The organism is Thermococcus aciditolerans (genome assembly GCF_008152015.1).
GTDB lineage: Archaea > Methanobacteriota_B > Thermococci > Thermococcales > Thermococcaceae > Thermococcus > Thermococcus celericrescens.
The window spans coordinates 767,737-822,464 of sequence record NZ_CP041932.1 but is presented as its reverse complement, the minus strand read 5'-3'; the positions used below and the strand labels follow the sequence as shown (position 1 = coordinate 822,464).

Genomic DNA, 54,728 nt, shown 5'->3' with positions numbered 1-54,728 from the left:
ATACCCGGCAAGGGGGAGCAAGGTATGGGCATATAACAAGAAGAAGGGCTTCTTTATACAGGGGTGATTTAATGACGGTAAAACTTGAGGGACAGAAGGTAACCATAGAAGGCAAGTTGATAAGGCTGGAGTCTGACCTTGGGAAGGTTATTGGAGATGTAGTCCAGCCTTTTCCCCTTTCTTTCTTTATCAAAGATAACCCCTTAACAGTTACATGCTGGCTTGTGGACGGCAAACCTTCCGTGGATTACACTCGTGAGGGGTCTCCCTGTGGTGTCTTTCAGGAGTTGTTGGAGTGCTGTTTGTTCCTCCTGGGTTTGGATGAGTACACTGAGGAGGAGGTTAGAAAGATTAGTTCCTTTGCCAAGGAAGACGCCCAGTATTGGGGAGTCAGCGTTAAAGAGGATACTATACTGTTTTATACAAACCTTCTCATATCATGGATGCACTTCTTTTTTGAACTCGACGGAGACATCTTAAAAATCCATTATCACAACGACATCTTAGCGCACACTGACTGCCCAGAATTCAATGGCAGGCACAAGGGTGTCATTAAAGTGCCCCTCAAAGAGTTCATTGAGGATGTTATGGGTTTGGCCGAGGAGTATTTGGAGAAAGTATTCCCCCTCGAGGCAAAGATTGTGATTACCAAACTCAAGCCTGAATCTGACTTCCCCAACTGGAAAGAAAAATTGAAACACAAACTTAACTTGATTAAAGAGGCCTTGTACCGGCTGGAATGAAGGAGGATAAGGATATGAATCCATTCACATGCTCCTGAGGCACGTTTGGGGGTACAAGATGGAGAAGGTGGGAAGAACGGACTTCTGGCCGATGGGGCAGAAAATCATAGTGAACGGTCGGGTGAAGCAGCTACCTAGGGTATTCAGGAACGAGGAAGAGCTGATGGAGTTCCTGAAGGAAGTCGTTGAAAGGGTGAGTGAGAACCCCGAAAAGTACTTCATGAAAAACGGACGCTGGAAGAGCAACGTACGAATTAAAAACCTTGATCTTCATGAGCTTGGAATACACGTTGAGGGGATAGAAAAAATTACACTGAAGTTCAGCCGTGAAGGAGATTATTATGTCCTTAAAACGGCTTACCCAACGCAAGGTAAGGCTATCTATCAGTATGAAAGCTGGAGTGGGAGGTGGGTAATCAATGGATGAAAACCCGCAAAAAATAATCCTCAAGGGAAGACACCTCCGCATTGAGATTAGCTTAGACAAGTTCAATGAAACCGAACCAATTCTCTCCTTTTATACCCTTATACTTTTTGGTGAACAGATAATAGCCGGAATGTGCTGGAGAACTCTGGGAAATAACTTAATGGGGACCTACGGAAATCCAGATGGGATTATTCAGGAGCTTTTATTCTGCTGTTTATCCTTGCTTGATCCGCGTTTTAGGGAGAACGGAAACTTGGGGGGTAATGTAAGAAAGTATGCCAGAGAACTCGGATTCAACGTTGGAGACACTCCACTCCCCTTTATGGGACGGACCTCTTAACTTACTCGGCCAACGTTTTTTTCGAATTAGTCGGGAACACATTAAGGATGCACTATTACGAAGACTTATTAGCCAACACAGATTGTCCTGAATATGAGGGTAAGCATAAGGGTGTTGTTGAAGTGCCCCTTAAAGAGTTCATTGAGGACGTTTTGAAAATCAGCAGGGAGTACCTGGAGAAGTACGCTCCGGTCATCGAAGAGATTCGTTTCAAGCACAAAGGGAAAAAGGAGGATTACAACTTTCTCTGGGAGCTTTACCAGGAAGTTAAAGAACTGTACGAGAAGGTTGAGAATGGTTAAGTTGATGCTCCGGGCCAGTCTCTGGAGGGAGCGCCATGCCATGGTGGGTTGGAACTTTAAAGCAGATGAGCCTCATGGGAAGGCACATAAAAATCATCATAGACCCTAACGAAGATACGTGCTTTCCCTCTCCCTTCCCGACCCTGATGACCATCGGTGGAAGGCTCATCATAGGCGGAATCTTTAAGTCTTCGGGTTGCCTCCCAGTTATGATGCCGACGAACCTCCACGGCACGTTTCAGGACCTCCTCGACCTCTGCATCTCCTTCCTTGACCCGGAGTTTGATGAGAGGGGTGAGATGCTATATCCGCGCAGGGATGCCAGGGAACTCGGCTTCGACGTGAGCGAGGACACGAAGCTCTACCAGACGGGACTCTTCGTTGACCAGGGTGTTACTTCGGTCTTTTTTGAGCTTAACGGTGATATACTGAGGGTCCACTACTTCAACGAGTTCCTCAAGTGGAGCGACTGCGAGGGGATTCAGGAGATGCATAAGGGAACCGTTGAGATTCCCTTCAGGGAGTTCGCGGAGGATGTTCTAAGGCTTTCAAAACGGTTCCTCATGGAGGTTGCGCCGGTGCTCGAGGAGGTCTGCCCCGAGCCGTACGACCCGGGGTATCTGTGGGAGCTGTACCTCGACCTGAGGGCAAGGCTGGTGGGGGGAGATGATTGAGTGGATGAAAGCTTACTGGACAGGAAGGGTGACGTCCCTCGCGGCCATGCCCAGGGGGGACATAGTGGCGGCGGGAGTCGCGGAAAAGGAGACCCTCCTCCGAGATAAACACGGTCCGTACCGGGCGATCCTCGGCGGGGGTTTCGTGGCGAGGCTTGATCGGGGTGGGAATGTCAAATGGTTCCGGTTAATCCACACGGAAAGCGAGCTCGTGATAACGGACGTGAAGGCCGTTGACGACTGGGAGATAATCGCCTGCGGGTGGATGGAGGAAAGGGGACTCTCCGGCCATGCAGGGGTTGTATTCAAGTTTGACGGTGACGGAAACCTTATATGGGCGAGGAAGTTTTATGGAGGAATATCCGACACGTTCAGTGCCCTCGCCGTGACCCAAGACGGCGGGACGGTCGTTGTCGGCGAAACGAGGAGCTTCGGCGCGGGAGTCAGTGACGCCCTGGTTCTAAGGCTCGACAGGGATGGGAACTTCGTGTGGTGGGGAACTTACGGCGGCAGGCTCTGGGACGGGGCTGAATCCGCTGTAATTGATGGGAGTGGTCGAATTGTTGTGGCCGGTTATACGTACAGCTTTAGTGAATGTGCCCCAAACGTGTGGTTGCTCTGGTTGGATGATAACGGTGACGTTATAATGGAGAAAACCTACGGGACGGAAAGCTTGGAAAAGGCCGTTGGGATTGCACTGACCCGCGGGGGTGACCCAGTAGTGGTCGGAAAAACCTACGACCCCATGAAATCCCGCTACGATGCGTGGGCTCTCCGCCTGAACCGGGAGGGAGAACCGCGGTGGGGTCTCAGATTTCCGGGCAAAGAGGTTAAAGACATCTCGGTAAGCCCCGATGGTGATTTGGTTCTCGGCATGGGGGACTTTACGCTGGTCGGGCTCAGCTCTGGAGGAAAACCTCAGTGGGGGGGAAGGTTGCGACTGAAACGGTGGAGCGAGCTGGAGGCAGTTCTGGTCAATGGAAACGTGCTTGCGGGGGGCAAACTCTCATGGGAGAAGGTCCTCATCGCATCAATCAGTCCGGAAGGAAAGCCTCCCGGAGCCGTTGGCTGGGATCCGGGGATGGGAGAAAGCCAATGCACGGTCTTCGAGGCCTACTCGAACGGCAGGGCCTGCTTTAAGGCAGTTCCCAACGGCAGACTCACGGAGATGAAACTAAAATCGTGGGAGTTCGAGCCCGATGTTTTCGGCAGCCTCAGGGAGCTCGTTAGGAGTCGTTCGGGGTAGTGTGTTGGGGATAGTTGTCGTTAAAATACTTCTGTTTCTCGTATCGCCTCCAGATCGAATACCTTTAAAAGCTCGCCCCTACTCCTTCTGGGGATGACCATGTACCGGACGCACTACTCGAGCCAGATTACGGAGGAACTCAACGGCCAGCGCATCAGGGTGGCCGGCTGGGTCTGGGAGGTTAAGGACCTCGGAGGCATAAAATTCCTCTGGATAAGGGACAGGGACGGTATAGTTCAGGTAACCGCCCCCAAGAAGAAGGTTGACCCGGAGCTGTTCAAGCTTATCCCGAAGCTCAACGCGGAGGACGTTGTTGCGGTTGAGGGAACGGTGAACTTCACGCCCAAGGCCAAGCTCGGCTTCGAAATCCTCCCGGAGAAACTTGAAATCCTCAGCAGGGCGGGGAGTCCGCTTCCGCTCGACCCGACCGGAAAGGTAAAGGCCGAGCTGGACACCAGGCTGGACAACCGCTTCATGGACCTCAGAAACCCCGAGGTAATGGCGATCTTCAAAATCAGGTCCAGCGTTTTCAAGGCCGTCAGGGACTTCTACCATGAGAACGGCTTCATCGAGGTTCACACCCCCAAGATTATCGCCACCGCCACGGAGGGCGGAACCGAGCTCTTCCCCATGAAGTACTTCGAGAAGGACGCCTTCCTCGCCCAGAGTCCCCAGCTCTACAAGCAGATAATGATGGCGAGCGGCCTCGACAGGATTTATGAAATCGCTCCCATATTCCGCGCGGAGGAACACAACACGACCAGACACCTCAACGAGGCGTGGAGCATCGACAGTGAGATGGCCTTCATAGAGAACGAGGAGGAGGTAATGGAGCTCCTCGAGAGACTCGTCGCCCACACGATCAACTACGTCCGCGAGCACAACGCGCGGGAGCTTGAGGTTCTCAACTTCGAGCTCGAGGAGCCAAAACTGCCGTTCCCGCGCGTTACCTATGACAAGGCCCTTGAGATACTCGCTGACCTCGGCAAAACTATAGAGTGGGGCGAGGACATAGACACCGAAGGCGAGAGACTCCTTGGAAAGTACATGATGGAGAACGAGAACGCCCTGCTTTACTTCATCTACCGCTACCCCAGCGAGGCGAAGCCCTTCTACATAATGAAGTACGACGATAAGCCGGAAGTCTGCAGGGCCTTCGACCTCGAGTACCGCGGTGTTGAGATAACCTCCGGCGGTCAGAGGGAGCACCGCTACGACGTCCTCGTCGAACAGATAAAGGAGAAAGGTCTCAACCCGGAGAGCTTTGAGTTCTACCTCAAGGCATTCCGCTACGGAATGCCGCCCCACGGTGGGTTCGGGCTCGGGGCCGAGCGCCTGATAAAGCAGATGCTCGACCTCGGTAACATCCGTGAGGTTATACTGTTCCCCAGGGACAGAAGAAGGCTTATGCCGTAAGGTCTTTATACTTTCCATCCATTTTTTAGTTAGTCCAACAACAGGAGGCACGGAGATGAAAAGGATAGCGGCTTTAATCTTGGTAGGATTGTTCCTCTTTGCGGGTCTGAATATAACGTCTGCGGTTGCAGAGGATGTTCTGTATGCCAAAATCTCTTCCGTAGAACTTGGGCTGGGGGACAAAGCCGTTCTCGGACCGTATTCATTCACGTTCACAGATGTCAGTCCTGACTTCACCACCGCTAGAATCTCAATTTCAGCGGGCAAGGGATCCTCCGATGTGTACATTGAAGAGGGTAAAACCGTGTACTATCCATCCGCTACAAACCCGGTGTTTGCGCTCAGTGTTGTCATCTGGAACATCAAAAACAAGCCCATCGTGTACCTCGACATAATGTCACCGCTCAAGGCAATCGATACCGTGGACCTGAAGGAAGGAGAATACTACAGACTGCCCTCGAACTTTCCGGGGATCAAGGTAAAGCTCATCAGTGCAACGAATGACTACGCCACGTTCAACGTGTACTTCCCTTATTCATCCATCCCGACAACCGTTAAGATATCCAAAGGAAGCGGTAAGGGCGTTGCATACAAACTCAACGACAAGTACAGATATCAGGACTACCTGTACATCAAGGTCACAGACTCCACCTCGGACAGTGCCACCTTCGAGGTTTACCTCCCCAAGGTTGCCGCGGTGGATTTCAATATCGTGAAGTCCGACGAGGGTGGAAGCGGAACACCGTCCCAGAATGAAACCCTCCTCGTGTACAACGGCCTGATGTACACAGGGGAGAAGCTGCCCGTGAAAGTGGATGACACCAGCTACTACGTGAAGCTCATTTCGGTTGTCTCCGCGAAGGCCAGCCTCGAGGTCTACAAGAAGTCAACGAAGATTGGTACCTACTTCATAAACATCGGAGAGGTGAAGGCAATACCCGACACCCCCCTGAAGCTCTCCATTCAGAAGACGGAGCCACAGTATAACCGCTCCACGGTACTTGTGTACGCGCCAGAGGGTGCACAGGTGACGCCGATACTCCGCGCCGCCAACATAGTGGCGAATATCGATGCTGTGCCGAAGGAGATAATGCTGAACAACAACCTGGTTGTCGTTATCTCCGTGGAGAACAGGGGGAAGGGCGACGCCTACGATGTTGCCATAGCCGCTCCATTACCCGACGATTTCGAACTCGTGAGCCTGGCCAAGTCGTGGACTTTCAAGACATTCCCTGCCTTCACGAACATGCCAGCACTCATCTACGTCCTCAAGCCCACGAAGGTCGGTGAGTTCGACATCGGAAAGGCGACCGTCACCTTCTACGACGACAAGAGCCTGGAAACGGGCAAGAAGAGGGTAATATACTCCGCGTTGCTCACCGGCATTAAGGTTTACAACGTTCCCTCCATAGACGTCAGCGCCCAGGCCTACAACGGCACTTGGGACGACTACGTGACCGCCAAGGTTGGAGACAAGGTCAGCCTCAAGTTTACCCTCCGCGCCTCCGACGGCAACCCCGACTACGAGTTCGTCAAGAACGCCACCCTGCTCCTCGACCTCCCATCGAGCGTTGACGGGCAGTCCCTGGTTGATATCGGCACTATAAGGGCCGGCGAGACCAAGACCCTCCAGCTCGACCTCACGGTGCTCAAGGAGGACCTCACCAACATCAGGGCCGCCCTTGTATACCTCGATCCGCTCGGTGGGGAGCACAGGCTTGCCCTCGGCAGCCTCGTCACGATCAACAGCGTCCCCCCGAGGATAATAACGGAAGAGGTCAAAGTATGGCCGACCGCCGAGGAGCTTCCCTCCTACGTCAACCAGACCCTCGCCAAGATGGACGATCCCAAGCCGCTGGCGGAGGAGCTTGCGGACATCTCCGCCAAATACCTCCCGCCGGAGAGCAACCCGTGGAAGCCCGCGGCGATAGTGTTCATCTTGCTGACCGTCATACTCGCGGGGGTGGCCTACAGGTACTGGGACGAGGCGGAGAAGCTCAAGGAGAAGCTTGAGCGGAAGAAACAGAGGCGCCCTGGAGGACTGCCGAAGAAGGAGGGTGAGGAAGAGGGAGAGAGCTCTGAGATAGCTGAGCTCTGAACTTCTTGCCTTTTCTCTCCTTAACTTTATAAATCGGTTCTCGCAGTTTCTTCGGGATGGGACATGTTCAGGTACAAGCAGGTCATAGTCTCCCGGAAGGATCTGAAGCTCAGCAAGGGTAAGTTCGCCGTCCAGGTTGCCCACGGAGCGGTTACCGCTGCACTGAAGGCTCAGAAGGAGAAACCCGAATGGTTCAAAGCGTGGTTCCACGAGGGGCAGAAGAAGGTCGTCGTGAAGGCCGAAAACGAGAGGGAGCTCTTCGAACTGAAGGCTCATGCAGAGAAGCTGGGCATCCCAACGGCGCTCATCAGGGACGCCGGTCTGACGGAGATACCCCCAGGTACGATAACCGTCCTTGCGATCGGTCCGGCCCCGGAGGAGATTGTGGACAAGGTTACCGGCCATCTAAAGCTGGTGTGAGAGATGGATCATCGCGAGTTTTTTTCCCAGTTCAGGTATCTGAGCAAAGAACCCGGCATTGGTGGCAGGATAAAGGTTCAGCCGGAGGATTTCGTGGTCATCGAGGACCCCCTCCCGTCGATCTTTGAGGGGAGGAAGCACGCCATCTTTCTCCTCAGGAAGCGCAACTGGGACACGATGAGCGCGGTGAAGGAGATAGCGAAGCGCGCCGGGATTAGCTACAGGGATGTGAGCTTTGCAGGGACGAAGGACAGGCACGCGGTGACCTACCAGTACATAAGCGTGCCGGCCGGAGCGAGGGAGGCCGTTGAGAACGTCCGGATACGGGACATAGAGCTTCGCTTCGTCTCCTACGGCAGGTTTATCAAACTCGGTCACCTCCTTGGGAATCGGTTCCGAATAATGGTTAGGGACGTCGATGAAAATGCCTTTGAGCGGAGCAGGGAGATAATCCGCGAGCTCCGCGGTATGGGAGGTTTCCCGAACTACTTCGGCTACCAGCGCTTTGGTGAGAGGAGGGTTACCAACCATCTCGTGGGGGGGCTTCTCCTCCGTGGAGACTTCGAGGGTGCCGCGAGACTTTTCCTGGGTGCCCACGGGGGAGGAATGGAGGGCGACGAGGCCAGGAGACACTTCTGGGAGACGGGCGACGTCGAGAAAGCCCTTGAAGAGTTTCCAAACTTCCTGAGGTACGAGCGGACACTCCTCTACCGCTACAAGGAAACGGAGAGCTGGAGAAGGGCCTTCCTCTCGCTGCCCCTCCCAATAATGCGCATCTTCATCCACGCCTATCAGAGCTACCTCTTCAACCTCTACATTTCCAGAAGGATTGAGATCGGTATCCCTCTGAACGAGGCCCTCGTCGGCGATATCGTCGTTCAGGTTAAGGGCGGTATTCCCTACCGCGATAGAACGTACCGCGTCACCGAGACAAACCTCGATTTTGTGAACGAAAAGATACGGCGCGGCGAGGCCATGGTCTCCGGCCCGCTCTTCGGCTTTGCGATGAGGAGGGCCAGGGGACTTCCAGGGAAGCTCGAGGAGGAGATTCTTGAGGATGAGGGCATAACGCTTGAGACCTTCAGAAGGCTCCCGAAGCCGATGGCCGAACCGGGCGGCAGGAGGGAGCTTCTGATACGGCCTCTGGGCCTCACCTACGGTCACATCCCCGGAACAGGCATGTGCTTCCGCTTCTTCCTGCCGAAGGGGGTTTACGCAACCAGCGTCCTGAGGGAGATAATGAAGGACCACTGATGTCCAGCAACCCTTTTATCGGGTTTTCTCAACTTTTTTCGGTGGTGTGAGTGAGGGTGAGGGCAATATCGCTTGACATAGACGGTACCATAACCTATCCCGATAGGCGGCTCAGTGAGAACGCTTTGAGGGCAATACGGCTCGCGGAGAGTCTGGGCCTTCCGGTCATGCTCGTCACCGGCAACTCGGTACCGTTCGCGGAGGCCATGGCCATAATGATAGGCACCAGCGGACCGGTTGTTGCGGAGGACGGGGGCGCGCTGTCCATAAAGGACGGACGGCTGAGGAAGAGAGTTTACCTGACGAAGATGGACGAAGAGTGGATTCTCTGGAGCGAGATAAAGAGGCGCTACCCGGAGGCCGTCATGAGCTTTTCGATGCCGGAGAGAAAGGCCGGGCTTGTGATTATGAGAACGATTCCAGTCGAGGCGGTCAGGGAGATTATAAGGGAGCTCGGACTGAACCTCATCGCGGTGGATTCCGGCTTCGCGATACACGTTAAGAAGCCCTGGATCAACAAGGGTACGGGGATTGAAAAGGCCTGTGAGATACTCGGGATAAGTCCCAGGGAAGTTGCCCACGTCGGGGATGGAGAAAACGACCTGGACGCCTTCCGCGCCGTCGGCTACCGCGTTGCCGTCGGCCAGGCTCCAGAGAGCCTGAAAAAAGCTGCGGACTACGTGACGAAAAGAACCTACGGTGAGGGGGGTGCGGAGGGCATAGTTCACATCCTTAAAGAATTCGGCTACATGGGTGAGGGCGATGATGATCCGTTTGGCGACCCTTGACGACGTTGCCGGAATAGTGAAGCTCCACACCGCCGGAGAAGAACCGGCGGGCAATCTCTACCGGCGCTACTCTATGGGCGGGCCCTGGATGAGTGCCGAGACGCTCGCGATTCACATCAACAACCTCCTGCTGGATAACCAGCTGGTTGCCGTAGCGGAGTTGAACGGAGAAATCGTAGGCGAGATAGAGGTTCTCCTCTCTGAAGAGCCGATTAAAGGGAAGCTTATGCCAATCGCCCACATTGACGTCATCGAGGTTCATCCGGATTACAGAGGCAGGGGTATCGGAAGGGCGCTCATCGAGTTCGTCGAGGAGATTGCCGGGGAAAGAGGGGCCCGGCTTCTCACAGTTCAGCCGGATGACGCTGCCAGGGGCTTCTACGGGAGGCTCGGCTTCAGCGTTGCGCTGTTCTCAGGAACGATCGTGCGGGTCCCCACGGGAGGGGCCGGGAGAACGGAAATCACTGAATTCGGTTGGGAAGACGTTAAAAACCTCGAACTGGTTGCAGGTCGCTTTCAGAGCTCGTACAGCATGTTCTTTTCAGCGTTCAAAGACAATATCGCCGGAATTCACCACACGGTCGAGAGCGGACGGAGCGGGGCCTCGTACTACGCTCTCCGAAACCTCCCGGGCAGAGGCGGCCTGGCACTGCTCTTGTGGGGTAGGCTTGAGGATGTGAGGCCTGTCCTGGAGAGGGCCAAGGTTCTTGGCTGCGAGAGGGTTTTAACGGTTCTTCCCAACGGGGTCGAGAGCTTTGGGGTCCAAAAAGTTAGGGAGGTAGAGATAATCGGAAAATCCCTCACCTGAGAAACTCCCGCACCAGTGCGACCTCCATCGCCGTTCCGAGGTGGAGCACGTCCTCGTCAACGTCGAACCTCGGGTGGTGGTGTGGATAGATTATCCCCTTTTCCTCATTGTAGATTCCAAGCGTCAGGAATGTTCCGGGGACTTTCTGGAGGTAGAAGGCGAAGTCCTCGGCACCCATGGTTGGCTCGACGTCTCCGTGCTTCAGGCCGTACTTTTCGGCCACCTTCCTGGCGAATTCTGTCATGCTCCCATCGTTAACCGTCGGTGGAACGAGCTCCTCGATTGACAGCTCATAGGAAGCCCCGTGTGCCTTTGTGACGCCTTCGAGTATCTCCCCCATGCGCCTCTGAATCAGCTCGCCTATCTCGTGCTTGAAGAACCTTATCGTCCCCTTCATTTCGACTTCCTCTGGAATCACATTGAAGGTAGTTCCGGCGTGTACGGCCGTGATGCTGACGACTCCCGTCTCAATCGGCGAGACGTTTCTGCTCGCTATGGTCTGGAGTGCTAGTATTGTTTCCGCCGCTATCGGAATGGGATCAACGGTCTGGTGCGGCGATGCCCCGTGTCCGCCCTTCCCGATTATCCGTGCCTTGAATATGCCCGCGCCGGCCATGAATGGGCCTTCCGTTATGCCGATGATTCCGCTGGGGAGGTCGTGCCAGACGTGGAGGCCGAACACGGCATCTACGCCCTCTAAGGCTCCCCCTTCGATCATCTTCACCGCTCCGTTGCCGCCCTCCTCGGCCGGCTGGAATATCAGCCTCACCCTGCCGTTGAACTCATCAATGTGCTCCGGGATTATCTTTGCGGTTCCAAGGAGCATGGCCGTGTGTGCGTCGTGTCCGCAGGCGTGCATCTTACCTGGAACGCGGGATTTGTAGGGGACGTCGTTCTCCTCCTGAACGGGCAGGGCATCCATGTCCGCCCTGAGGGCTATTGTCTTCTCACCCTCCCCGATGTCGGCTATTATCCCGGTTCCAACGCGCTTTATCCTGTACCCCCATTCGCGGAGGTGCTCCTCCACAATCCCTGAAGTCCTCTCTTCCTCGTACTTAAGCTCTGGGTGCATGTGGAAGTCCCTTCTCCAGGCTATTATCTCTTTCTCAATCCTCTTTGCCTCTGAAACCGGGTCGAAGCCCATAGTCCTCACCATGGAACATTCTGCGGAGGGGGATATTAGCTTTTCGATGCCCATCTGAAAGAGGACACCGACCGTAAAATTTATAAACCCACCCAGATAGGTGATTACGGCGTCGATGGAAGTGGGCCGGTAGCTCAGCCTGGTATGAGCGCCGCCTTGGCAAGGCGGAGGCCCCGGGTTCAAATCCCGGCCGGTCCACCATTCCTTGGGTTGGGCCCGTGGTCTAGACTGGTTATGACGTCACCCTGACACGGTGAAGGTCCGGGGTTCGAATCCCCGCGGGCCCACCACAACAGCCCTTGCTTCGCAAGCGCTGGCGGAAAGATTGTATGCGATTTTGAAAATGCTTGTTTTTCAGGTGGTTTGCCGTTCAACTGCAAGCTTACAGGGTTTCACTTTCCACAAGGCGTTCGAAGAACGCCAGAATAAAAGTGAAACCTTTTAAAGGGCTGATTTTTGGCGTTAAACCCACGCTTTAGGTGTAATTTTTAAGAGTGCATGTCTGATTTTATCCATTTTTAAACGACAAGGGAACTCTTTTGGTCAAACTTTGCAAAGCAAAGTTTGCTCGCCTTCGCGAAGTTTGATCAAGGTTTGTGGCTCTTTCTTGGAGCTTGCATCTAAAATGTGATTGCCGTTAAATTCAACCTTCGGAGTGTTGGAATCTGCTATAGGATTCCCTTTCGGGAGGAGTTCACTTTTAAACCGACGCCCAAAGGGCGTCAATGGGAATGAACTCTTTTTAACTTGCGAAGTGAGATAGATTCAAGGCGAAAACGCCCCAGTTAAAATAATCACACTCAAACACGTCCAAATTTAAGGAGAGCCACGAACTTTGATGAAACTTTGCTCTGCAAAGTTTCTTTGGTGAAGCTTTTTCCAAAAGCTTCCTTCGCGACGTCGAGCTTTGCTCGACGCAAGGGACGACAGTCCCGCAGAGTTTGATCAAGGTCGGTGATTCTCTGTTGATTGGTTGTGTTTGGAGTGGATTTTTCTTCAAAGAGGATTTGTTTTGAACACGGGAATTCCTTCTAAGGGGCGCGCTTTTCAGGGGGTTCAGGTTTTAGCGCTCCGAAGGAGCGCGGTTTAAGTAAGAACCCACGTGGAAGACTTTCCCTGGTTAATCCCCTTCCCAAGGGTTAAATTGTGTTAAAAATCCCATTCAAAGGAGCTTTGCAGAGGAATCACGAACTTTGATGAAACTTTGCGAAGGCAGAGTTTCTTGGTCAAGCTTTTTCCAAACGCTTGTTTGCCTGCACGACGTCGAGCTTTGCTCGGGTGTGGACTGAGACGATAAGGTTTATAAGACAACATCCCAACCCAACGTGAGGCGAGACCGGTGGGGCGGGAGATAACCGAGGAAAAGCTCCAGAAGTACTTTAGAATCACCGAAGAGGCTTTAAAAACCCTTGAAATAGCCGTCCACGAGAAGAGCCTTCTTAGGGGCGTTGCGGAGGATTTTCTGACGATGGCGAGAAGCTATTTCAACGATGCCAGGTACTACTACGAGAGGGGCGACTACGTGACGGCTTTCGCGGCACTCAACTACGCGCATGGTTTTATCGACGCCGGCGTGAGGCTTGGCGTTTTCAGGGGAGAGGATGACAGACTTTTTGCCTTCGGCTGAGGTGAGAGCCATGGGAGACTACGTCGTCGTTTTGGAGGCACCCATAATCGTGAGGGACGTCGAGACCAGCGAGGACGCGATAAACGTTGCGGTTTCCAAGGTCGCCAAGGCGCTCAATAAGGAGAAGCTCGATTTCGTGAGGGTTGAAATAGGCTACTCCCAGTGCCCCGTCTGCGGGGCCCACTTTGAGAGCGCCTTCGTCATTGGCTCGGTTGGTCTCGTGGGGATGTACCTTACGATTAAGGTGTACAACGCCCAGACCATCGAGCACGCCGAGAGGATAGCCAAGGCCGTCATCGGCAAGGCCCTCAAGAAGGTTCCCCTCAAGGTCTATGAGATAAGGGAGCTGACCGAGGAGGATGAGGGGGACGGCGTGGAGCTTGGGGAATAACTAGAGTTCCCCTGCAATTTCCTCTTCCTCTTCTGGAGCCGTCTCCGCGTACACCCACAGTGCGCCCAGGCTGTTTATCACGTACCGCACCGCTCCGAGGGAGAGCAGGATGAGCAGCGTCAGCGCCCCCATGTAGTATTCGTACTGGAGAATCAGAAAGACGTCCACGATTGAGAGGCCCAGCCCCAGGGTGAAGTAGCCGCCGGGGTTGGCCCTGGCGACGCGCCATATCTCTTCCACGACCCCCACGTTCCTCGTGAAGTAATACGCCGGGACGACGAGTGCGAAGGCCGGTGTGGCTATTATCCCTGCCATGAACGAGCCGAGTGGGCCGAAGATCGCTATGGGAATCGCCAGGAGGATCAGGGCGATCAGAACGAATACGAACGTCAGAAGTTCCGCGGCAACCAGGGCCGGCAAAGATTTCAATCCTGCTTTGATGGATTCAAGGACTCTTTTCTTTCTCCCCCTGGCCAGCTCCACCGCCGCGTCCACAAGGGCGTAGCTGAAGGCTAGCTGGGTCAGAAATACCCACACTGCGAAGATACCCATCAGAGGAAGTTTTTCCCTCATCTCGCTCGATGCACGGAGGTACTTCCAGTAGGTGTCTCGGTAAACCTGCATTCCGCAGCAGCTCACGGTCGTCTCGTTGGGGCGGTAGTAGGTCTCGTCGCATTTCATTCCATGCTCGCCAAAGAAGTCTGGGTTGAAGTTGAAAACCGCGTGGCAGTTTATGGCGTCGTTCTCCTTCTCCATCAGCCTTAGTATCTCCTTTACTCTCCCGTAGCTCTCCATGAACCCGCTCATCAGAGGGAACGGGAGGGCGTAGGTTACGAGCAGGGCCACGATGAGCAGACCCACGAACTTCTTACTTCTGAGCGTCTTGTCGACTTCTATACTGGGAGTCTCCATATTACATCATGTGGTGGTGTGAAGATGGGTCTATTTAAGCCTTTTCATTCCAGCCTCGACAAAGCTTTTAAGCACCCACCAATCAACCAACGACATAACCCCTGGAGGTTTTGCCATGGCAAAGTTCATATTCGTCACGGGTGGTGTTGTTAGCGGTCTTGGGAAGGGTATAACCAGCGCCTCACTGGGAATGCTGATGAAGGCCAGGGGCTTCAGGACGACGAACATCAAAATCGACCCTTACCTCAACTACGACGCCGGAACGATGAACCCCTACCAGCACGGTGAGGTTTTCGTCCTCGACGACGGCGGCGAGGTTGACCTCGACCTCGGCAACTACGAGCGCTTCCTCGACACGAGCCTCAGCTTTGACCACAACATAACCACCGGCAAGGTTTACTCCGCCGTCATTGAGAAGGAGAGAAAGGGCGAGTACCTCGGTGCGACGGTTCAGGTCATACCCCATATCACCAACGAGATAAAGGGCCGCATCAGGCGGCTTGCCAGAGACTACGACGTTGTCGTGGTGGAGATAGGCGGAACCGTCGGCGACATCGAGAGCATGCCCTTCCTCGAGGCGGCGAGGCAGATGCAGATCGAGGAGGGCAGGGAGAACGTTGCCTTCGTCCACGTCACCTACGTGCCGAAGCTCAAGGTTGTTGGAGAGCAGAAAACCAAGCCGACCCAGCACAGCGTCAAGGAGCTCCGCTCCCTTGGAATCCAGCCCGATGCGATAGTGGCCCGCTCGGAGGACCCGCTCGAAGAAAGCGCGAGAATGAAGATAAGCCTCTTCACCAACGTTCCCGACGAGGCTGTGATAAGTGCCTACGACGTTGAGGACACCTACGAGGTACCGCTGATGCTCGAAAAGGAGGGGCTGGCCAGGTACATCACCAAGCGGCTCGGTCTGCCCGAGAGGGAGCCAGACCTCGATGCCTGGAGGGCTATGGTTGAGACATACAAGTCCCTCACCGACACGGTTGAGATAGCCGTCGTCGGCAAGTACGTCAAGCTCTCGGACTCCTACCTGAGCATCAAGGAGGCCCTGAAGCACTCCAGCGTTGCCAACGGCGTCAAGGTCAGGATACGCTGGATAGAAGCCGAGGAGCTTGAAAAGCACGGTGTCAAGCTTTTGGGGGGTGTGGATGGCATAATCGTGCCCGGAGGGTTTGGTGCCCGTGGAACCGAGGGCAAAATGATGGCGGCGCGCTACGCGAGGGAGAACGACATTCCGTTCCTCGGGATTTGCTTTGGCTTCCAGCTCACCGTCGTTGAGTTCGCCAGGAACGTCCTCGGCCTGAAAGGCGCCCACTCCACCGAGATAGACCCGCAGACACCTCATCCCGTTGTTGACCTCATGCCGGAGCAGAGGGACCTGGACAGGCTCGGAGGTACGATGAGGCTCGGAGCTTACCCCGTCCACATAAAACCCAACACCATGGCCAGGGCCCTTTACGGGAAGGAGATAGTTTACGAGCGCCACAGGCACCGCTGGGAGGTCAATCCGGACTACATAGATGAGTTTGAGAATGCGGGCCTGGTCTTCAGCGGAGTGGCCGGGGACGACGGCAGGAGGATGGAGATACTCGAGCTCCCGGACAGGAGGTACTTCATAGCCACACAGTTCCACCCCGAGTTCAAGTCACGGCCGATGAATCCCGCACCCGTGTTCCGCGGGCTCGTTAATGCCGCAAAAGAGAGGAAATACGAGAGTTAAATCTCAATTCCAAGCTCCATGAGCTCTTCGTCAACTTTTTTCAGTTCTTCCATCTTCTGAATCTCCCTGTAGAATGCAACCCCTCCAACGCACAGGAACTCCAGAAGGAGGGCGTTGAAGGGGGCCTGGAGGAACTGCGAGACGTAGCTGGCAATCCCCGCTGGGAGGATTACCTCCGCCGCAAAGCTCAGAGGCCCCGTGACCATCGTTATCGCTATCACGCCCACCCAGAGGAGCACGCCGAACGCGAGGCTGGAGAGGGCGTTTCCGAAGATCATTCCAAATGCCTCAAAGGCCGCGCTTATCCTTCCCTTATCCGCGTAGAGGGGTATTGCTATGGCCGTAAGGCTGGTTGTGATGGCCAGTACCGCCAGGAGGAGCAGAACCCCGATTAGTATCAGCACCGCGCCCCAGGGGAGGAACATCGCCCCCAGAACCGCGGGTATCAGCGCGACCGCGGCGAGCGAGAGGGCCACGGCCATGAAGATCACCTCTATGATAACAACGCCCGGCAGGTGCTTGAGGCCGTCGATTAGGAGTTCACCCAGGGAATAATCCTTCCCGGACTCGTGGAGGAGAACCCCCTTTGTGATGGCGTACTGGACTATCGAGCCGATGATGGTGCTGATGAGGGTCATCACCGCGAAGGCCTTTCCGAGCTGAGCGAGGTAGTCCAGGAACTCTTCCTCCACGTCCCCGCCGTACTGCTCTATCATCACATCCCCGCTGGTGGTCTGGTTCGGGGTGATTTCAAAGGACGGCTCACTCGGTAGCAGGTAAGCCGCTACAGGTGCGAGGAGGAGTGAGAATATCAGCGCGGGAATGTAGAGTTTCTTGGCCTCCACCATGAGCGAAAAGGTCCTTACGAACGCGTCTATCGCACCCATTCCACCACCCGCTGGAGTAATGGGGAAGGGGCCTTTTAAATTTTTTGAGTCTGCGAGCCAGAAAAGCTTATAAACGAACCCCCGAAAGTGGCGATAGGTTGTAAACGGTGAATATCAATCTCATGAGGTGAGAAGAATGGCTATCTGGCAGGGAAGATCACTCAAGAAGCCTTCGGGCGGAAGGATTATCCTCGCTAGGAAGAAGAGGAAGAGGGAGCTCGGAAGGGAGCCCGCTTTCACCAAGGTCGGCGAGGACAGGGAAAAGAAGAAGATAATCAGGACCTACGGCGGAAACAGGAAGGTCAGGCTCATTGAGGCCCTCTACGCCAACGTCTTCGACGGCGGAAAGGGCAAGAAGGTCAAGATACTCAACGTCGTTGAGAACCCGGCCAACAGGCAGTACGTCAGGAGAAACATAATCACCAAGGGCGCTATCGTCGAGACCGAGGCCGGCAGGGCCATAGTTACCAGCAGGCCCGGCCAGGACGGCGTCGTCAACGCCGTTCTCATCAAGGAGGAGAGCGCCTGAATTCTTTTCTCCTTTTAAGTGCTATCGTTAAGTACCGTTAACCCTGAAAACTTTACGCTGCCGTTAACTTTTCTGGCTTTACAGTTGTTAACGATGAACCATCTCGTACCTTCTCTGGGCACCTCTGCCTATGGCTCTTGCAAGGCCCAGGGCTTCGAGCTTTTCAAGCCTCTTTAACACGGCGGGCTTTGAGAGGCCGACGTACTCCGCTATCTCACTGCTCCTCCTTGGGACAGTCAGGAACTCCAAGATTTTTCTGTCAGTATCATCCAAAAGCTCGCCAGTTTTCTTCTTGAAGACCACTTCAAAGCGGTTTGCACTGCTCTTAAACTCTACTTCCACGAGGCCGTGCTTCCTGCATTCCTCACGGATTAGTCTTAGGCCGTAGCCGTACTTTTCGATGTAGCCCGCATCGTACATAAGTCCGCAGAGGTTCGGGTTCCTAGGCACGTGTTCGGGGTCTTCGAGATCCACTCCCGGCATCAGGCCCCCGGGATTTCTTATTACAAGCCTATCGGGATGAATGAAAATCCTGACGTCCGCGGGGATTGCGTAGTTCCTGTGGGCGAAGGCGTTTATTATCGCCTCCCTAACGGCCCTTATGGGATACTCGGGCAGTTTGGTTCTCTTCGTTCCCACCACCACTTCTATCGTGCTGAACTGGGAAAGGAGCTCCGCGTACATCCCATCTATAACCTTCCATATCGGCCCCTGGAACTCCCTGCTCCACACAGGTCTCTCTCCGTCCATTCTGACAATCCTGCCCCCTGCGTGCGGTATGAACTCCTCGACATCGGTGAAAAACAGGACTCCTGCATTCGTCAGCTTGTCCCCTTTAATCGCCTTTGCACTCCTTAGGTAGCGGCTCCAGTCTTCCTTTGGGATACGTCTGCCCCTTGCCTTCTCCACCGCCGAGAAAAACCACTCAACGTATTCTTCCTTCATCTTCGGGAGTTCGGTCGCTGGAAACTCATCCCAAGTAACCGCTCCCAGCTCGGAGGAGAGCATGAGAATCTCCTGGATTGAAAGGGGCCTTATCCCAGAGCCTATCCTGATGTAGGCAACTCCACCGATGGAGCAGAGGTTCCGGGACTTTGGAACCTCTATGACAAGAACGTTTCTGCCACCAAGCTCAAGCGCGTGGGTTTTTACCTGCAGAGGATGGGTGACGTTCTGGAGTGAGGAGGATATCGTTTCCCTGGCCTTTTTGATGTCACATCCCAAAACATTGCCCTCGTCGCTTACACCTATCAGAATGTAGCCCCCGTCGGCGTTTGCCATGGCGCATATCTCTCTGGCGATTTCAGGCGTTGCCCTGCGTTTGAACTCTATCCTCTCGTTCTCTCCTTGGCGAATGAGTGCCAGAAGTTCGTTCACGTCCATGATTACCGTTAAGTACCGTTAACCCTAAAAACTTTATGCTACCGTTAACTTCTCTGGCTTTGCGAGGGTTAACGAAGATAAAAGAAGCGCGGTCAGAGCTCAAGCTCTTCCCGGTACTTTCTCAGCTCCTTCTCCATTATCCTCTTCGCCTGCTCCTCGACCATCGGTTTGACCAGCTCGATGACGCGTCTCTTCAGCTCATCCAGACCTTCACCGTTGAGCGCCGAGATTCTGAGCGGTTCAAGGCCCTTGGCCCTGACGAACTCTTCAACGGCCTTAATCTCCTCCTCGTCGGCTATGTCCACCTTGTTGAGGACTACGATGAAGGGGAACTCCCCGAACTCGCTGTAAATTTCCTCGAACAGGTGGGTCTGCTCTTCAATCGGATAACCGCAGTACTCGCTGGGGTCGAAGATGTAGACGATGACCTTTCCGAGGTGCTTGAGCGCCAGGATGGCCTGTCTCTCCACCTCGTTCCTCTCGCTCAGAGGTCTGTCGAGCAGCCCGGGCGTGTCTATGACCTGGTATTTCAGGTAGTGCTCCTCGAACTGGCCGACGTTTATGCCCCTCGTCGTGAAGGGGTAGCTGGCAACCTCGGGTCTGGCGTTCGTCAGCACCCTGAGGAGCGTGCTCTTGCCGACGTTGGGATGACCTGCTATCACGACCGTCGGAAGGTTGAGATCAACGACCGGGAGGTCTTTGAGGACGTTTCTGGCCTGGTTGAGGTACTCAAGGTCGTCGGCGATGTCCCTGATGACGTCGGCGACGCGGCCGTAGAACTGCCTGCGGAGCCTTGACATCTCGTCCGGGTCGCGCGAGTATCGTATCTTCTCGGCGTAGCGCTGCTCAAGGTTCCGTATCGTCTTTATTGCCCAGTTGACGTGGGCCAGGGAGCGGTGGAACTGGTCGCGGTCAACGAGCGTATCAACCAGCTCCCTGTAGAACGGGGGAAGTTCCGAGACCCCGGGAGTTCTGTCCAGCAGTTTCCTCAGGTTGTCGCGGATGACGTTGGAGACCGTTCTGATTCTCAGCTCCTCCCTCTGCCTGGCCTTGGCCCTGGGGCCGCCCTTGGGGGTGAGGGCTGAGGCGGCTTTCTCCGCCCTCCTGAAGGCCTTATCAATAATCTCGTCAGCGGTAAGCACCGTCGGCATCTTTTCAAAGGGGTTCTTCATCTCTCTCACCTCTCCTCTTCTCTTTTCTCTCGCGGTGCTTAGCTTTTCGGCCGGGTATTTAAAGGTTCGCTAAAGCTCGATGACCCTGCCGACGTGGAGGGGTTCAATCCTCTCGCCCAGCCCCGCCTTCAGGAATGCGTACTCGTCCAGCCCCGTGCAGTGGCCGGCGTAGAGCCTTTCGGCGTCGATTTTCTCGACGACTTCATTTAGAAGCTCTTTTTTGGCGCCCCTCAGGTGAAGTCCCCCTATCAACGCCCTGACCGGCTTTCCAAGAACGTCCTCCGCGTGCCACGCTATGTTCAGAACCCCAGAGTGGCCGCAGCCGGTGACGACGGCGACCCCGTCTCCCAAGTCGATGATCAGGGCGATATCATCGGGGACCGGGTCTCTGATGAGGCGGCCGTTCTCCTCAACGTAGCCAACGGCCCTGTCCCACGTGCGCCGCGGTATTTCCCCGGAACTCCAGAGTCCCGGCGCAAACTCGAAGGGCTCTTCTTTTAGGATGAACTCGGCCCCGAGCCCCTCAAGCTCCCACCTGTCAAAGGGGATTCCTATATCCCTCCTGTGGGGTTTCAGTGCCACCCTGCGCCGGAAGATTCCTGGGTGGGCTATTACCCTCACCGGCTCCTCCCGCGCATTTAAAAACGCCTTCAGTCCGCCCGTATGGTCGTAGTGCCCGTGGGTTATAAAGACGAAGTCTATTTTCCCTGGGTCAATTCCAAGCTCGGCCATGTTGCCGAGAAGCACCTCCCCGTCGGTTCCTGTGTCGATGAGCACCCTTCTGTCTCTGTGCTCCAGGAGGGCGGAGAATCCGTGCCCGCCCAGGGGGCCCTTCACGAACCCGGCATGGTTCTCGTAGATCACGGTCAGCCTCATCCGAATCCCTCGAAAAGTTTATGTTTTAGGCCGTTTAAATTCTTCTGTGGTTGCCATGATATCGCCCGTGGACTACGTTGCACCGCTGATTTCCGGGATGATAATCGCGCTTGGCTCCTGGCTCCCGGTCGGTCCGGAGGGTCACTCTGTCACGGCTCTCCTGGGGGCTGTTGTACCCTCATACGGGGATTATCTCGTTCCCTCCTATCTGGGTGTGACGTTTGCTGTCCTGTTCTATTTTAGGGAGCTGATAGCGCTCGGCTCCCACAATGCGATTAAAAGACGTCTTGATTCGGACACGATGTACTTTATCTACGCCTCCGCCTTCACCCTGCTGGTGGGGTACCCCGTCCTGAGGACGGTTTCCGACGCAGTGGGTCCCGGTGCCTCCGACCTGGTAAACGCGATCGCCGGCCTGGGGATGATTCTGGTGGGTCTCCTGGCCGGTACGCGCGTTCGGGCGCCCCTTGAAGGGATCGAAAGCAGCATCCGGGAGAAAAAGGACGAGGCCACCCTGGTGGATGCGGTGATCTCCGGACTGGCCCAGGGCGTCGCCCTAATCGGAGGACTCTCAAGGAGCGGCTTTGTCCTCCTCGGCCTTGTGAGCACCGGTATGGACGTAAAGCGGGCCCTTGAGCTGAGCTTCCTGGTGGCACCCGCCTACCTGGTCCTGAAGCTCGCTTTCATAGGAGGATGGGATCCGGAGCTTCCCGTTGCGCTGCTCTTCACCGCGTTCCTGGCGGCGTTCGTGGTGAGCTTTGTAACGATGAAGCTTCTCCTCAAACTTGCCGGCGCGGTGGGCAGGCGGGCGTTCCTCGTGTCCTTCGGTTTAATCGCAATCGCGGTTTACCTGATGGGGGTGGTCATGTGAAGGCGGTTGTTCTTGCCGCGGGGAAGGGTGAACGGCTCCGGCCGCTGACGGATGATAGGCCGAAGGTCATACTCAAGGTGGCCAACAGGCCTATAATCGGGTACGTTCTTGAGAACCTCGACCCTTTCGTGGATGAGTTCATCATCGTTGTTCGCTACGAGAAGGAGAAGCTGATTAAGGCCCTAGGCGATGAGTTCAACGGCAAACCGATAACCTACGTCGAGCAGCTGCCCGGTGAGGGGACTGCCAAGGCAATAGAGTCTGCCCGGAAGCACATCGGGGAAGAGGAGTTCATAGTGGCCAACGGTGACATTTACTTCGAGATCGAGGGTGTAAAGGATTTGATAGGGGCCTTCAGGAGGGAAAAGGCCGACGCGGCCCTTCTAGTTAAAGAGTTCGATGACCTCAGCCACTTTGGCAAGATTGAGGTCGAAGGGAGCCTCGTTTCCGGGGTGAAGGAGAAACCCGGGAAGGTTTCAGGCTACGCCAACCTCGGCGTTTACATATTCAAGCCCGAGGTCTTCGAGTTCATTGGGAAGACCCCCGTGAGCAAGCGCGGCGAGTACGAGATAACGGACACCCTCAACCTCATGATAGGGGCGGGCAGAAGGGTGGCATACGCGGTTTACTCCGGCTACTGGAACGACATAGGTAGGCCCTGGAACCTCCTTGAGCTCAATGAATACCTCCTGAAGAACAGGCTGAGGCACGAAATACGGGGTATAGTCGAGGCGGGGGCCACGATAGTCCCGCCGGTTGAGATTGGGGAGGGCACCGTCGTTCGGAGCGGGGCGTACATCGTGGGTCCGGTTAAGATAGGAAGGAACTCCAGAATTGGGCCCAACTGCTTCATACGGCCTGCCACCAGCATAGGAGACGGCTGTCACGTGGGCAACGCGGTGGAGGTCAAGAACTCCATAATAATGGACGGCAGCAATGCACCCCACCTCAACTACGTCGGCGACTCAATAATCGGGGAGAACACCAACCTGGGCGCGGGGACGATAACAGCGAACCTCAGACACGACAGGGGCAACGTGAAGGTTGAGGTTAAGGGCAAGCTCGAGGACAGCGGCAGGCACAAGCTCGGTGCGATAATCGGTCACAACGTCAAGGTGGGCATAAACGTCAGCATCTACCCCGGCAGAAAGATAGGGAGTAACTCTTTTATCGGGCCGGGTGTTATAGTTGATAGAAATGTGCCACAGGGGCACATTGTCACCGTGAAGCAGGAGAAAACGGTGATGACGAGATGAACGGTGAGTCTTTCGTTCCCTACCTCAACTTTATTTCGAGGTGGGTTCTTTTCGTGGCCGTTTTTTATAAGGCATACAGGACCCGGGAAAAGGGATGGGCCCTCTTAACGACAGCGTTTTTCATAGATGCCCTCGACGTTGAGAGTTACATCCTTGAACCTTTGGGAATTATACTGCACCCGGATGCCTACGCAATCGCCTCCAAGATTCCGAACTTCATCATTGCGTTTCTGTTGATGTGGGGAGCGGTTCATTTGAAATACGGGGAAAGCCGGCTTAAGCACGTGGTTTACATCTCCCTGTTCTCAGTGATCTCTTACATATGGCTCCTCCTGCTGGCCACGGATGTCTTCAACAATCCAACAACGCGGGCCATCCTACCGTCGCTTGCCTTCGGTGGGGGGCTCATCTACGTTGGCAACGTCCTGAGAAAATACGTTGTATCCCACCACTGGGTCGAGATGATGTTCCCGTGGGGATTGATACTTCTCGGGGCACTCAACTTGACCTACCCGGTGACTAGGTTCATCGAGTGGTTCGCACCGATTGGCTTTTTTATGGGAGCGGTGTTCAGATTAATGGCCGCTACCGGCGCAACGAAATTTGTGTTCTACCCGCTGACTCCAGTGATGCCCCCCGCCGACGTGAAAATACCTCCCGGGGCGTACCTGTTCCCGACACGGGAGGAAGTGGTTCACAGGTTTGGAAACGTGTGGGATAAACCGGGCGTCATACTCATAACCCGTGAGGACGTGGGGATGCTGAAAGAGAACATCCACCCCAACACGCTGGTGTTCTGGATAACCCGCGCGAAGGAAGGCAAGCTGGAGGAATCACCGACAATCTACGCCATGGGTCCGACGAAGATAGATATCCTGACCGATCTTATAACCCGTGCCATTGGCCAGGGGTACGGTTTGATCTATATCGATGCCCTTGAGTACCTGATGCTCGAGAACGGATTCGAGAACGCCGTTAAATTTCTGCTCAACGTCAAGGATCGGGTAGTCAGCGCTGGGGGCACGATCATACTGGTGGCCAACCTCAAGACCCTGGAGCCGCGCCAGAGAAGGATACTGGAGAGGGAATTCAGCCACTGACCTCCTCCCCGTCCTGAAGGGCGAGGCTTTCAAAAGAAAAATGTAACTCCAGTTAATGGCTTCCAAAAAGACAAATGAAAAATTGGGGAGATCACCCCAGCCCAAGTTTTTCTATGAACCTCTTGTAGTAATGGGTGTCCTTCTCCAGCTCGGCCTTCTGGAGGAGCTGTCTCTCTATGGCCCTCAGCGCATCGTGGACTGCCTGTAGGGCTCCCCAGGTCTCGCCGGTTGCCACGAAGACGCCCCTGTCAGTCACAACCCTCATTCTGGCCTGGTAGAGGTGCACTCCCCTGAACTTCTCGTTGAAGCGCTTAATTTGAATGTATATTATGCCCTCCTGGCCGAGTAAATCCTCGTATCCATCGACGAAGCGCCTGACGCCCTCGATTATCCTCTCCTTTGTGAAGTCGCTGAGTGCCGAGGCATCGCCCCCGAGCTGGAGGTAGAATCTAGCCTCTTTCTCCGTTATCTTCGAGATGAGCAGGAGAAGGTCCTTTACTGTGAGGATTCCGAGGACCTTGTTGTTCTCGTTGACGACAATGAGCCCGTCTATGTTGTTGTCCCTCAGGATTGCAACGGCTTCCCTGACCTCAGCGTCCGGGAGGACGGTTATGACGCCCCTTATCATGACGTCCCTAAGAGGCATGGTGAAGGGCGGTATCCTCTCACCGACGAACTCACCAGACTTGGGCCTGAAGCGGGGCTTGATGAAGCGGATTATGAGGTCGTGGAGCGTGACGAGACCCTCAAGCTTTCCCTCCTCGTCAACTATCGGAATCCTCGATATGGCGTGGTCGCGCATCGTCGCTAAGGCCTTGGCGATGCTGTCGTCCGGCTTTAAGGTTATGACATCCTTGGTCATTAACTCCTCGACCTTCTTCTTGCCGAAGTCGCCCTCGGCGACCCTTTCGAGAACGACTATATCGTTTATAACACCGATGATTTCAGCCTTGCTCTCCCCGACGGGAAGGGAGCGGAGATCAACCTCCATCATGAGCTTGGCGGCCTTGCTGATGTCTTCATCCGGCTTGATAACCGGTGCGGTTTTGTACACATCCTTAACCTTGGCCTTGGTTGGGTCCCACTTGAGGTGGGAGCGTATAATAAGGTCCTGTGTCAGGACTCCCTTGTACAGGTTTTCGTCGAAGACCAGAATAAGGTCGGGGTCTTCCTTCTCAAAAATTCCGATCGCCTCAGAAAGCGGGGCGGCGATGTCGATTTTCTGGAACCTGTCGGTCATAACTTCCTGCACAAGAATACCGACCATGCTGTCACCTCCTTCATAATATACTAGGGCGCCGTTCAATTTAAACCTTTTCAACGGGATTTTAGTAACTTTAAATTAATAAATTTTTCGCGGAAAGATTTATAAAACTCCACCATGAACTCTCAACCGCGCCGGGGTAGCCTAGCCTGGGAAGGCGCTGGACTCGAGATCCAGTGGGCTCTGCCCACCAGGGTTCAAATCCCTGCCCCGGCGCCATACGAACTTTGCACAGGCAAAGTTTGGTCAGAGTTCGCATCCCCCTAAAACTGCCGAGCCCGATGGGGGTCCTTTAACTTCCCTTCTTCTCCTGTCTCGCTCAGGCTATAGCGTCCTGCGGGCGCTGTGAATGTGAGACATCCCTGCAGAACTACCTTACTCAACCCGCAGTCAGTGTCCGATAAATAGGAAAATGAGATGCTGACTTCGGCTATTTTCGATGTCTTGTCCTTTAGGGTGAAGGAATAAACCTGCCGCAAAATTGGATAGAAAAGGCCTTAGGTCATGATGTATGCCCCGTCCTTCTCCACGATGACCGTGTGCTCGAACTGGGCGACCGTGCCGCCCCTGACCTCACGCAGTATCGGGTAGCTGTAAACGGCCCCGACCCTGTCGAGCTGGGCGAGGGCGAGCTTGAGCTGTCCCTCCGGCATGAAGTCCTGCAGCCAGCGGTAGGCGAAGGGCAGGGTGCTGTACTCCCTCTTGATGTGCATGAGGAGCCTCCTTGCATGGGCCATTCTGACGGGCCTATCGCGCACGTACATGAAGATGAGCGCCGGCGGCACCTCTATGACCTGGCCGGCACCGGTGGTCGCGAAGGGCTCTATCGCTATGACATCCCCCTCCTTGAGCTCGTAGCTATCGGCCGGGCGGTATATGTTGGGTATGCTGATGCCGGCGTGGAGCTTGTAGCGCTGTATCTTGTGGCCGCTTAGATTGACTATCGGGTTGAATCCTTTCCCGCGTATGGTGTCCTCTATGGCCTTCCCCAGCTCGTTTATCTTGGTACCTGCCCTGATCGTGGAGATGGCGTTCTCGAGGGCCTCCCTGGCGGCCGCCATCAGCTCGTCCTCTTCCATCCCGACGCGGTAGGTCACGGCGGTGTCGGCTATGTATCCATCGACGTGGACCCCAAGGTCGAGCTTGAGGTAGTCACCCTCCCTGAGGACGGTTTCGTCGCCCTTGTATGGTGTGTAGTGGGCCGCAATCTCGTTTATTGAAAGGTTGCACGGGAACGCCGGTTTTCCGCCAAGCTCAACTATGCGCCTTTCAACGAACTCGGCGATGTCATAGAGCTTTGCTCCCGGCTTTATGAGTTCGGCAACTTCCTTCTTGACCTGTCTGGCTATCTCGCCGGCCTTTATCAGTGCCTCCCTTTCGTCCACTTTTTATCACCATAAATGGGGGAGCACCGTGCCCCTTAAACCTTTCCACGGGAAAACCTTTTATTTGGTGCAAACCCTAACCCTACGGTGGGCCTATGCTGGAACTCGGCAAGCACATCAACATCTCGGACGATCTGTTCGTGGTGAAGAACCTCATCGGCTCAATCCTTCAGGGCGTGGGTATTGCCTACCTCATCCCGGTGCTGCTGGCATGGTTCTATCCAGAGGAGATTAACTACGTCATCTACTTTGCCCTCCCGGGCACGTTCTGTGTGCTCTTCGGTGCCTGGCTGGCGAGGCACATGGGTAAAATTGAGGACGTCAACCTCCGGCAGGCAATGGTTTCGGCCGCGTTCACCTGGCTTTTTGCCTCCGCCATAAGCGTCGTACCCTTCATGGCCATAGCCAAGATGTCGTTCATCGACTCCTACTTCGAAAGCATGAGCGCGTGGACAGGTACGGGTCTCACCATGATGACCAATCTGGAGAGCTATCCCCATATCCTCCTCTTCTGGCGTGCCTGGATGCAGTGGCTCGGTGGAATCGGTATAGTTCTCGTTGCCCTTACCGTCCTCATACGTCCGGGGGTGGCTGCTGCGAGGCTTTACCGGGCCGAAGCCAGGAGCGAGAGAATCCTTCCCAACCTAGTTAACACATCCAAGGTCATCTTCCAGATATATTCCGTCCTGACCGTTGTGGGCGTTTACCTGTACTACATCAACGGCATGCCCCTCTTCGATGCGGTTACCCACTCCATGACCGGCCTGGGGACGGGTGGTATGAGCACCCACGACCTCAGCATCGGCTACTTCAACAGCACGTCCATCGAGGCGGTCACGATATTCCTGATGATAATGGGTGCCGTCAACTTCACGGTCCATTACAGGATGTTCGTCAGCAAGCACCTGAAGCCCTTCTTTGAGGACATCCAGGTCAGGTACATGTTCATTTTCCTCATCCCCGCGGTGGCGATAACTGCTTACAGCCTCATCCAGGTGGGCGATAATGTGGGCGATTCCCTCCGCCAGGCGGTTTTTCACTCCGTCTCTGCAATAACATGCACAGGCTTTGGCATAGCGGATCTCAGCAGGTACCCCGAGCTCGGCAAGTTCATAATCGGAATCCTCATGGTCATAGGCGGTGGGGCTGGAAGCACTGCGGGAGGTATAAAGCTCATCCGCGTCACGCTGATGTACGAGAGTCTCAAATGGACGATTCAACAGGCCATACTCCCCAGGGGAGCCATTATAAAGCGCAAGGTCGGCAGCTATCTGTTCACCGAGGAGGATATTCAGGAGGTCATGAGCTTCACGATAACCTACATCGCCCTGCTCCTCTTCGGAACCGTTTACACAATGCTTCGCATGGGAACCAGCCTCGTGGATTCCTTCTTCGAGGTGGCCTCCGCCCAGGGCAATGTTGGGCTGAGCGTGGGGATAACCTCAACCTACATGCCCGTCGATATGAAGGTGCTCCTCATCCTCCACATGTGGATAGGGAGGCTCGAGATATTCTCCACCTTGGTCTTCATTATAAGCACGTTCTTCCTCGTTCCGAGGGTGGTGAGGGGCAGATGAACGTAATCAGTGTTGAGGACCTTCGCTTCAGGTACCGTCGGGCGGAGAGGTATTCCCTGAAGGACGTCAGCTTCACGGTAAAGCGGGGGGAGCTCCTCGGGATAATCGGCCCGAGCGGGAGCGGAAAGTCCACCCTCTGCCTCACCCTCAACGGAATAATCCCAAACTCGATAAAGGGGGAGTTCGAGGGCGATGTGGTTATTACCGACCCAAGGACAGGGGAGGAGTACAACACGAAGGAAACTCCCGTCCCAACGCTTTCCGCGGTCGTCGGTCTCGTCCTCCAGAACCCCGAGAGCCAGCTCTTCAACATGACCGTGGAGGAGGAGATAGCCTTCGGTCTGGAAAACCTGGGGCTTGAGCGGAATGAGATACTCAGAAGGCTGCGGTGGGCTCTCGAGGTCACCGGCCTGAGGGGTCTTGAGGGGGAGTTCCCGCCGAACCTGAGCGGCGGTCAGCAGCAGAGGCTCGCTATAGCGGCGGTTCTTGCGATGGATCCGTCAATAATAGTCCTCGACGAGCCGACGAGCCAGCTTGACCCCGTGGGAAGGAGGGAGGTTCTGGGCCTTGTGTCGCTTCTCAACAGGGAGCACGGTATAACCGTCGTCCTCGTGGAGCATCATACTGACTACATTCTCCGCTACGCCGACAGGGTTATAGTCATGGATCGTGGTGAGATAGTCCTTCAGGGGACCCCCGAGGAGGTCGCGGAGGAGGCGGATACCCTCAGAAAGCTCGGGGTGAAGCTTCCGCCGGCCCTTGAGGTTTCCCACGAGCTGAAGAAAAGGGGCGTGCTCGGTGAGACGGTTCTCACTCCTGAGGCTTTCCTTCGCCTGATAGGACGCTCATCAGATTGACGGAGGTGCCTTCGAGCGTGTGCTTTAAGTCGTAGAGCTTCATGTTCACTTCAAACCTCGCGTGGGGGTCGTTTATCTTCTCCGCCACCTTAAACGCTACCTCCAGTATCTTCTTGGCGTCTTCCCTGTTTCTATCTGCCTCTATCAGGGCTATGGAGTAAAGCGCCATGGCTTTGTGGAATGGGTGTGTTATGTGCTTTAGAACCCGCGTTGCCTTTTCCAGGTCCCCTTCCCGGTACAGCTTTTCTGCCAGCTGGACCAGAACAACGTCGAGCTTTTCTGGATCCTTGACGAGATTCATCGCGTAGCCCGCTTTGTCAAGGAGGCCATGATTCACGAGCCCGAGTATTATCTCCTTTAGTATGTTCGTGCTGTTTATTGCGAGGTCTATGGCAGCTTTGAGTGTCATGTCCCCGCTGAAATCATCGTTGATTTTGTAAAACGCGATGGCAATGTCCGCCATTAAAACCGCACGGTGCAGGGGGTTAAGTATAGTGTTCACCAGGAGGGTCATCTCCTTAATCCTGGATCTGACCTCGGCCTCGTTCGGGGGGATAGCTCCTGACTTATTTCCAGTGAGATTGCCTGTTGAGAGGATTTCTCTGAGCACCATTCTCAGGGCCAGGAAAAGATTGTGCTCCTTGCTTATATCACGGAGAAGGAGTATGGCGTGGTCTATATTGCCCTCCTTTAAAGAATCCTCGATTTCATCAAGTATCTCCAGGTCTGATTTTTTATTCTCCTTACCCCCAAGGGACTTGAAGAACTCGTCGAGTTTGCTTCTACTCATCCTTTCCCCCCGAGCAACAATTCCAGGTAGGATCTTCTCTCGAGTTTGGTTACCCCTATCGAATTGAGTATACCCCGAAGTCTCTTTACGGCGGGTTCTATCTCCTCCTCGCTCTCCACAAGGGTCTCCACTTCCACGAACTTGCCGAGTCCTTCCACATTGTCCAGGGTGATTACTATCCCCTTGTCGTAGTAGTACTTCTCCCGCACTTTTACAACGGTCATGACCTCGTGGAAACCCAGGGAGTTCAGTATCTGTTCATGCTCGTCGGGGTCGGTTATTGGCACCTCTATCTCCCGGCGGGTTTTTGATTCTTGGTCAAGTTTGGGTCCTTTGTACGTCAAGAACGCCTCAAAATGTCCATTAAATTTTTTCACCCGTATCCTCAGTGCCTCATCCGTTTCGCTGAAGTCCCGGCAGGGGTGCGAGAAATACGTGTCCTCCTGATACTCCCGCCTCATGAGCTTGAACTTCTCCCGGACATGGTCGAAAATGTCATCGTTGGCGTACCCCTTCAGCTCAACTTCTATCATCGCGGTGCCTCCGTTGCCGGATGTTTCTGAATCGTTGTTGCATTATCAATATCAAAGTTAACCCCGGACAAAATAAACTTTTTCCTTGGAACGCTTTGGGAACATTGTATAAATTCCAAAGAGTTAGAAGTACCGGAAAAATTAGAAAAGGCCCCTGATCACGCGGGAAGCGGTTATCATGCCCTCAGCGTTTGTTTTGGTGTGTGTTGAGTGGATCGCTATTGAGTAGTACCTCACGGAATGAGGTCCATCTCGCGGAGCTCCTCGAGGAAGCGCCTGGCGAACTCGATGGTCTTGTCTATGTCCCTAAGGTCAGCGGTCTCGACCTGGCTGTGCATGTAGCGTATCGGTATGCTGAGGACTGCCGTTGCAACGCCCTCGCGGTTGATCTGCATTATGTTGGCGTCGGTTCCCGTCGGTCTCGGACTGGCCTCGACCTGGAGCGGTATCTCGTACTTCTTGGCAACTTCGTCCGCGAAGGCCCTGACCTTGGGGTTGATGTTCGGGCCGACGTCCATGACCGGTCCGCCGCCGAGCTTGGGCACAATTTTGCCCTTGTCGCCGACCTGCTTGGCGAAGGTGACGTCCATGGCTATGCCTATCTCCGGGTCTATGGCGTAGCTCGCAACCCTTGCACCCCTGAGGCCGACCTCTTCCTGAACACTGGCCACAAAGTATATGTCTGCCTCGTGGTTCTCGACGGCCCTAGCCGTCTCTATCATAGCGTAGAGGCAGACACGGTCGTCGAGATACGGCGTTGCAATTCTGTTCTCGTTGAGCTGGGTGAAAGCGGGGGCAAACTCGCCGATGGTTCCAACGCGGAAGCCCATCTCTTCGGCTTCCTCCTTACTGTCCGCGCCGACGTCAACGACTATGGTATCCCAGTCTGCGGCCTTCTTCCTGTCCTCCGGCTTCTGGAGGTGGGGCGGTATGTGGCCGACGACTCCAAAGCGCTCGCCCTTCTCGGTGAAGAACCTTATCCTCTGGGCGACGAGGGTTCTGGGGTCAACGCCTCCAACGGGAACGACGTGGAGGTAGCCCTCCTTGTCTATGTGGTTGACCATGACGCCTATCTTGTCCATGTGGGCCGCGATCATTATCCTCGGCCCGTTACCCTTCTTGTGGGCGATAACGTTGCCAAGCTTGTCAACGTATATCTCGTCCACGTGGTCCTTCAGGGCCTCGAAAACGACGTCCCTTATTCCAAGAAACTCGTGGCCGGAAACGCCTGGCGCCTCTACAACTTTCCTGAGCAGTTCAATGTCCACCATGGCTTTCGCCTCCTTTAGATTTCCATCTGAATGTGTTTAGTCAGCTTAATAAGGTTTACGAAAGAAAAGGGATTCAGCCGAGGATGACCTGCAGGTAGGCCTCCTCCTCCGGCTCCAGATGCTCTATCTCCCACACAACCTTTCCGTCGCCTATTTCGGCCCTGCCCTTCGTCGCCCTAACCTCTATTGCGTTGACACCCTTCTCAAACCTGAAGTTATCAACGCTCTTCAGCCGGGGGGCTTTTACTTTGACGAAGTAGTACCTGTCGAGGGTTTCCTCCAGAATCGTTGGCCTGAAGAATGCCATGTGCGAACTTCCGGCCAGAACCACGCCCGCAATCAGAAGTATTGCCGCCAGCGGGCCGTAATTCTTCGCGGGCTTTGAGGGAATGGTGGTTGTGGGTGGTTGGGGTGTGGTGGTCGTTGGGCTCGGGCTGGACATTGTGGTCGGCGCGGAAGGCTTTTCCGGTTCGGCAACTTTGAGATTGGCGGACGTGCCCAGATACCTACTGCTCGTGGCCCGAATCATGACTGTTCCATACCCGGTGATTTCAAGGTTAACTACCGCGGTCCCGGATGTGTCGGTTATCCTGTAATCCGTCCCCTTCGGCCCAACGGCCACGACAGTTACATTGGCCAGGGGGTCGCCTTTTGTGTTGGTGACTGTGACAACAATCCTGGTTTTATTCTGGAAGAGTGTCATCTGTAGGGAGTCCACATTGACAGTAGTGTGGGCTATTCTTCCGTCCAGATTCAGGGTTATCTGATAAGTTCCGGGGGTGGATACTGCGTAAATCACCCTGCCGCTTTCATCGGTCGTGAGCACCGTACCGTTGATGCTGACGGGGATTCCCTCTACACCCCTTCCATCCTCCCCATAAACCTCTACGTTTATTGAACCGTCCCTGTAAAACGCCCGGTAGGTGAGGTTCCTCTGGTATACAATGAACGTCTTGGAAACCTCTTTGAAAACTCCGCTAAAGTTTGCCCACAGAGTCAGGGTGTATTCCCCGATTTCAGGCTTCTGGAGGAACATATCCTGTTCCCACGAGTCTCCGGGTTTAATGTATGTCACCAGGCTGACGTTCTTAACGATGTGTCCGTTGTGGTTCATATAATATCCGATCCTTCCGGTCAGCACGCCGTTCGCCCCGGTAACGGCCTTAAGTTTCAGCGAAACCTCATGACCGTATATGTACTTCTCCTCAGAGATGACGTACAGGGAATAGTCCACCACGAGTCTGACTTTAATATCGATTGGAGCTTCACTATACGTGTTTCCCATCCTCGCTACCAGTTTCAGGGTGTACCTCCCGGTGTCCGCGTTCAGTATTTTCACGGAGAGCGTGTCCTGGTAAGTTTGGTTCGGTTCTATAGGCTCTCTGATGACCTTGCTCTGGTAGAGGAATCCTTCGGCAGGCCCGGTGATGTAAACGCTGACGTTTTCGAGGGTCTGGTTTCCGAGGTTCTCCAGCCTGAACGGGATTATTATGGTGTCCCCGGGAACCCCGGAGAAGTCGTTGTTCAGCGGCACGATTACGAGAGGCGACTGGGCGCTTGTGGGGGGCAGAAACGGAAGCACCGCAGTGAGCAGGAGTATAATCATGATGCCCCTAAGTTTCACGTTCTATCACCCCTTCGAGGGACCTCTGTCGCCCGATGACTTCATCGAAGGTAAGGTAATTCTTTGTTTGAAGGCTTACCTTATAGTTCTTGCCCCCTTTCTCTAGGTTTGCTGGGTAGAAGAACCTCCAGCCGTTGTTGATGAACTTAACCGCCACCACGGGCCTTCCCCCGAACCGCTCGGCAAAGGATGTCAGCTTTCTGTAGTCCTCCTCGCTGAAGTAGAGCCGATCATCGTGGGTGCTTTTGACCTCTATGCAGAGGTAGAGTTTCCCGTTTCCGGCTATTATATCAACCTTCTTGCTTCCGGCAGAGCGGACGACCGCGAAGCCGGCTTTTTCGAGCATCTTTATGAGTTCCCTCTCCGCGCTCGCTCCCCTTCTGTACCTCATTGCACTCCCTCGAACCATCTTGCCCGGTTAGGTTTATAAGTTATGTCGAGGAGTAAACCTGGTGATGCTTATGGCGATTTACGAACTCGATGGAAAGAGGCCTAAAATTCATGAGACCGCCTTCGTCGATGAGAGTGCCTCCGTCATAGGAGACGTCGTCCTTGAGGAGAAGAGCAGCGTCTGGCCGAGCGCCGTTTTGAGGGGAGACATAGAGCAGATTTACATTGGCCCCTGCTCCAACGTTCAGGACAACGTCAGCATACACACCTCCCACGGCCAGCCGACGATAATCGGAAAGTACGTCACCATCGGCCACAACGCCGTCGTGCACGGTGCCGAGATAGGTGATTACACCATCATAGGCATGGGTGCTGTGGTGCTCGACGGTGCCAAGATAGGCAAGCACGTCGTTATAGGTGCCGGTGCCCTCGTTCCGCCCGGAAAGGAGATACCCGACTACAGCCTCGTCGTCGGCGTTCCCGGCAAGGTCGTCAGGCAGCTCAGCGAAGAGGAGATCGAGTGGACGAAGAAGAACGCCGAGATATACATGGAGCTGGCGGAGAAGCACCTCGGGTCAAGGAAGAGGATCGAGTGATGCCGGATGCTTTCCCGTCTTCTTTCTCACGTTCCCCACATTTTGTTCAGGCCCGTTTACGACGTCTATGAGGGGTACCTTCTTGATAGGGTCAAGGGAGGCCGCATACCCAACCACGTGGCCATAATAATGGACGGAAACAGGCGCTGGGCCAGAAAGCTCGAGAAGCCGCCTTGGTACGGCCATCTCTTCGGCTCCCAGAAGCTCGAGGAGATACTCGAGTGGTGCCGTGAGCTGGGTATAAGGACGCTCACAGTTTACGCCTTCTCCACCGAGAACTTCAAGAGAACGCCTGAGGAAGTGAACGCTCTCATGGGGCTCTTTGAAGAGAAGTTCAAGGAGCTCCTCACCGACGAGAGGGTGCACAAGTACGGCATCCGCGTTAACGTCCTGGGCAGGAAGGAGCTTCTCCCTGAGAACGTCAGGAAAGCCGCGGAGGAGGCGGAGCGGGCCACCAGGAAGTACTCCAACTACACGCTGAACATAGCCCTCGCCTACGGGGGGAGGAGTGAGATAGCCGATGCGGTTAAGGACATCGTGAGGGACGCCCTGGCGGGAAAGATAAAGCCGGAGGACGTTGATGAGGAGCTCATAAAGGAGTACCTCTATTACCCGAACATGCCCGACCCCGACATCGTCATAAGGACCGGCGGAGAGGAGAGAATAAGCAACTTTCTCCTGTACCAGATTGCATACAGCGAACTGTTCTTCGTCGATGTGTATTTCCCAGAGTTTAGAAAGATTGACTTCCTCAGAATAATACGCGAGTATCAAAAGCGCCAGAGGCGCTTTGGGAGGTAGCTTTTCTCCATCGGAACCTTTTCCTCCCTGAACGACCCTTTTTAAAATTTTCCGCTAAAGCTTATTAACGTTGGCTTCGAGTTCCCCACGGTGGTGACTGATGCAGTACGGTGAACTGAGCCCAAGAATAAAGAGGGTCTACGCTCAGGTGAGATACCTGGATGATTATCACTGGGAAATATCCGGCGACAAGATAGTGGGGATCCACAAGAAGAGCAACGTCCGGGTCACAATAGACGTCGCGGACAACAAGGAGCACGCGGAGAAGCTGGCCAAGAGTGATGGGGCCGGAATACGGATAATAGCGGTTCCGGACAAGAACGTGTTCTACGTCCACAACGGGGCGTTCATCCTTACCTACCGCTACATAAAGGCGACCCTCGCCGATATCAACGACCACATCGTATGGAGCGGCTTCAAGGTCGTCGAGGATGGGGGGAACCTGATCCAGGAGGACCTCTATGAGTACCTCGGAGGCGCCCTCATCAACCACATCAAGAACAACATGCTCGCCGGCCAGGATTACGTCTTCTGGCAGTTCTACAGGTGTGAAGAGTGCGGAAAGTACGTCGATGTCGAGAGCCTCGAGAGGCACCTGAAGGGACACGGCATCAAGCACCACGAGAAGAGCGAGGAGCGCTACGAGGTCTTTGAGATAAACTTCAGGGACGGCAAGGTCTACGACAAGTACGGTAAGGAAGTCCCTATGAAGGAATTCAGCGAGGATGCCAGGGACTTCCTGAGTGAGATCCTCGCAGGGGCCTCACAGGGTGGCCCAAATGAGTGATTTTAATATTTTTGATTTGTTTCAGGATAAATGCATTTCCGGTTCCACCGTCGCGGTTATATATGATGCGTACTCCTCGGCGTGGCAGGTCTCTCTTCTTTTTCTTAAGAAAGCCCTTGAAGAGGGCTATTTTGGGGTTATGTCAAATTACAGCGTCCCCCTTCGGGGACTGTTTCGACGGGGCCGCAGTGTTGGACTGGACTTCATGGAAGCGCTCCAAAACGGCAACCTTGCAGTGATAGATGTGTTTGGCTCCCGCTACGCAAGTACAGAAAACCTCCCAGGTGTGTTCTATCTCGACAAGGTTGAGCCCGAAACAATAAACCCCAAGATAGACCGTATCTACTGGGGCCCCCTTAGGATGAAGGTGAGCTCCGGGAAAATTATCCGGTTGGTATACACCCTCGACGGTGCGGCTATGATGCTCGGGGAGGAGAACACGCTCAAGCTGCTCAACCAGACCGTGGCCACAAAGAGCGTTAGATTCCCCGATTCGATTCTTCTGCTCCCCGTGAACTCGGATATAGTTTCAAAGAGGTTCGTCGCGTGGACTTCTACCATCAGTGATTACGTCGTTCTGGCGAGGTCGTGGATCGAGAAGGATTACATTAAGGAGCTGCTGTACATAATAAAATCCCCCTGTGCGGATTTTGAGCCAGTCACGTACTCCCTGAGGGTGACGGGGGATAAGGAAAAGATATACCTGAAAAAAGTGCTGAAAGAGAACCTCAACCCCTGAACTTGGGCCTCCTGCTGAGGAGCAGCGGCAGAGGCCTCGGCCTGTACGGGAAGCCCTCAACCTGGCCCTTTATCTCTTTGATGAGATCCTCGAGCTGCATCTCGACCTGCCTTCCGTCGCTCCTCCTCCTGACGGTTACGGTGTCCTGCTCCTTCTCGTTCCTGCCGACGACGATGACGTAGGGAATCCACTCCTTCTCGGCCTTCCTTATCTTCTTGTTGAGCCTGTCGTTGGTGTCGTCGACATCAGCGCGAATCTTCGCGCCTTCGAGCTTTCCAGCGACGTAGAGCGCATAGTCCATAACTTCTTCGCTGACGGGGATAACCCTGACCTGTATCGGGCTGAGCCAGAGCGGGAAGGCCGGCTTAGTGCCCTTCGCCTGAAGCTTCGCCTGCTTCTCAAGGATGGCGTACATAACGCGCTCAATGGCGCCGCTGGGTGAGCAGTGGAGTATGAGCGGGTGCTCCTCCTTGCCTTCCTCGTTGTAGTAGGTTATGCCGAAGCGCTCGGCGTTCTCGACGTCGATCTGGACGGTGCTCAGAGCTGCGGCCTTGTCGAGGTTGTCCACGAAGTTGAACTCGAACTTGAGTATGAAGTAGAAAAACCTCTGCTTCCACATCTCGATGAGGACAGGCTTGCCGATTATCCTCGCCAGCTCAACGACGAAGTCCCTGTTCTCCTTCCAGAAGTCCTCGGTGAACCTTATGGCAACTTCATAGTCGTCCGGGGTGAGGCCAACTCCCCTGAGAACCTCCATGCTGAGCTTGTACTGCTTCTTGAACTCGTCCATGGCCTGCTTGAGGTCCCTCGCAACGGTGTGCATATCCGGCATCGTGAAGGCCCTGAGCCTCCTGAGGCCAGAGAGTTCTCCGCTCTTCTCGCGCCTGAATGAGTAGCGGGTAAGCTCGTACATCCTGAGCGGCAGGTTGCGGTAGCTTATCGTGGCATCCTTCTTTATGAGGAACTGGCCGAAGCATGCAGCGAAGCGGAGGAAGAACTTCTTGTCGCCGCTCTTGACGACGTACTGCCTCGCCGGGAAGCGGTTGAGGTACTTCTCGAGCGCAGGGTGCTCGAAGTCGTACATAATCGGGGTCTCGACCTCCATGGCGCCGTACTCTATGACCTTCTCGGTGACGTACTGCTCGAGGAGACCCTTGATGAGCCTGCCCTTCGGGTAGTACCTGAGGTTTCCGGGGTCGCTTCCTGGCTCGTAGTCAACTAACTCCTGGTCAAGCATTATTCTGACGTGGGGCGGCTCCCTCTCCGCCACCCTGTTCTTGCTTATCTCGTAGTTGGCGAACTTCCTGAGGTTCTCGTGCCCGGTGAAGTCGAACTTCTCGACCTCGACCAGCTCACCCTCAGGCGTAAGCACGTACCAGTAACTCTTCAGCTCCTCCTCCTTCTCAAGGGCTATGTTGCGCTCCTCCTTGCTGACAGTCTCGCCGCTCGGCACTATCGTCCTGCTGAGCTCCGCCAGCGGGTGGCCCTTGCAGCTCAGCCTGAACGCCTTGTAGTAGCCGAAGGGCGCGCGCTTGACCTCAAAGCCCTCCTCCCTGAGCCTCTCCTCGATCTTCTGGAGCACTTTGAGGGCGACGTCGGGCTTTGCCAGCTCGCTGCTCAGGTGGGCGAAGGGATAAACGAATATCCTGTCAGCCTTTACCTGTGAAGCAACGTCCTTAATCTCGACAACGGCCTTCTCGACGATCTCATCGGGGTTGGTCTCGTCGGCCTTCTCAACGCTCATGAAAACCGCCAGAACCTCGTCGAGCCTTCCCTTCTTCTGTTCTTCACTTATCGGCTCCGGGTTCTTAAGGGCCTTGTCTTTGACCTCATACTCCAGATAGTCGCTGTGTATCAGAAGCATTCTCATTCCTAACCACCACCATAGGCTCAATTGGAATTACTAAAACTTTTCCCCTCGCCCTTATAAATCCTCCCGCATGGCAAAGGCTTAAAAAATCCGGACTGCAACTTTCATGGAGGTGGGAGAATGGACGAAAAGAATGGCGCAAAAAGCGGTGATATCGTTCTTCCCGGTGACTACCTCGGCGTCATCGAGGAGTACTTCCCAGGGGAAGGTGTTAAGGAAGAGAACGGCGAGCTCTACGCCGTGAGAGCGGGGAAGGTTGTAATCGACCAGGACAAGATGGAAATCAGCGTTGAACCCGTCACCGACACCCCACCCCTGCCGCAGGTGGGCGACGTGGTCATAGCGAACGTCATAGAGGTCAAGCCGCAGGCGGCGATAGTCCAGCTCATTAAAATCGAAGGAAGGGAGGATGACAGGGAGATAGCCACCTCGAAGCTCGCCGGAATCCATATATCCCAGGTCAGGGACGGCTACGTTGAGGGCATGTCCACGGAGTTCAAGGTCGGCGACGTTGTGAGGGCTAGGGTCGTGGCCACTGAGAAGAGTCCCATACAGCTCTCCACCAAAGGGCCGGACCTCGGTGTGGTCTATGCCCTCTGCTCCCGCTGCAGGACCCCCCTGGTGAGGCGCGGCGACAGGCTTATCTGTCCGCGCTGCGGAAGCGTTGAGACGCGGAAGCTCTCCACCCTTTACAGGAAGATGAGGGTGTGAGCATGGCGAGGGCTAAGAAGGTAATAACCATCCACGTCCGCGACGACAGGGAGAAGGAGGAGTTCATGCGGGAGCTTCAGCGCCTCCGCCTGCCGGCGTTCATATACGTCCATGGCAAGCTGAACGACCTGAAGATAAACGTCCAGGGGACGAAGGAGGACATCCGCGAGGCCATCCGCAGGATACGGGAAATACACAACCGCGTCAGGGCCAAGCTCTACCCCGACAGGCGCGGCCTCTACAGGTACACCATAGACGACCTCTTCAGAGAGGTGGGGGCCAGCGTTTCAACCCCTATCCTCGTAAAGACCCTCGAGCTCCTCGGCGAAACCGTTGAAGTGCGGGAGAGGGAGCTGGTAACGTCCATGCCATGGGAGGAGCTGGTCTCCCTGACGGGAACCCTTGGCGGATACCTGTCCGACATCTCCCTCCAGACAACGCGGCAAATAAGGGAGGTCGTCCTGCCCGCCGCCGTTGCCTACGACCTCGAACCGGAGGACGTCATCGACCTCCTGGTGGAACTCGGTCTCGCCGAGTGGAAGAAGGATAAGTTTAAATACGAACTGGTGAAGAACAAGGAGCAGGCGCTGGAGATGCTGATTAACCACTTGAAGGGTGAGGAAAATGAAGATTGAGGTCATCAAGCGTGAGGAAAACGTCCTTGAGTTCTACCTTGAGGGGGAGGATCACACCTTCGCCAACCTGCTCAACGAGGTGCTCCACGAGAACAAGCACGTGACCTTCGCGGGCTACACCATCGAGCACCCGGTTCTCATGGCGAGGAAGCCCAAGTTCCGCATCGTTACCGACGGCAAGGTTACCCCCGAGAAGGCCCTTGAGGAGGCCGCACAGAAGGTGTTCGACAGGGCCAGGGCGGTTCTGGATGCCTGGAAGGCCGCTATAAGCGAGTGACCTTCCTTTTCTCCTTTGATGTGTTCCACGCGGCGATTTTCGAAACCCTTAAATTTGAAACTCTTCTAACTTCCAGCTGAAATGGATACATTTCGAGGGATGGAATCTTGAGGCACCCTGAACGAGCTCTTGCCCTCATCGTACTGGCCGGTCTCACAGTCCGGCTTGCCCTTGCGCCCTATTCGGCGGGAAGCGACCTTGCCCAGTTCTACGGCTTTGCCGGAACTATGCTCGAAAAGAAGGCCTGCTTCTACGCCTACGCCGATTGGGTCGGCTACTCCGGCAAGGGCTGGCCCTACCCATGGCCCTACGTTTACGGCCCGGTTCTGGCCTACCTGCTGGCCGGGGTCAGGATTCTGGTTGGGGGTGGCGTTGATTCATTTTGGAGTGATGGCGTTTACCACGTCTACGTGGACCCCACCTGGGCATTCTCCGTTAAGCTGGTATTCATAGCCACCGATACGGCAGCCGCGGTTCTTATCTACCTCCTCCTTCGAAAAAAGGGGGAGTGGGAGGGTGTCATCGGGAGCGCAGTTTACTACCTAAACCCTATGGTGATCCACGTTTCAGCTGTTTATGGCATGTTCGACGCCCTGGCCATGGCCCCGTTCCTTCTCGCCCTTTATATGGAGGGCAGAAAGAAGGTCTCCCCCGTCCTCCAGGGATTTTCCCTCGCGGTTAAGCACACCCTCCTGTTTCCAGCCATCGTTTCTTTGTGGGACTACATTCTACAGGGGGTAAGGGGTCTCAAAAAAGCCGCGCTCCTTTTTGCAGGTGCCATCGCCCCGTTTCTCCCCATGCTGCTCCTCTGTCCGTCGAGCCTGCGCACGCTTCCCGAGCTGATGAGGGGGATTGAAGTCGGGTATCCCCTTCCGTTATCGTACAGCATGAACGGCTTCGTCAGCCTGCTCACGTACTTTCACGAGGTTTACGGAATCGATTCCTTGCCCTTCATCATGCATTGGTACGTTCCTGCCCTGTTGCTCCTTTTCCTCACCCTTGTGAGACATTCCTTTGAGAGGAACCTGGTGGTTTCCGCCTCCCTCGCCTACGCCGCCTTTACTGCAACCTACTGGCGCGTTAATCCCCAGTACCTCCTGCCCCTCGTTGCGTTTCTGGTTCTCCTATCCTTCACCACCGGTGGACGGATTGGCCTGGTCTCACTCTTTACCGCCCTCTACGTTGGAATCTGGCCGATCCTCCAGCCGAGCGAGTTCTGGTTTCACGTTCACCTCCGGAACCCCAACTGGACCGTTGTCAGGTTTGTGGGCCACTTCACGATTGGAGTTGGGGGAGACGCTCCATACGTCGTCTATTCCCTCGGTCTGACCCTCCTTCTGTACGCCCTCGTCCTGGGGAGCACCCTTCCGTACCTCAAAAACCTTAAAGCCTGGCTCTCGGAGAAGTCTGGGGTGAGAGCTTGAGGTATGTGAGGGACTTCACGGACAAGGGACTTTCAAAGTTCGGAGATTCACTGGTCAACTTCGTCTTCTCGCTCGCTTTGAGCGAGTACCTGGACAGACCCACCGGGGAGAGGGTTCCCAACGCCTCCTTAAGTATGGCCCTTGAGCTCTCCGGTTTGAGGCACGTGGTTCCGCCGAGGACCGACAAGCACGGTAAGGGCGACATAGCGGAGGCAATCTTCGCCTACGCGTGGCTCGAGGGCAAGATAACTGTGGAGGAAGCCGTCAAGATTCTGAGGGAGAACTTCACCGAGGACGTTACGCACTTCTCAAGAAGAAAGGAAGCGATAGGGAGGGCCTTCGCGGAGGTTTTTAAGGTAATAGGGGAGAGGTTGGGGCTGTAGGTATCCTCTCCGCAGGGGATTTTCATTTGAATTGGGGGCAATATCTCACTTTATTCACGGTTTTTGGTTCTCGAGATTTTTGGAGCCTTCTTGTGTATCTCTCTGAGGAGGCTGAGCGAGTACCGGAAGTATAAGAGGGCGATTGCGAAGTAAATGACTGCACTGATAGAGACGCCCGTCCTGAAAAATACAGCGTACGCTGGGAGAAGTATGTACACTGCTGCCAGAATGCTTACCAGCATGTAGTCATGCCTGAAGACTTTCTCCGCCTTGTGTGGGTCCCCTTTAATGGCACCCGTCACGTATAATGCCCCCAACGTGATAAGGACAAAGAGAATTGTCCCAACTAGATAGTACTTGACCGTCATTTGGAAGGAGAACAGGAATAATAAGTAGCATGTCGGTAGTATGATCGTCCAGGTGTATATTCTTGCCGTTCCTTCCCAGAAATTGATTCTGTGGATAACGTCTTTATTGCCAATCAACACTGCCAGCGAAAGCAAAAGGAATGGTGAGATGACGATTAAAAGAAAGGAAGAGAAGCCCTCAAGGCTAACGGCCATTTAGACCACCCTGGGATCTAATTGCGTCCTGTTCTTGAGTTTCCTGAGTTCCCTCAGGGATTTAAGAGTATACACTGTGTGCAGTGTGGCGACGCCGTAGTAAAACGCTAACGATAAGGTAATCCCGTTTCTTAAGATCCCCACAAGGAGCATCACGTAAATCACCACCAGGGTAGTTACCAGCACGTAATCGAGTTTTCGGTCAAAAATCGGCCTGCATTTAATTGGATCGCCTTTGAAGTAGCCGGAGATGTACGCGTACGCGAGTGCTACGGCTAACATGCCGAGGTACTCCAAACCCCAGAGTTTGACACGCCATACCACAACTATTGTTAAGGCTATTGAGATTATGGCCAGAAGCAACAAGATGCCAATGTTGTAAAACTTGCAAACCCGCTCCCAGAATGTTAAATCCTGAAGGACGTCAGTGAATCCCCTATTCGCCAGCAAGATGGTCAGGGGATAAGCATTAGGACACCAACGAAGACCGTCAAAAAATTGGAGTTAAGGGATTCAAATAAACTCCAGAGAATTTTAGCCACCCCGTTCAGTTGAAATGTGGAACGCTGTATTTCTTAAATACTTCTTTTGAGTTTTCAAGGATTTTTGAGACTTTATCTGCGTTTCCAATTTATGTCATCTAGCGGTGCTAGCAGGTAGAATACTACAATAAAACCTGCAAATATTAAAAAGACTATGTGAAGGACACCAAGTATCGCCAATAATGGGGCTCCCTTGAATGAGCCAGTAACAAAAAATACTAACCATACAAACAGGTATGCAATAAAAAGAAGAGCAAGGAGGTCTCTTGGGATTCTCTGCATCTTATCACCCTCCAATTATCAAATTGTTGTCTCCTGGGTCGTTTGGAGGTATGGGGTCAAAGAGTCCGACTTTTAGTTCATAAAGCCAGAGTCCAACAAGAGTTGCAGGAATACCAGCCAATGCACCCTCTCCTGCTGCTATAAAGATTCCCGCCGCTGTTATTTCTTCAGTAGTTAGGCAGTATCCCGCGGCCCCCACTATGGCACTTGCAGTTTCGCTAATCGCAAATTCTGTTGGTACTTGAAGTCCAGTTAAGTCTCTGGGATTCATCTCTATCACGTACATTACTGGCCCGTTTAGTTGATTCAGATAGGCTTTGATTGCTATTGGCGTTCCGAGGTTTATGTCACTTAAGTCCACCGGCACTTTTTCCTGAAGTTCATCGTTAATTGGTATTGTGAAGGTGAAAGTTCCTGAAGAGCAGGGGTTTAGAGCTAAGCTTCTTGGATCTGGAACCACTAAATTGTCGCCTTCAGTACTGTCGTATATCTTGCCCCCGGCAAAGTAAACGTCCGTTATCCAAACGTTTACAGGAGCGCTGTCTAAATCTTTTCGCATTTTACTAAGTCCTCCACAGGATAGTTTGTTTTACAATGCTCGAGTACCTTAGGGATAGCAGACCGTAAAGCACCAACGGAACCATTATGCTGAGCAGAGGTCCCATTTCGACGTCCCTGCACAATGCCTTCAAAAAGAAGAAGGTGAAAACCGAGAGGACGAGAAGGTTGAACGCCACGATTTTTCCAGAATTCTTAGCGATTTTCCCTGTGAGTCTCACGAACCTTTCTGGCTGATTTTTGAGTCTAAGAGAAATGACCGTCGCGAAGAAAGTTGCAACGACCATTCCCAAAGCAAAAGGCAAGGCGCTGTTATACAGCTCCGAAAGTATTCTGGCAATGCTCACGGTCAGTATGAGGCCCGGAAAGACAACAATATCAACTCCAAGCTCTACGGCCTTTTTCTGCATTTCGCTTCTCACGGGCCTCATGCCTTCGTACTTGAGGAAGAGGTAGAGATCTAAAAAGATAAACGAAAAGGAAAGGAGGAACGAGTACAACCCGCACTCCACCTCAACCACCATCCCCGCATATTAGGTTTCCGTCGTTTTCACCCGAGCACGTCGGGGTGGGAGCGTTAATAGATCTCAATACGTCAGGACCCACAGTAAGACCTAAAAAGAATATGCCAAGACCTGACAATACGTTTATTTCCACAGCAACGCCTATTACTGTTACAACACCTCCACCCACTGCTCCAATGGTTTTAAGTGTATTCCATCCTGTTCCTCCCTCGTCATCTCCAGGATATATTATGACCGTTGCACCAAGTTCTTTAGCCTTCCCATCGAATTGAAGCTCCGCACTTATCCACTGAGATGTGGGTTCACCTCCCGGAGTGAAGAGATACGTGTAATACTCATCCCCAAATATCCTTTTTGCTAGCTCTCCGTCAACCCAGATTGTGAATTCTAGTGTACCACTTTCATCTGGACCAAGCGTTATCTCTGAACCCGTGTGAGGTGAAACTTTAACTGAATCCCAGTCTTCTCCATTCCAGATTATCTCTCCTCCAAACTTGATTTCTACAAGCTGGACATGGATACTGGAGTCCTGCAGGTTTCCTAGGTTAACATAGCAATTAAAAGATTTGTATAGTTTCACTGTATCTTCGCACTCCATCCATGCCATCACGTTGCCCTCTGAGTTTACTGTTATAATCTTTTCATCTTCGATTTCCCCATTAACGTAGAGCGTGAAGTGGTACTTTCCTATGTTGGTGAGGGTTATGTTGAACCACGTGAGGTTAACTCCAAGACCATCAATCCGATGTGGATTGCGTTCAAATATTCTGATTGGATCACTGAACTCTCCATTTGGCTTCTGGTATGTGTAGAGAACCCTAATGGGAACATTGTACGCGGGGTAATCGTCCTTGTTCTCCACAATCACGTCAAAGTGAACCATCGTGCCCTGAACCACAGTATTATTCACATTCGGCACGAGCCTGCCAAAAAGATTGTCTCTGACCTCCACAGTCTCATGTTCTTCGTCTTCAAGCTTCTCTCCACCGTTATCTTCACGGGAGAATACCTTGATTATCACATCGATCAGACCTACTTCTCCTGGCTTCCATTGGATGTCGAATATCCCATAGTCGCCTGGAGCTATGACCTTTGTTAGATCCGTTTTGAAGCCCATTTCTGGGATCTCAAGACTTATTTTTGCTTCTTTGCTGATACTATACAGGTTCTTGACTTTTATTCTGAATGTCACGGGCTTCTTAACTGTTGGTGGGGTTGGTATAACTTGGACTTCTTTGATCTTCAAAACACCACTCCCTGCTGGGAAATTAACCTCAATGCTTCCGCTCCTCGAATCCTCCAGTTTTCCATCCTCCCACACTTCTACCCTCCAGTCATGATTCCCTGCGGTTGCGGTCCACACTAAGGTTGTGGTGCTCTCGCCGTTGCCCCCGATTGAGACGGTTCTGCTGGGCTCCTTGACCCCATCAATAAACAGCTTCACATTCAGGGATCTGGACCGGGAGGAGGGGTTTCTGATACTCACGTCGAATCTCACTCTGTCCCCATCATCCGGATTCCGGGGTGATACATCAACGTCCGATATGACCAGAGTGCCGGTGGTTACTATGACCTTATCGCTTGCGCTCTTCGTGTGTCCGTTCCACGAAATGGTCGCCCGTGCCAGATATGTGCCGGAATCAGGATATGCTACGGTTTTGGTGAGTATCGTCTTCTCGCCATTTGCAGGGATCGTGACGGTACCTGAATAGTTTTTGGGGTCAAATTGGGGGAGAGATACTGTTACTCTGTACTTGACACCGTCCACCGGCAGACTATTGCCGTTTTTAACCTTCACCGTATACGTGACGCTCTCTCCCTCAACAATGTTGTGCCTTGATGCAGTAACGATAACATCGACCTTGCTCCAGTCAATTGAAGACCCGAGATCGATGGTTTCTGAGTAGCTCCTTGTTATGGTTCTGTCCTGACATTTCCTGGAGAGGGTCTGGCCGTCTTTAAATGATGTTGGTGGGCTGCTGCATACTGGCCGATAGGTGATTTTTACGTTCCCGGTTATCCGTATACTGCTTCCGGATACCCTGGCTGAGAACTTCCCGCTCCTCCATGTTTCCTCCTCGTCCGGGCCCAGGTAACTTATGGTTCCTGTGTCAGTTCCCCCGGAGGTTTTGTCTGAAACATTGACCTGGATTTTGCTTACCGAGTTATACTTGGCTACCATCGAAATTTCGACGTGGTACTTTATCTCACCCGCATCGTTCCTGTCCACCACGACACTGATCCCGTTTATTGAGAGAACTCCGAGAGTATTTTCCATATCCAGCGCTTCTTTGATCAGCCATTCGGGCAGGTTCAGGGGTTCTTGGAGATCTGGAGATGCCTTCTCTACTGGCATGGTCTCTTTGGTGTCCAAACCGCTCAGGGGTCTGGGCTGGCCAGGTTTAAGGTTGTCGTAACACGATACCCTTTTAGTCTTGTTAGTGCTGTATATCATGTAGACCCCGAGGGACTGCTTTAACTCCGCCATTTTTTGATTTATGATTTTGTCAATCTCGGGATTGTTGTTGCCTCTTTTCTTTGCCTCCAACAGGGCCATGATGTTGCTTGACAGCTCATATGCTTCGAGGGCAGATGGCCAGTAGTATACTGTATGGTTTGTTATTATCCAGGTCTCTGGACACCAGACTTCTGGAGTTGATTTTACACCAACGTCGCCTCCGGCGTCTTTAAGGAATCTGTATGCCTCCTCTACTCTTGTTTTTTCGATTGTGAATACAATGCCTCCGTTGGGAGTTCTCTTCTCAACCCTTGTTATCTCCTGTTCCGGGGATATTAGGCGTGGGTTTATTGGGGGAGATATGTTGAGAGTTATGTTCCGAGGCGGTCTTGGTGTTGGATGAGGAGGCATGAATTTTGTATATTCATACTCCTTTGGTTTTATCCTGTCGAGAATCAGTGCGGTTATTAACTCATTCAGTCCGCGGACGCTGCTGTAAAAAGTTTCTATGCCCGTCGAATCTCCCGAGTAATTGTAGTAGCTTGCATATGTTTCGATCCACGACCGTTTCAGAACAGGGTTGATCTGAAGGGACGAACCTGCCGTTGAAGGGGCCTCTCCGATATTTTTCCAATAACCTGTTTTCAAACCCCATGCTCCGTACTCGTTGTATTTGAACGCCACGTCGATGAAGGCCATGGAGAAATCCTTAAGGAAGGCTGTCATGTTGAAGTCTTCGTTAATCTCACCAGCGTTCTTAGCAATGTAATCTTCCAGGGCCTGAACCTGCTCATCAGTCCAGCCTTGGGCTTTCAAAGCCTCCACGGTCTCTTGGGGAAGACCGTTCTGGCTGATGTTTTGAGCCATTTCTCTCAGCTCTTCCGCAGTGTAGTACGTCTTTACACCAGAAGCCTTCAGTTCCTCCATGGCCTGCCAGATTAACGCTGAAATGTTTGCGGCATTCTCGGCACCGAAGCGAGAGTTTTGAATTAGCTCCTTGACAAGAGTCGTGTTTCCAGTGGCGTTGAGGCGAACCACAAGTTCGGCTTCTCTGTTGAGGATTTCCCAGAATTTCTCGTACGGGTCGTTCTGAGCTTCAACAGTGGTGGCGTAGGCTGTACTCCCCGCCGCTGCTACTATCGATCCTAGCAGGAGGGTTATCAACAACACTCCTACTGCCTTTCTCATTGAAATTTCACCATGACACTAATCAAAGTTAGAAATTAAAAGGTTTTTCTATCCATCTTTTGCACACCACCAAAAATAGTACACAAAAAATGGAAAATCACAGGCTCGTCAGCAGCTCTATCAACCCCTGCTTCGTCGGGACTTTGGAGAACTTCTCGGGGTCCTTGACCTTGAGGAGCAGGGGGACGTCGCCAAACAGCTTGAGAACCTTTCCGAATGGTATGCTTCCCTCGCCGGGGAGAAGGTGAAGGTCGCCGACACCGTAGGCGAGGGCATCCTCGGGCTCCACCTGGGGGAAGAGCTTTCCGAAGTTGTCGTGTATCATGAGGATAATAGTTTTATCAGTTCCGAGCTTGACGTCCTCGAGCAGCTTGTCCGCGTCACCCTGGGCGCTGAGGAAGGCGTGTGCCACATCGAGGGCGAAGCCGACATTTTCCCTCTCGACGTTGTCAACCACGTAGAGAGTATCCTTGACGCTGAACGTGTTCTCGAGGGCTATCTTTATCCCGAACGGGCCCACCATGTCCGCAAGCTGCTGGAGGGCCTCTATTTCAAGGTCGAGCCTTCCAGTCCTTCCGCTCTGCATGACGATGACCTTGGCGCCCAGCTTTATCGCGACGTCCGCTACGGCCCTCGCAACGCGGAAGTGACGGGTGTAGTAGATGTGATCGCGGAGGTTGACGGAGGTGGGCATCCTGACGATGTAGTCGATTCCGACGCCCCTCAGGGTCGTCTCGATGTTTTTGAGCTTTTTCTCAACAACGACGCCGTTCTTTATGAGGCCGAGCGTGTGTGGGAATATCGAGACGAAGTCGTAGTTCTTTATCTTGACGTCCGCGAGCACCGACGCGAGGGTCTTGTCCTTCGTGACGAAATGCGGATAGACCGTAATTCCTATCTCCATGCTACCACCTACAAGAGAGTGTGCCGCTGAATATAAAAGCTTACCGAGGACAGGGTTTAAAAGTTCCGGGCGGAACATCTTTCGGGTGAGTGGATGAGGGAAGATATCTGGAAGTACATATCCGCGGTTCTTATACTCCTGCTCGCCGCCTCAAGCGTGGCGGTGGTGCTGCTCTACATGCAGAACTCGGAGCTGAAATCTTACACCCCTTCGAACGTCTCCCCGATAGTTGTGGAGACCTCACTGAACGCCACGTGCAACGAAACGGCTTACAAGCTCCAGATAGAGGAGCTCCAGAGGCAGTTAGACTTCATGCGGACCCAGCTCAGGGAGAGGAACATGCCCGAAGACAACACGACGATAGCCGTCGTCCCGATATTCGGCCTGATTGACGAGTACACCGCCCTCAGAATCGTACCCCTTCTGAGGGATATTGCCCGGAACGACTCAATCGGCGGCGTTGTTCTCTGGATAGAGAGTCCGGGCGGATACGTGGGGCCGGTGAGGGATATCTACACCACGGTTCGGAAGCTCAACCTCATTAAACCCGTGGTCGCCTACACCGGCGGCATGGCGGCATCGGGTGGGTACTACATCGCCGCAGGCGCCGAGAAGATAATAGCGGACCCCCTCGCAGAGGTGGGCAGTATCGGCGTCATCTACGTCCACTACAATCTCCAGAAGAACTACGAGATGAACGGCATCAAGGTCGATGTCTTCAAGACCGGCCCCTACAAGGACACCGGCGCGGAGTGGCGCGACCTGAGCGAGGAGGAGCGTGAGAGGATAGCAGAGAGCATTGACACCTATTTCCAGGCATTCCTCCAGGCGGTGAGCAGCGGGAGAAACATGCCACTCAACGAGACCAGGAAGTATGCAACCGGTCAGATCTGGTTCGCCATGAACGTGACCGGCTCCCTTGTGGATGAAACCGGGGACATCGACCGTGCCCTGAGGATCCTTTCGGAGGAGCTCAACGTCACCAACCCGCGCGTGGTCATATACGGCGGGGAATCTCCTTCGGATTTTGGTATCTTCGGGAGCACTGCCCTCCTACTTGATCCGCGCTACGTGAGCGCTTACCTGAAGACCGGCTGAGGTGGTTGAGATGCTCTGTGAGGAGAAGCTCGAGATATTTGAAAATGGATTCCGGGATGAGAAGTTCAACCTCGAGGTGGAGTTCTACGGAAAGGACGCCAGAAAGCTTCTCCTTGCAGTGATAAGGGAGCTTTACCTCCCCGATTATGGGGAGGACTACGTCTATCCCTTTGAGTGCGCCAAGGAGTTCTGGGGCATCCACCTGGCCCCCTCCGAGATAGTCGCCGAGGAATTCCGGCCGAGCCCCATCAAGTTCCTCAACCGCAGCGTTCTCAATCGCCTCGAAAAGGCCCTTGAGGAGATCGATGCGCCCCAGGAGGTTAAGGATACCATAGACTTCGAAAAGGCCGAGGTTCACAAGCTCAAGAAAGGTTTATTAGCCCTGGGGAAGAACTTTATACTCGGCGAGGGAGCGTACCTCATCGTCTTCAACAAACCCGGTGCGAGGGAGCTCATACTGAAATACCTGGGGATGCTGGATGGAGCTTGAAGCCGCAGTCTGGATCGCGATATCACTCGTCGTCCTCTACCTCGTCTGGGAGACGGTTAGCCCTATCCTTTCTCCCCTTATACTCGCGATAACCCTGGCTTACATCCTCTATCCGTTCCATGAGCGCCTCTCCCGGAAAACCGGAAAGCGTGTTTCGGCCTTCACCATGACAGGTATCCTCACGATCCTGACGTTTCTCTTCATGATCGGCTTTGCCCTCTGGATAAACGACGTCAAGCAGTCTCTGGCGTACTACATCGATGCTTTTTTCCGGTGGCTGCTTGGCTTCCACCTTCCCCCCGCAATCTACGAGCTCATCCAGCGCCTCGCGGAGGATATTCCCAAGCGCTTTGAGGAGTACGTTCTAGGCTACACCTACTCCCTTCCCAAGCTCTCTCTTCAGGCCATCGTGATGGTCTTCGCGTTTTATGGAATCCTCGTGAACACTGAGACAATACGGGAGGAAGTTCATGCCCTCCTTCCACAGGACAACAGGGAGCTGGCCCTTAAACTCCTGAACAGCGCTGGAAGAACCCTCCACAGCCTCCTCCGCGGATGGCTCGCCCTGAGCATACTCAAGGGTGCGGCTATAGCGGCAGGCTTCTATCTTTTCGCTATAGCCGACGCCGGCGGTGCGATAGCGGCCGGCATCTTCACGATAATCTTTGAGCTTCTCCCCGTCCTCGGGGGATGGATAGTCTGGCTGGCCGGGGCAGCCTATCTGTTCGGCACCGGAGAGACCCCCGCGGCGGTCGTCTTTGCCCTCTACGGGGCGGTTTTCGTCTCCCCGATGCCGGACTACATCCTCAGGTCTCGCCTGGGCGAGAGGGAAACCGGGGTAAACGCGCTGATAAGCCTCGTTGGAATCTTCGGGGGTTACATAGCCTTCGGCTTCGTCGGCCTGATAATCGGCCCCGTTGCCCTGTCCCTCCTCGGAACCCTGGTTGAGGAATGGAAGAAGACGAAAGAAGCGGCCTCTACATCCGGAACCTCCTCATGAACGCTGCCGTCCGAACGGCATCGAGTGTTTCCCTGACGTCGTGTGTCCGGATTATGTTCGCTCCGTTGAAGACGGCCACTGCCGTGGCGGCAAGACTCCCCGGGAGCCTCTCCGCGGGGTCTTTTCTGTCAGTTATTGCCCCGATGAACGACTTTCTGGAGACCCCTATAAGGATGGGCCGTCCGAAGATTTTGAGCATGTTGAGGTTCGCCAGAACCTTTGAGTCCCACTCGTACCAGGGGGGCCACTCCGGGCGGAGAAAGCCTATGGCCGGGTCTATGGCTATCTCTTCGATACCGTGATTCTCGGCTATGAGGAGGCTCTCTCTGAGAAGGTCTATCACGGTGTGAATCGGGTCGCTGAGGTTCCTCACCTTCCCATGGGCGCAGACTACCACCGGGGCACCGTGCTCACCGGCCACTTCCGCCATCCTCGGGTCGCCCTTCAGACCGGTGACGTCGTTTATCACATCCGCCCCCGCCTTCAGGGCCTCCTCCGCGACCCTGGCACTCGTTGTGTCTATGCTTATTGGCACGTCCACGTGGTCGCGAATGGCCTTAACCGCCCATACCGCCCGCCTTACCTCCTCCTCAACGGGAATCTGGGTCTCGAGGTAGGGGGCGGTCGATTTGGCACCGATGTCGATGAAGGTAGCCCCATCCTCAACCATCTTCACCGCGGTCTCGATGAGCCTGTCCTCGTCGTCCCTGACGCTCCCCTTGTAGAAGCTCTCAGGCGAAACGTTAATGACGCCCATTATCCTGGGCTCACTCAGATCAATCCCCGCGAACTTCATGGTTCACACCCAGCTCGAGCTTGATGGCCATGAATAAAAAGGTTAGCGTGGCTATTAAGACGGGCAGAAACGGGTCGACATTCGGGTCGTTGGAATGCACAGCGACCGCGAGGAGGCCGTTGACCGCGCTGAAGCCGGCTAGGACCGCCTCGTCGGTTACCTTCGCCTTGAGCCTGCCGAGGACGTGGAAGAGATACAGCTCGGTCACGAGGGGCGCTATGGTTATTATCCCTATCAGTCCTGTGAATATCGTGAGGATGTACAGGGCAATCCCAAGTGTGTCATCACCTTCCCCCATATTATCACCGTTGAGTGTAATATTGGAGATACTTAAAAGTTTTGCCAACCGGTGAACTACCCCGTCCTTTCGGGCGAGGCTTTCTGCTTCATCGGAAAGACTTGCCCCGTGATGACCGCCCGATAGGGCACGAGCGGGCTTCATTCTCTCCTCTCAGAAGGGAACTTCCCGCCCGAAGGGTTAAAAATCGATACCCCCAACTTCCCCCGGTGACGTTCATGCTAATCCGTACTCCGAGGAGGCTTCATCTGGGTCTCATCGATCCATCGGCTACCTTTGGAAGGCGCTTTGGAAGCCTCGGCGTTGCCCTTGGGGGTGGCTACGAGGTCAGAATCGTCGAGGGCGAGGCCATGGAAGTGATTGCAGATGGAGAAGACAGGGAAACCATCGAGTTCGCCATAAAGAGGATGAACTCCGCCTACGAAACGGGGGTTAACTACGTCGTTGAGGTTAGACAGGCCATCCCCCGGCACGTTGGCCTTGGTTCCACCACCCAGCTCAGCCTGGCGGTCGCGATGGGGATAGCCCGGCTTAACAACCTGAACGTCTCGGTTGAGGAGCTGGCGAGGGTTCTCGGAAGGGGGAGGAACGGCGGCGCCGGCATCTACTCCTTCGCCCACGGCGGGTTCGTCATAGATGGGGGCGTTAAAAACGGCATCCCCCCTCTGATATTCCGCGAGGACTTTCCACCCGAATGGGGATTCCTTCTCGTGATTCCGGAACTCAAGCCCGGCCTCGACGAGGAGGAAGAAAAGCCCGTGATGGCGGGAGCCGTTGGAAGGGCAGACGTCGCCATGGAGATAAGCCACAGAATACTGCTCGGCCTCCTACCCGCTCTGAAGGAGGGGGACGTGAAGACCTTCGGTGAACACCTCTCCGCGATACAGAGGCTCGTTGGAAAGCACTTCGAGCCGTACCAGGGAGGGGAGTTCAGGGAGGACGTTAAGCTGATACTCGACTTTCTCGCCGAAAAAACCTACGGCTGCGGCCAAAGCTCCTGGGGCCCGACTGTTTACGGGCTGATAATGAGGGACGAGTTCCCAAGGCTCAGCGCCGAAGCCCACGACTACCTCCGGGAGCACGGGATAAAGGCGAAGGTCGAGCTCGGCGTCCCGAACAACACCGGGGCGGAGGTAATTGGGGAGAGCGCGTTCCTTGAGAGGCTGATAAAATCCGTGGGTGGTTAGCTTGACGCTCGACAAGTTCATCAAGGTAAGGTACCGTGCGGATGAGGAAAAGGTGGGAGTTCTCCGGGAGATTCTAAGCGAGCTCGGCATCGACTGCGCCAGAACCATCGAGGAGAGGGTGGACCTTCAGTTCGACGCCCTCAAAAACCTCCATGCGAACCTTGGAGACGATGAACTCTTCATCAAGCTGGTCATGGGGAACTCCCTCGTGAGCTACCAGCTGACGGCTAGGGGCGAAGCCTGGTGGTGGGAGTTCTCCAAGTACTTTTCGGAAAATCCGCCGGAAGAGAGTATCTCGGAAGCATACTCCCGCTTTCTGCCGAACTCCAGAACCAACAGGCGGCTCGTTGCGGGAAAGGTTAAAAGGCTGGAACGGGTCGAGCCGTTTCTCGATTCCCTGTCGCTGGGTGACCTGAGGGACTACTACTTCAATGGCATGGAACGCCTGCGCGACGAGCTTGCGAAGGCCCTTGGCTCAAAGAAAAGCGCCAAGACGATAGTCTTCGCGGTTAAGATGTTCGGCTACGCTGGTAGGATAGCCTTTG

The 54,728-nt window shown here is 54.2% G+C and carries 59 protein-coding genes and 3 tRNA genes (2 of these 62 only partly in view); 39 read left to right on the top strand and 23 right to left on the bottom strand.

The features are described from left to right. The 13 genes from FPV09_RS04520 to FPV09_RS04460 form a co-directional block, all read left to right on the top strand. Positions 1-67: the final stretch of a hypothetical protein gene (locus FPV09_RS04520; RefSeq protein ID WP_246112313.1), read on the top strand. The gene continues 218 nt to the left of window position 1, outside the view; only the last 67 of its 285 coding nucleotides appear in the window; its start codon lies beyond the left edge, outside the window; the stop codon is at positions 65-67. A 4-nt stretch (positions 68-71) separates the two neighbouring features. Continuing rightward, positions 72-743, top strand: coding sequence for a hypothetical protein (locus FPV09_RS04515; protein ID WP_148882527.1), 672 nt, complete (start codon positions 72-74; stop codon positions 741-743). Between the two features lie 58 nt (positions 744-801). Then, positions 802-1,170: a hypothetical protein gene (locus tag FPV09_RS04510; protein WP_246112312.1), complete on the top strand. Its 369-nt coding sequence runs from the start codon at positions 802-804 to the stop codon at positions 1,168-1,170. Next, positions 1,163-1,510, top strand: a complete 348-nt coding sequence (locus tag FPV09_RS04505; RefSeq protein WP_148882526.1) for a hypothetical protein — start codon at positions 1,163-1,165, stop codon at positions 1,508-1,510. Before FPV09_RS04510 ends, FPV09_RS04505 begins: the two co-directional genes overlap by 8 nt. Before the next feature lie 47 nt (positions 1,511-1,557). Beyond that, positions 1,558-1,812, top strand: a complete 255-nt coding sequence (locus tag FPV09_RS04500; RefSeq protein ID WP_210411159.1) for a hypothetical protein — start codon at positions 1,558-1,560, stop codon at positions 1,810-1,812. 35 nt (positions 1,813-1,847) lie between these two features. Continuing rightward, positions 1,848-2,486 carry a hypothetical protein gene (locus FPV09_RS04495; protein ID WP_148882525.1) on the top strand — a complete coding sequence of 213 codons (639 nt, stop codon included), beginning with the start codon at positions 1,848-1,850 and terminating at the stop codon, positions 2,484-2,486. Continuing rightward, positions 2,479-3,732 carry a PQQ-binding-like beta-propeller repeat protein gene (locus FPV09_RS04490; protein WP_148882524.1) on the top strand — a complete coding sequence of 418 codons (1,254 nt, stop codon included), beginning with the start codon at positions 2,479-2,481 and terminating at the stop codon, positions 3,730-3,732. Before FPV09_RS04495 ends, FPV09_RS04490 begins: the two co-directional genes overlap by 8 nt. Positions 3,733-3,831: 99 nt before the next feature. Beyond that, a complete protein-coding gene (gene aspS, locus FPV09_RS04485) occupies positions 3,832-5,148 on the top strand; it encodes an aspartate--tRNA(Asn) ligase (protein WP_148883684.1) in 1,317 nt (438 codons plus the stop codon). Positions 5,149-5,203: 55 nt separating this feature from the next. Further along, positions 5,204-7,246, top strand: coding sequence for a protein BatD (locus FPV09_RS04480; RefSeq protein ID WP_148882523.1), 2,043 nt, complete (start codon positions 5,204-5,206; stop codon positions 7,244-7,246). 63 nt (positions 7,247-7,309) lie between these two features. Then, positions 7,310-7,666, top strand: a complete 357-nt coding sequence (gene pth2 / locus FPV09_RS04475) for a peptidyl-tRNA hydrolase Pth2 (RefSeq protein ID WP_058939228.1) — start codon at positions 7,310-7,312, stop codon at positions 7,664-7,666. A 3-nt stretch (positions 7,667-7,669) separates the two neighbouring features. Beyond that, complete coding sequence (gene truD, locus FPV09_RS04470) at positions 7,670-8,920, top strand: tRNA pseudouridine(13) synthase TruD (RefSeq protein WP_148882522.1); 1,251 nt, start codon at positions 7,670-7,672, stop codon at positions 8,918-8,920. A gap of 50 nt (positions 8,921-8,970) precedes the next feature. Beyond that, entirely contained in the window at positions 8,971-9,708 is a 738-nt protein-coding gene (locus tag FPV09_RS04465; RefSeq protein WP_148882521.1) for a phosphoglycolate phosphatase, read from the top strand. Then, on the top strand, positions 9,683-10,516 hold the full coding sequence (locus tag FPV09_RS04460; protein WP_148882520.1) for a GNAT family N-acetyltransferase: 834 nt from the start codon (positions 9,683-9,685) through the stop codon (positions 10,514-10,516). The genes FPV09_RS04465 and FPV09_RS04460 overlap by 26 nt, the downstream gene beginning before the upstream one ends. Here FPV09_RS04460 and FPV09_RS04455 read toward each other — a convergent pair. Further along, on the bottom strand, positions 10,509-11,660 hold the full coding sequence (locus tag FPV09_RS04455) for a M20 metallopeptidase family protein (RefSeq protein WP_148883683.1): 1,152 nt from the start codon (positions 11,658-11,660) through the stop codon (positions 10,509-10,511). The two genes, FPV09_RS04460 and FPV09_RS04455, sit on opposite strands and share 8 nt — an antisense overlap. A 123-nt stretch (positions 11,661-11,783) precedes the next feature. Here FPV09_RS04455 and FPV09_RS04450 point away from each other — a divergent pair. The 4 genes from FPV09_RS04450 (at position 11,784) to FPV09_RS04435 (ending at position 13,678) form a co-directional block, all read left to right on the top strand. Continuing rightward, positions 11,784-11,861, top strand: a tRNA-Ala gene (locus FPV09_RS04450). Positions 11,862-11,872: 11 nt separating this feature from the next. Then, positions 11,873-11,950 (top strand) — tRNA-Val (locus tag FPV09_RS04445). A gap of 1,049 nt (positions 11,951-12,999) precedes the next feature. Then, entirely contained in the window at positions 13,000-13,287 is a 288-nt protein-coding gene (locus FPV09_RS04440; protein WP_058939223.1) for a DUF357 domain-containing protein, read from the top strand. A gap of 10 nt (positions 13,288-13,297) precedes the next feature. Next, positions 13,298-13,678: a DUF555 domain-containing protein gene (locus FPV09_RS04435; protein ID WP_014012281.1), complete on the top strand. Its 381-nt coding sequence runs from the start codon at positions 13,298-13,300 to the stop codon at positions 13,676-13,678. Here FPV09_RS04435 and FPV09_RS04430 read toward each other — a convergent pair whose 3' ends face one another. Beyond that, the gene (locus tag FPV09_RS04430; RefSeq protein WP_148882519.1) at positions 13,679-14,590 is read right to left on the bottom strand and encodes a hypothetical protein; all 912 of its coding nucleotides are present in this window, start codon (positions 14,588-14,590) and stop codon (positions 13,679-13,681) included. A gap of 115 nt (positions 14,591-14,705) precedes the next feature. Here FPV09_RS04430 and pyrG point away from each other — a divergent pair, with 115 nt between their 5' ends. After that, positions 14,706-16,307: a glutamine hydrolyzing CTP synthase gene (gene pyrG / locus FPV09_RS04425; protein WP_148882518.1), complete on the top strand. Its 1,602-nt coding sequence runs from the start codon at positions 14,706-14,708 to the stop codon at positions 16,305-16,307. Here pyrG and FPV09_RS04420 read toward each other — a convergent pair. Next, complete coding sequence (locus FPV09_RS04420) at positions 16,304-17,194, bottom strand: hypothetical protein (protein WP_148882517.1); 891 nt, start codon at positions 17,192-17,194, stop codon at positions 16,304-16,306. The two genes, pyrG and FPV09_RS04420, sit on opposite strands and share 4 nt — an antisense overlap. Positions 17,195-17,330: 136 nt before the next feature. Between FPV09_RS04420 and FPV09_RS04415 the strand changes: the two genes are divergently transcribed. After that, the gene (locus FPV09_RS04415) at positions 17,331-17,723 is read left to right on the top strand and encodes a 30S ribosomal protein S8e (RefSeq protein WP_014012277.1); all 393 of its coding nucleotides are present in this window, start codon (positions 17,331-17,333) and stop codon (positions 17,721-17,723) included. An 87-nt stretch (positions 17,724-17,810) separates the two neighbouring features. Here the strand turns inward: FPV09_RS04415 and FPV09_RS04410 are convergent, their stop codons facing one another. From FPV09_RS04410 to FPV09_RS04400, 3 genes are all read right to left on the bottom strand, one after another. Beyond that, complete coding sequence (locus FPV09_RS04410) at positions 17,811-19,106, bottom strand: AlbA family DNA-binding domain-containing protein (RefSeq protein WP_148882516.1); 1,296 nt, start codon at positions 19,104-19,106, stop codon at positions 17,811-17,813. Between the two features lie 92 nt (positions 19,107-19,198). Continuing rightward, complete coding sequence (locus FPV09_RS04405; RefSeq protein WP_148882515.1) at positions 19,199-20,278, bottom strand: NOG1 family protein; 1,080 nt, start codon at positions 20,276-20,278, stop codon at positions 19,199-19,201. Positions 20,279-20,347: 69 nt separating this feature from the next. After that, the gene (locus tag FPV09_RS04400) at positions 20,348-21,154 is read right to left on the bottom strand and encodes an MBL fold metallo-hydrolase (protein WP_148882514.1); all 807 of its coding nucleotides are present in this window, start codon (positions 21,152-21,154) and stop codon (positions 20,348-20,350) included. A gap of 55 nt (positions 21,155-21,209) precedes the next feature. Here FPV09_RS04400 and FPV09_RS04395 point away from each other — a divergent pair, with 55 nt between their 5' ends. The 3 genes from FPV09_RS04395 to FPV09_RS04385 are packed head-to-tail and all read left to right on the top strand — an operon-like array spanning position 21,210 to position 24,381. Then, positions 21,210-22,025 (top strand): undecaprenyl-diphosphate phosphatase, encoded by an 816-nt coding sequence (locus tag FPV09_RS04395; RefSeq protein ID WP_148883682.1) that lies wholly within the window; start codon positions 21,210-21,212, stop codon positions 22,023-22,025. Beyond that, a complete protein-coding gene (gene glmU, locus FPV09_RS04390) occupies positions 22,022-23,281 on the top strand; it encodes a bifunctional sugar-1-phosphate nucleotidylyltransferase/acetyltransferase (RefSeq protein WP_148882513.1) in 1,260 nt (419 codons plus the stop codon). The genes FPV09_RS04395 and glmU overlap by 4 nt, the downstream gene beginning before the upstream one ends. After that, positions 23,278-24,381 carry a DUF835 domain-containing protein gene (locus FPV09_RS04385; protein WP_148882512.1) on the top strand — a complete coding sequence of 368 codons (1,104 nt, stop codon included), beginning with the start codon at positions 23,278-23,280 and terminating at the stop codon, positions 24,379-24,381. Before glmU ends, FPV09_RS04385 begins: the two co-directional genes overlap by 4 nt. 91 nt (positions 24,382-24,472) lie before the next feature. Here FPV09_RS04385 and FPV09_RS04380 read toward each other — a convergent pair whose 3' ends face one another. Beyond that, the gene (locus FPV09_RS04380; RefSeq protein WP_148882511.1) at positions 24,473-25,648 is read right to left on the bottom strand and encodes a CBS domain-containing protein; all 1,176 of its coding nucleotides are present in this window, start codon (positions 25,646-25,648) and stop codon (positions 24,473-24,475) included. A gap of 130 nt (positions 25,649-25,778) precedes the next feature. Here FPV09_RS04380 and FPV09_RS04375 point away from each other — a divergent pair. Further along, positions 25,779-25,864: transfer RNA gene (locus FPV09_RS04375), tRNA-Ser, on the top strand. Between the two features lie 278 nt (positions 25,865-26,142). Here FPV09_RS04375 and map read toward each other — a convergent pair. Then, positions 26,143-27,030, bottom strand: coding sequence for a type II methionyl aminopeptidase (gene map, locus FPV09_RS04370; RefSeq protein ID WP_148882510.1), 888 nt, complete (start codon positions 27,028-27,030; stop codon positions 26,143-26,145). Positions 27,031-27,125: 95 nt separating this feature from the next. On the opposite strand from map, the gene FPV09_RS04365 reads away from it, so the two are divergent. After that, complete coding sequence (locus FPV09_RS04365) at positions 27,126-28,607, top strand: TrkH family potassium uptake protein (protein WP_148882509.1); 1,482 nt, start codon at positions 27,126-27,128, stop codon at positions 28,605-28,607. Next, positions 28,604-29,464: an energy-coupling factor ABC transporter ATP-binding protein gene (locus FPV09_RS04360; protein WP_148882508.1), complete on the top strand. Its 861-nt coding sequence runs from the start codon at positions 28,604-28,606 to the stop codon at positions 29,462-29,464. The genes FPV09_RS04365 and FPV09_RS04360 overlap by 4 nt, the downstream gene beginning before the upstream one ends. Here FPV09_RS04360 and FPV09_RS04355 read toward each other — a convergent pair. From FPV09_RS04355 to hjc, 5 genes are all read right to left on the bottom strand, one after another. Further along, positions 29,418-30,254 carry a hypothetical protein gene (locus FPV09_RS04355; protein WP_148882507.1) on the bottom strand — a complete coding sequence of 279 codons (837 nt, stop codon included), beginning with the start codon at positions 30,252-30,254 and terminating at the stop codon, positions 29,418-29,420. The two genes, FPV09_RS04360 and FPV09_RS04355, sit on opposite strands and share 47 nt — an antisense overlap. Beyond that, positions 30,251-30,787 (bottom strand): class IV adenylate cyclase, encoded by a 537-nt coding sequence (cyaB, locus tag FPV09_RS04350; protein WP_058939206.1) that lies wholly within the window; start codon positions 30,785-30,787, stop codon positions 30,251-30,253. The genes FPV09_RS04355 and cyaB overlap by 4 nt, the downstream gene beginning before the upstream one ends. A gap of 233 nt (positions 30,788-31,020) precedes the next feature. Further along, positions 31,021-32,058: a lysyl aminopeptidase gene (locus FPV09_RS04345; protein ID WP_148882506.1), complete on the bottom strand. Its 1,038-nt coding sequence runs from the start codon at positions 32,056-32,058 to the stop codon at positions 31,021-31,023. Positions 32,059-32,131: 73 nt separating this feature from the next. Beyond that, positions 32,132-33,682: an Ig-like domain-containing protein gene (locus FPV09_RS04340; protein ID WP_148882505.1), complete on the bottom strand. Its 1,551-nt coding sequence runs from the start codon at positions 33,680-33,682 to the stop codon at positions 32,132-32,134. Then, a complete protein-coding gene (gene hjc / locus FPV09_RS04335) occupies positions 33,672-34,073 on the bottom strand; it encodes a Holliday junction resolvase Hjc (RefSeq protein WP_148882504.1) in 402 nt (133 codons plus the stop codon). The genes FPV09_RS04340 and hjc overlap by 11 nt, the downstream gene beginning before the upstream one ends. Before the next feature lie 70 nt (positions 34,074-34,143). Here hjc and FPV09_RS04330 point away from each other — a divergent pair, with 70 nt between their 5' ends. The 4 genes from FPV09_RS04330 (at position 34,144) to FPV09_RS04315 (ending at position 36,995) form a co-directional block, all read left to right on the top strand. After that, a complete protein-coding gene (locus FPV09_RS04330; RefSeq protein WP_058939202.1) occupies positions 34,144-34,668 on the top strand; it encodes a gamma carbonic anhydrase family protein in 525 nt (174 codons plus the stop codon). Between the two features lie 6 nt (positions 34,669-34,674). Then, positions 34,675-35,469, top strand: coding sequence for a polyprenyl diphosphate synthase (gene uppS, locus FPV09_RS04325; RefSeq protein ID WP_058939201.1), 795 nt, complete (start codon positions 34,675-34,677; stop codon positions 35,467-35,469). A gap of 100 nt (positions 35,470-35,569) precedes the next feature. After that, on the top strand, positions 35,570-36,256 hold the full coding sequence (locus tag FPV09_RS04320; RefSeq protein ID WP_058939200.1) for a TBP-interacting protein: 687 nt from the start codon (positions 35,570-35,572) through the stop codon (positions 36,254-36,256). Beyond that, entirely contained in the window at positions 36,249-36,995 is a 747-nt protein-coding gene (locus FPV09_RS04315; RefSeq protein WP_058939199.1) for a hypothetical protein, read from the top strand. The genes FPV09_RS04320 and FPV09_RS04315 overlap by 8 nt, the downstream gene beginning before the upstream one ends. Here the strand turns inward: FPV09_RS04315 and FPV09_RS04310 are convergent. After that, positions 36,985-38,865 (bottom strand): threonine--tRNA ligase, encoded by a 1,881-nt coding sequence (locus FPV09_RS04310; protein ID WP_148882503.1) that lies wholly within the window; start codon positions 38,863-38,865, stop codon positions 36,985-36,987. The two genes, FPV09_RS04315 and FPV09_RS04310, sit on opposite strands and share 11 nt — an antisense overlap. A gap of 120 nt (positions 38,866-38,985) precedes the next feature. Between FPV09_RS04310 and FPV09_RS04305 the strand changes: the two genes are divergently transcribed. The 5 genes from FPV09_RS04305 (at position 38,986) to FPV09_RS04285 (ending at position 42,295) form a co-directional block, all read left to right on the top strand. Further along, positions 38,986-39,576: an exosome complex RNA-binding protein Csl4 gene (locus FPV09_RS04305; protein WP_058939196.1), complete on the top strand. Its 591-nt coding sequence runs from the start codon at positions 38,986-38,988 to the stop codon at positions 39,574-39,576. Positions 39,577-39,578: 2 nt separating this feature from the next. Beyond that, positions 39,579-40,211 carry a DUF2067 family protein gene (locus FPV09_RS04300; RefSeq protein WP_148882502.1) on the top strand — a complete coding sequence of 211 codons (633 nt, stop codon included), beginning with the start codon at positions 39,579-39,581 and terminating at the stop codon, positions 40,209-40,211. Next, complete coding sequence (locus tag FPV09_RS04295; RefSeq protein ID WP_148882501.1) at positions 40,201-40,488, top strand: DNA-directed RNA polymerase subunit L; 288 nt, start codon at positions 40,201-40,203, stop codon at positions 40,486-40,488. Before FPV09_RS04300 ends, FPV09_RS04295 begins: the two co-directional genes overlap by 11 nt. Positions 40,489-40,595: 107 nt before the next feature. Continuing rightward, positions 40,596-41,912, top strand: coding sequence for a hypothetical protein (locus FPV09_RS04290; RefSeq protein ID WP_148882500.1), 1,317 nt, complete (start codon positions 40,596-40,598; stop codon positions 41,910-41,912). Continuing rightward, complete coding sequence (locus FPV09_RS04285; protein WP_148882499.1) at positions 41,909-42,295, top strand: ribonuclease III family protein; 387 nt, start codon at positions 41,909-41,911, stop codon at positions 42,293-42,295. The genes FPV09_RS04290 and FPV09_RS04285 overlap by 4 nt, the downstream gene beginning before the upstream one ends. A gap of 50 nt (positions 42,296-42,345) precedes the next feature. Here FPV09_RS04285 and FPV09_RS04280 read toward each other — a convergent pair whose 3' ends face one another. The 7 genes from FPV09_RS04280 to FPV09_RS04250 all read right to left on the bottom strand — a co-directional run bounded on the left by FPV09_RS04280 (position 42,346) and on the right by FPV09_RS04250 (position 49,314). Beyond that, positions 42,346-42,858 (bottom strand): hypothetical protein, encoded by a 513-nt coding sequence (locus FPV09_RS04280; RefSeq protein ID WP_148882498.1) that lies wholly within the window; start codon positions 42,856-42,858, stop codon positions 42,346-42,348. Continuing rightward, positions 42,859-43,221, bottom strand: a complete 363-nt coding sequence (locus FPV09_RS04275) for a hypothetical protein (RefSeq protein ID WP_148882497.1) — start codon at positions 43,219-43,221, stop codon at positions 42,859-42,861. Positions 43,222-43,472: 251 nt separating this feature from the next. Continuing rightward, complete coding sequence (locus FPV09_RS04270) at positions 43,473-43,682, bottom strand: hypothetical protein (RefSeq protein WP_148882496.1); 210 nt, start codon at positions 43,680-43,682, stop codon at positions 43,473-43,475. Positions 43,683-43,686: 4 nt separating this feature from the next. Beyond that, entirely contained in the window at positions 43,687-44,241 is a 555-nt protein-coding gene (locus tag FPV09_RS04265) for a hypothetical protein (protein WP_148882495.1), read from the bottom strand. 4 nt (positions 44,242-44,245) lie between these two features. Beyond that, positions 44,246-44,764, bottom strand: a complete 519-nt coding sequence (locus tag FPV09_RS04260; RefSeq protein WP_246112311.1) for a hypothetical protein — start codon at positions 44,762-44,764, stop codon at positions 44,246-44,248. Continuing rightward, entirely contained in the window at positions 44,754-48,410 is a 3,657-nt protein-coding gene (locus tag FPV09_RS12140; protein WP_246112310.1) for a hypothetical protein, read from the bottom strand. The genes FPV09_RS04260 and FPV09_RS12140 overlap by 11 nt, the downstream gene beginning before the upstream one ends. Positions 48,411-48,507: 97 nt before the next feature. After that, positions 48,508-49,314, bottom strand: a complete 807-nt coding sequence (locus FPV09_RS04250; RefSeq protein WP_148882494.1) for a sugar phosphate isomerase/epimerase family protein — start codon at positions 49,312-49,314, stop codon at positions 48,508-48,510. 93 nt (positions 49,315-49,407) lie between these two features. Here FPV09_RS04250 and sppA point away from each other — a divergent pair, with 93 nt between their 5' ends. From sppA to FPV09_RS04235, 3 genes are read left to right on the top strand one after another with little or no spacing between them, the layout of a single operon-like run. Further along, complete coding sequence (gene sppA / locus FPV09_RS04245; RefSeq protein ID WP_148882493.1) at positions 49,408-50,412, top strand: signal peptide peptidase SppA; 1,005 nt, start codon at positions 49,408-49,410, stop codon at positions 50,410-50,412. Between the two features lie 10 nt (positions 50,413-50,422). Beyond that, on the top strand, positions 50,423-50,902 hold the full coding sequence (locus FPV09_RS04240; RefSeq protein ID WP_148882492.1) for a PH1570 family protein: 480 nt from the start codon (positions 50,423-50,425) through the stop codon (positions 50,900-50,902). Continuing rightward, positions 50,892-51,902 (top strand): AI-2E family transporter, encoded by a 1,011-nt coding sequence (locus tag FPV09_RS04235; protein WP_148882491.1) that lies wholly within the window; start codon positions 50,892-50,894, stop codon positions 51,900-51,902. The genes FPV09_RS04240 and FPV09_RS04235 overlap by 11 nt, the downstream gene beginning before the upstream one ends. Here the strand turns inward: FPV09_RS04235 and folP are convergent. Beyond that, positions 51,880-52,698 (bottom strand): dihydropteroate synthase, encoded by an 819-nt coding sequence (gene folP / locus FPV09_RS04230; RefSeq protein ID WP_148882490.1) that lies wholly within the window; start codon positions 52,696-52,698, stop codon positions 51,880-51,882. The two genes, FPV09_RS04235 and folP, sit on opposite strands and share 23 nt — an antisense overlap. After that, complete coding sequence (locus FPV09_RS04225) at positions 52,679-52,996, bottom strand: hypothetical protein (protein ID WP_148882489.1); 318 nt, start codon at positions 52,994-52,996, stop codon at positions 52,679-52,681. Before FPV09_RS04225 ends, folP begins: the two co-directional genes overlap by 20 nt. Positions 52,997-53,214: 218 nt before the next feature. On the opposite strand from FPV09_RS04225, the gene FPV09_RS04220 reads away from it, so the two are divergent. Then, positions 53,215-54,183: a beta-ribofuranosylaminobenzene 5'-phosphate synthase family protein gene (locus tag FPV09_RS04220; RefSeq protein ID WP_148883680.1), complete on the top strand. Its 969-nt coding sequence runs from the start codon at positions 53,215-53,217 to the stop codon at positions 54,181-54,183. Between the two features lies 1 nt (position 54,184). Next, on the top strand, positions 54,185-54,728 hold the 5' portion of the coding sequence (locus FPV09_RS04215; protein ID WP_148882488.1) for an N-glycosylase/DNA lyase. It continues 248 nt past the right edge of the window; only the first 544 of its 792 coding nucleotides appear in the window; it begins with the start codon at positions 54,185-54,187; its stop codon lies beyond the right edge, outside the window.

Bases quoted from the DNA above. Each gene is read 5' to 3' on its own strand.
- FPV09_RS04515 (WP_148882527.1), top strand. From the start codon at position 72: ATGACGGTAAAACTTGAGGGACAGAAGGTAACCATAGAAGGCAAGTTG.
- FPV09_RS04510 (WP_246112312.1), top strand. From the start codon at position 802: ATGGAGAAGGTGGGAAGAACGGACTTCTGGCCGATGGGGCAGAAAATC.
- FPV09_RS04505 (WP_148882526.1), top strand. From the start codon at position 1,163: ATGGATGAAAACCCGCAAAAAATAATCCTCAAGGGAAGACACCTCCGC.
- FPV09_RS04500 (WP_210411159.1), top strand. From the start codon at position 1,558: ATGCACTATTACGAAGACTTATTAGCCAACACAGATTGTCCTGAATAT.
- FPV09_RS04495 (WP_148882525.1), top strand. From the start codon at position 1,848: ATGCCATGGTGGGTTGGAACTTTAAAGCAGATGAGCCTCATGGGAAGG.
- FPV09_RS04490 (WP_148882524.1), top strand. From the start codon at position 2,479: ATGATTGAGTGGATGAAAGCTTACTGGACAGGAAGGGTGACGTCCCTC.
- aspS (WP_148883684.1), top strand. From the start codon at position 3,832: ATGTACCGGACGCACTACTCGAGCCAGATTACGGAGGAACTCAACGGC.
- FPV09_RS04480 (WP_148882523.1), top strand. From the start codon at position 5,204: ATGAAAAGGATAGCGGCTTTAATCTTGGTAGGATTGTTCCTCTTTGCG.
- pth2 (WP_058939228.1), top strand. From the start codon at position 7,310: ATGTTCAGGTACAAGCAGGTCATAGTCTCCCGGAAGGATCTGAAGCTC.
- truD (WP_148882522.1), top strand. From the start codon at position 7,670: ATGGATCATCGCGAGTTTTTTTCCCAGTTCAGGTATCTGAGCAAAGAA.
- FPV09_RS04460 (WP_148882520.1), top strand. From the start codon at position 9,683: ATGATGATCCGTTTGGCGACCCTTGACGACGTTGCCGGAATAGTGAAG.
- FPV09_RS04455 (WP_148883683.1), bottom strand. From the start codon at position 11,660: ATGGGCTTCGACCCGGTTTCAGAGGCAAAGAGGATTGAGAAAGAGATA.
- FPV09_RS04435 (WP_014012281.1), top strand. From the start codon at position 13,298: ATGGGAGACTACGTCGTCGTTTTGGAGGCACCCATAATCGTGAGGGAC.
- FPV09_RS04430 (WP_148882519.1), bottom strand. From the start codon at position 14,590: ATGGAGACTCCCAGTATAGAAGTCGACAAGACGCTCAGAAGTAAGAAG.
- pyrG (WP_148882518.1), top strand. From the start codon at position 14,706: ATGGCAAAGTTCATATTCGTCACGGGTGGTGTTGTTAGCGGTCTTGGG.
- FPV09_RS04420 (WP_148882517.1), bottom strand. From the start codon at position 17,194: ATGGGTGCGATAGACGCGTTCGTAAGGACCTTTTCGCTCATGGTGGAG.
- FPV09_RS04415 (WP_014012277.1), top strand. From the start codon at position 17,331: ATGGCTATCTGGCAGGGAAGATCACTCAAGAAGCCTTCGGGCGGAAGG.
- FPV09_RS04410 (WP_148882516.1), bottom strand. From the start codon at position 19,106: ATGGACGTGAACGAACTTCTGGCACTCATTCGCCAAGGAGAGAACGAG.
- FPV09_RS04405 (WP_148882515.1), bottom strand. From the start codon at position 20,278: ATGAAGAACCCCTTTGAAAAGATGCCGACGGTGCTTACCGCTGACGAG.
- FPV09_RS04400 (WP_148882514.1), bottom strand. From the start codon at position 21,154: ATGAGGCTGACCGTGATCTACGAGAACCATGCCGGGTTCGTGAAGGGC.
- FPV09_RS04395 (WP_148883682.1), top strand. From the start codon at position 21,210: ATGATATCGCCCGTGGACTACGTTGCACCGCTGATTTCCGGGATGATA.
- FPV09_RS04385 (WP_148882512.1), top strand. From the start codon at position 23,278: ATGAACGGTGAGTCTTTCGTTCCCTACCTCAACTTTATTTCGAGGTGG.
- FPV09_RS04380 (WP_148882511.1), bottom strand. From the start codon at position 25,648: ATGGTCGGTATTCTTGTGCAGGAAGTTATGACCGACAGGTTCCAGAAA.
- FPV09_RS04365 (WP_148882509.1), top strand. From the start codon at position 27,126: ATGCTGGAACTCGGCAAGCACATCAACATCTCGGACGATCTGTTCGTG.
- FPV09_RS04360 (WP_148882508.1), top strand. From the start codon at position 28,604: ATGAACGTAATCAGTGTTGAGGACCTTCGCTTCAGGTACCGTCGGGCG.
- FPV09_RS04355 (WP_148882507.1), bottom strand. From the start codon at position 30,254: ATGAGTAGAAGCAAACTCGACGAGTTCTTCAAGTCCCTTGGGGGTAAG.
- cyaB (WP_058939206.1), bottom strand. From the start codon at position 30,787: ATGATAGAAGTTGAGCTGAAGGGGTACGCCAACGATGACATTTTCGAC.
- FPV09_RS04345 (WP_148882506.1), bottom strand. From the start codon at position 32,058: ATGGTGGACATTGAACTGCTCAGGAAAGTTGTAGAGGCGCCAGGCGTT.
- hjc (WP_148882504.1), bottom strand. From the start codon at position 34,073: ATGAGGTACAGAAGGGGAGCGAGCGCGGAGAGGGAACTCATAAAGATG.
- FPV09_RS04330 (WP_058939202.1), top strand. From the start codon at position 34,144: ATGGCGATTTACGAACTCGATGGAAAGAGGCCTAAAATTCATGAGACC.
- uppS (WP_058939201.1), top strand. From the start codon at position 34,675: ATGCTTTCCCGTCTTCTTTCTCACGTTCCCCACATTTTGTTCAGGCCC.
- FPV09_RS04320 (WP_058939200.1), top strand. From the start codon at position 35,570: ATGCAGTACGGTGAACTGAGCCCAAGAATAAAGAGGGTCTACGCTCAG.
- FPV09_RS04315 (WP_058939199.1), top strand. From the start codon at position 36,249: ATGAGTGATTTTAATATTTTTGATTTGTTTCAGGATAAATGCATTTCC.
- FPV09_RS04310 (WP_148882503.1), bottom strand. From the start codon at position 38,865: ATGAGAATGCTTCTGATACACAGCGACTATCTGGAGTATGAGGTCAAA.
- FPV09_RS04305 (WP_058939196.1), top strand. From the start codon at position 38,986: ATGGACGAAAAGAATGGCGCAAAAAGCGGTGATATCGTTCTTCCCGGT.
- FPV09_RS04300 (WP_148882502.1), top strand. From the start codon at position 39,579: ATGGCGAGGGCTAAGAAGGTAATAACCATCCACGTCCGCGACGACAGG.
- FPV09_RS04295 (WP_148882501.1), top strand. From the start codon at position 40,201: ATGAAGATTGAGGTCATCAAGCGTGAGGAAAACGTCCTTGAGTTCTAC.
- FPV09_RS04280 (WP_148882498.1), bottom strand. From the start codon at position 42,858: ATGGCCGTTAGCCTTGAGGGCTTCTCTTCCTTTCTTTTAATCGTCATC.
- FPV09_RS04270 (WP_148882496.1), bottom strand. From the start codon at position 43,682: ATGCAGAGAATCCCAAGAGACCTCCTTGCTCTTCTTTTTATTGCATAC.
- FPV09_RS04265 (WP_148882495.1), bottom strand. From the start codon at position 44,241: ATGCGAAAAGATTTAGACAGCGCTCCTGTAAACGTTTGGATAACGGAC.
- FPV09_RS04260 (WP_246112311.1), bottom strand. From the start codon at position 44,764: ATGGTGGTTGAGGTGGAGTGCGGGTTGTACTCGTTCCTCCTTTCCTTT.
- FPV09_RS12140 (WP_246112310.1), bottom strand. From the start codon at position 48,410: ATGAGAAAGGCAGTAGGAGTGTTGTTGATAACCCTCCTGCTAGGATCG.
- FPV09_RS04250 (WP_148882494.1), bottom strand. From the start codon at position 49,314: ATGGAGATAGGAATTACGGTCTATCCGCATTTCGTCACGAAGGACAAG.
- sppA (WP_148882493.1), top strand. From the start codon at position 49,408: ATGAGGGAAGATATCTGGAAGTACATATCCGCGGTTCTTATACTCCTG.
- FPV09_RS04240 (WP_148882492.1), top strand. From the start codon at position 50,423: ATGCTCTGTGAGGAGAAGCTCGAGATATTTGAAAATGGATTCCGGGAT.
- FPV09_RS04235 (WP_148882491.1), top strand. From the start codon at position 50,892: ATGGAGCTTGAAGCCGCAGTCTGGATCGCGATATCACTCGTCGTCCTC.
- folP (WP_148882490.1), bottom strand. From the start codon at position 52,698: ATGAAGTTCGCGGGGATTGATCTGAGTGAGCCCAGGATAATGGGCGTC.
- FPV09_RS04225 (WP_148882489.1), bottom strand. From the start codon at position 52,996: ATGGGGGAAGGTGATGACACACTTGGGATTGCCCTGTACATCCTCACG.
- FPV09_RS04220 (WP_148883680.1), top strand. From the start codon at position 53,215: ATGCTAATCCGTACTCCGAGGAGGCTTCATCTGGGTCTCATCGATCCA.